We start from the raw sequence: 57671 nt of genomic DNA, 5'->3' as shown, positions 1-57671 counted from the left end.
TGCAAACAGTTAGGATATTTAGGCGTTTGGTTAATTTTGATGGGCGGTAGCAGTTGTTCTAGCTCAGATGCAGCTACCTCAACCGAAAACCAGAGGCAACTCTCAGCCAGCGCCCCTCATTTCCAACACCTACAGCTAACGGGAAATCAAATTGAGGATCGATCGAGTCAATTAACGCAGCCTTCTAACTCTTTTGCCTCAGTTTTAGGCAGTGCTACCCTCTCAGAAAATACTGCCACCGTTACGGTTTATAAGGTAGATAATTTGTGTCAAACTCTGAAGCCGGAAACAGTTACAGGCCCACAGAACCAGTTAATGTCATCGGCGGTTAATGAAGTGTTAAAGCAGCAGATTTTCGATAGTCTTGGTTTGGTTGGTTATCGGCTCAGTATGGATCGCAGCCGGGGAATAGCTACCGTTGATCTGCGAGCATCGGGAAATTCGCGGCAGAAATTGCAAAATCTGTCCAGTTGTCAGATGTTAGGTTTGTTCGGGGGCGTGCGCCAAACTTTAACCAGTTATGCTCCTTGGCAAATCAAAACTGTGCGTTTTACAGAGCTTGGAGAGGACATTTTGAACACCGTTCGAGAATAAGCTATTAAAATTATTGGAGATGGGACTGACGCACTTCTCCCTTTAAAAAACAGGGTTGGGAGGGATTGAATAAACCTTGAAACCCTTTGAGGTTTTTTGATGCTGCTAAGTCCTGTGACCCACACCCAGGTAATTCCTATGACACTACCTAACGGCCCCACAGATCCACCCTTTGTGCAGCTAATTCAATGGATCGGCGATCCGCTGACATACATGGATAAATGTGCCAAACAATACGGCGACATTTTCACAGCTCAAGTGAACAACGGGAAACCATTGGTGATGATCCACCACCCGCAAGCTGTCCAGGAGATGCTCAACAGCAACGCGTTTCACGCTCCAGGCCGCCTGAATAATATTCTCAAACCCATGCTGGGAGAGCAATCCATGATTATGCTCTCAGGAGAAAGGCACAAACGCGAGCGCCAATTATTGATGCCGCCCTTTCACGGGGAACGGATGCGGAACTACGGCCAACTAATTTGCGATATCGCTCAAGATGTTGCCAGCAAATGGTCGGTCGATCGACCTTTTGTAGCCCGCAGCGCGATGCAGGAAGTCACCATGCGGGTAATCTTGCAAGCTGTCTTCGGCATGGATGACGGGCCGCGATTGGAAGAGATCAGGCCCCTACTTGCCTCAGTCCTCGATATGACCAACTCTCCCCTGCGATCGAGCATACTGTTTTTCGGCTGGATGCAGCAAGATTGGGGCTCTTGGAGTCCTTGGGGACGCATGAAACAGCGGCGGCGGAAAATTGACGAACTGATGGACGCGGAAATTGAAGAACGCAGACTCCAACCAGACGCCAACCGCACCGACATTCTCAGCTTAATGATGACCGCGCGCGACGAAAACGGGCAACCAATGACCAATGAAGAATTGCGCGACGAGTTGATGACGCTGCTGTTTGCAGGCCACGAAACCACAGCAACGGCCCTAGCTTGGGCGTTTTACTGGATTCACAGTTTGCCCTCGGTGCGCCAGAAGTTGCTGCAAGAATTGGACAGTTTGGGGGAAAATCCCGACCCGATGGAGATTTTCCGCTTACCTTACCTGAGTGCAGTTTGTCAGGAGACGCTGCGAATTTACCCGGTGGGAATGCTGACATTTGCGCGAGAAGTGCTCACGCCCGTGGAACTGATGGGACATCAACTCGAACCGGGCACGGTTGTCATCGGCTCGATTTATTTGACCCACAGACGGGAGGATTTGTATCCAGAACCGCTGCAATTTAAACCTGAACGCTTTTTGGAGAAACAATTCTCGCCCTACGAGTATTTACCCTTTGGAGGTGGCAGTCGCCGCTGTATCGGCTTGGCGCTGGCGCAGTTGGAGATGAAACTCGTGCTGGCAACCATTTTGCGGGATTTCGACCTAGTATTGGCCGAGAAAAAGCCCGTACAGGCCAAACGCCGAGGGGTGACTTTAGGGCCTGCCGGCGGCGTGCGGATGGCCCTGCTGGGGCGGCGGATGCCGCAGCAGAAGCCTGAACCTGTTGCTAGTGGGGTTTAAAGTCGCAGCAGTTGCAGCGGACGATCGAACTTTGGGCTTTGAGTGCAAACAATTTAGCGAGAATGTGCGATCGTCCGCCAATGCCACCATTTTTTGTAGCACCCGCTACAGATAAATAGCTAGAATCCTTAACCTGTAAGCCTCCCCCCTCTCAATTTTCAAATTCTCAGTCTAAAATAATAGGAGCCTTGCAAACACAGCCGGAAAGCAAAAGTGGGTGATTGCAATAGTCCTCTTGATATCTCAAAAGCCTGCCTGCCATACTTTAAAAACATATGCATACCCTGTTATTCAGCAAGGTCGGAAGCGTGTTGGCATTGCCACCAATCTTCCGGCCTCTTTATTTTTTGGGCTACTTCAGGCATTGGGCACAAGATGCAGAAGGCAAGGCAAAAATATAAATTCTCCCCCTGTCCCCCTCTGCCCCTCTCCCCAATCTAGAGCTTCTGTCTCTCATTGAAATAGAATGCGACAGCAAGTTTAAGGAATCACTAAGGAATAATTAATAACTTGTTCAATCAGCTCCTTTTGCCCTTCTCTCAATCTTCTGTTTTCAGAAATTCCGATACCGAGACAGACTTCGGGAGACTCTCCAGATCTTGAATTTCGCTTTCGTGGGCAAAAAACTCGACTTCTTTGTCGTCAATCTGGATCTGATAGCTAGCGGTAGCTGTCACAACCCGTCGCTTTTTTTTATCTTCTATTAAAACCCAACACACGACAGGTCTTACCCATCTCTCAACGTGCTGGTTTTGCTTGGTACTCCCAAAGGCATACCAGCCTTTAGCTTCAATAATTTGAAGCACTTTAAAATCGTTATTTGCCATATATCTCTATCGCGTTAACTTCAGTATTCTTCTTAGATAGAACGGCTAGCTTGCTAAGCATGGCAAAGGTTTGACCATCCCAAGCCTCACTTGATAACCTGATTTTTTGTCAGGGGAAGCGGGTTGACAAGGCCTTGTCTGCGTTGTTGCCTGCTAAATGTAGTGCAAGCTTTTTGTACTCTCCCACAATTACTGTCAAGTATCTATACCGCATCCTCAAAAATTATTCTCGCATTAGCCTCAACAGCAGCTAACTAGGCCTTAGCTAGCTGCATCTAAGTGGATGCCAACTGCTTCTAACGCCAGGTTGGTGAGAGCGATCGGCATACAATCCTGTTAAGAGTTTTTGCTGCAATCAACTATCATCTTTACCCGGTGGGGTAAAACTTAACTAGAGGTTGCCGCTTTCAATTCTAAGCCTCGGCGCGCCTAATTCGTAATTAATTGTATGGTGTAGTTGATAATTGCCAAACCGTCGATCGCACTCAACAGCCGTGTCTAACTCTTCGATTACCATTACCGTTAAACTGTTCGCCGCCTTCGGTGAAGCCTACGGCGTTTCGGAACTTACCTTAGAACTTCCTCCCGAAACCCCAGTGTCTCAAGTGCTCGAAAGCTCGATCGCCCAATATCCTCAATTAGAACAATGGCGCGATCGCACCCGCTTCGGCCTCAACCTGGAATTCGTCTCCCCCGACACCATCCTCCAAGACGGCGACGAAGTTGTCCTCATCCCTCCCGTCAGCGGCGGGTAGGCTAAGTTGGTTAATCTGAAATGTTGCACCATTCTCAATAAGCTTTTTAGGAACAGGCAAGATGCCTGTTCCACAAAGAGTGAATTTTCTTGTGGAACAGGCATCTTGCCTGTTCTTGAGGATGGTGCAACATTTCGATGTTGCACCATTCTCAATAAGCTATTTAGGAACAGGCAAGATGCCTGTTCCACAAAGAGTGAATTTTCTTGTGGAACAGGCATCTTGCCTGTTCTTGAGAATGGTGCAACATCTCAGTTAATCAAAATTTCGAGGTTTTGTAGTTGTGTTCGATCGCACGACTGCCCAATTCTTAGCCCAAAAAAGATTTATTAAGTTTTGTAACAATTTCGGCGGCAAATCATCCTTGAGCTCGATCGGGCTTGCGTGCAGGCCTGACAATCTGGATTCCCATCCCGATCGTGAAAACAACTCAAATCCTTGTGGTGTGGGCGTCCCGCCCGCCCAAATATCAAAGTTAAATACACCACTTTTTAACTAAAAAATCAATCCCGACTAAAAATATCGGGTATGGTTGACGGGGTAAATTGACCGTGCTAATCTTGCACAAGACTAAGAAAACATCGCAAAACTAGAGAGTTGAGCTATGACCCAGGCCACCAGAACACAATCCACAGCAGCAACCTTCACAGCCCTTAAATGTAAAGAATGCGGTGAAGAGTACGAACTCCAAGCCAAGCACGTCTGCGATTGCTGTTTTGGCCCGCTTGAAGTCAAGTACGACTACGACGCCATCCGCCGCACCGTCACTCGCCAAACCATCGAAGCCGGCCCCAACTCGATCTGGCGCTACCGCGCATTTTTACCAGTCGCTACAGATAACGTCATCGATGTCGGCACGGGGATGACTCCTCTATTAAAATCCCACCGCTTGGCGCGCCGCCTCGGTCTAAAAAATCTTTATATTAAAAACGATGCCGTCAATATGCCCACTCTCAGCTTTAAAGACAGAGTGGTGTCAGTCGCCCTCAGCAGAGCCAGAGAATTGGGTTTCACAACGGTATCCTGTGCCAGCACCGGCAATTTAGCTAACTCCACCGCTGCGATCGCCGCCCACGCCGGACTCGACTGCGTAGTCTTCATCCCCTCCGACTTAGAAGCAGGCAAAGTCCTCGGCACTCTGATTTACAATCCAACTGTCATGGCAGTTCACGGCAACTACGACCAAGTTAACCGTCTCTGTTGCGAAGTCGCCAATACACATGGCTGGGGATTTGTCAATATCAACTTGCGTCCCTACTATTCCGAAGGCTCAAAAACCCTCGGTTACGAAGTTGCCGAACAGCTAGGCTGGCAATTGCCCGATCACATCGTCGCTCCCCTCGCCTCCGGCTCTTTGTTCACAAAAATTTACAAAGGTTTTCAAGAATTCACCGAAGTCGGTTTAGTTGATGAAAAGAAAGTCCGGTTCAGCGGCGCCCAAGCTGACGGCTGTTCCCCCATCGCCCAAGCCTTCCGCGAAGGCCGTGATTTCGTGAAACCGGTGAAACCGAATACAATTGCTAAGTCGATCGCGATCGGCAATCCAGCCGACGGTATGTACGCCTTGGAAATCGCCCGCAAAACAGGCGGCAACATTGAATCCGTCAGCGACACCGAAATCATCGAAGGCATGAAACTGCTAGCAGAAACTGAAGGCATATTCACTGAAACCGCAGGCGGCACCACAATCGCAGTCTTGAAGAAACTCGTAGAAGCAGGTAAAATCAATCCCGATGAAACCACCGTCGTTTACATCACCGGCAACGGTTTGAAAACGCAAGAAGCTGTTCAAGGCTACATCGGCGAACCCATCACCCTCGAACCGAAACTAGAAGCGTTCGAGCGCGCCCTAGAACGCGCCCGCACCCTCGAACGCTTAGAATGGCAACAAGTTTCGGTTTAATAAATAGTCATTAGTCATCAGTCATTAGTCATTAGTTATTAGTTATTAAGCTGTTGACTACTGACTGAGGACTACTGATTAATAGTCATCAGTCATTAGTCATTAGTTATTAGTTATTAGTTATTAAGCTGCTGACTACTGACTACTGACTACTGACTAAGGACTACTGACTACTGACTACTGACTACTGACTAAGGACTAAGGACTAAAAAAATGACCGTCAAAGTTTTAATTCCCACTCCCCTGCAAAAATTTACCAACAATCAAGCCACCATCGAATGCGCCGGCGATAACATTTCCGAACTAATTGAATCGCTGGAAACCAATTGTCCCGGCATCAAAAAAAGCCTGTGCGACGAAAAGGGAGAACCCCGCAGATTTCTCAACTTCTACGTCAACAGCGAAGACATCCGCTTTTTGGATGGTTCAAAAACAGCCCTCCAAGATGGCGATGAAGTCAGCATTGTTCCTGCTGTTGCTGGTGGCTGATTAATTTTTAACCGCAGATTGAGGCAGACGAACGCAAATGAACGCAGATAGTTATTTAAATCTATCTGCGTTCATTTGCGTTTTATGAAATCAAATGTATGTTTGTAGTAGCGCTTGGGTACTCAAGCGCTACTACAAACCTAAAACTTATTTCTTTGTTCGCAGTGCGTCAGAGAATTATCGCACTAGGAAGCTGCCCTTGCGGCAGTCCGGGGACGGCGCCGGCCAGTCACCTGATTGGCAGGAGATGGCAAGGATGGGGATGATGGCGATGATGGCGATGATGGAGAGGGCGATGATGGCGATGATAATAGCTTAGGTGCTTCCAGGGAACCTGGAGATACTGCTGCTTTTTCCGATCGCACTGCTTCTTCAGGAATCTGCATCAGGAATACCAGCAGCGGATTGCTTTGCAGTTCCCGGCGCATCACTCGCTGAATAGCTTTTTCTATTTGCGTTTGCACTCCTACCCAGTCAATATCAACTTGTGAGTCAGCAGTGGCGGGTTTTACAAATTCTGACCAGCGATCGCTCAAAACTGTTTCAATGGTTTGAGTGATTAATCCGATCACCTCTGCGCGATCGGCTGATGTCACTACACCTTTCAAGTGTACTTCTGGTTTGGCAACTAATTTGCCTTCCCAATTCAAAGCCGCCGCTACCGTTACAACGCCATCTCCGGCTAACTGCTGACGTTCCTTGAGGACGCTAGCTTTGACCACGCCCGATCGAGAAGCATCTACCAATTCAATTCCTGAAGGCACTTGGCCAGCAACTCGCATCGAATTTTCAGTTAATTCTACGACATCGCCGTTATCAATAACCACCATATTGCTAGCGGGAATGCCCATGCTTTGAGCCGTCTTGGAGTGCTGGATCAGCATCCGATGTTCCCCGTGCACTGGTAAGAAGAACTTGGGACGAGTCATGTTAATCATTAACTTTTGGTCTTCTTGACAACCGTGACCCGAAACGTGAATGCCTTTGTCGCGGCCGTAAACCACGTGTGCTCCCAGCATCATCAGTTTATCGATCGTGTTTACCACTGCGATCGTATTTCCGGGAATCGGATTAGCCGAGAAAATGACTGTATCGCCCTTTCTGATTTTCAGTTCGTGATGTTCGCCGTTAGCAATGCGAGTCATCGCCGCCATCGGTTCGCCTTGGGAACCTGTAGTTAAAATCAGTACCTTGTCTTCAGCCAAATTGCGGATTTCTTTCAGCGGTTTGAAAATACTATCTTCGCATTTGATGTAGCCGAGATTGCGGCAGTGGGCGATGACGTTAAGCATCGACCGGCCAACCACTCCGACATACCGATTGTTTTTCTTAGCCAAGTCCAAAACAATTTGCAATCGGTGTACCGACGAAGCAAAAGTCGTCAGCAGCACTCTTCCCGGTGCTTGAGCGATAATTCTGTCTAAATTCGGCGCCACAGAACTTTCCGAAGCCGTAAAACCGGGAACTTCCGAGTTAGTAGAATCGCTAATCAAGCACAACACGCCTCTTTCGCCGTACTCCGCCAGCTTTTGCAAATCAAAATGCTCGCCGTCTACAGGAGTGTGGTCAATTTTAAAGTCTCCGGTGTGGATCACAATTCCCACGGGAGTGTGAATTGCCACAGTAAAACTGTCGGCCATCGAGTGAGTGTTGCGGATGTATTCGACTAAGAAATTCTTGCCAATTCTGACAGTATCCCTGGGTCGAACCGTTCTCAATTCAGTACGGTGAGACACTCCGGCTTCTTCGAGTTTTCCGGCTAGCAAAGCCATCGCCAAACGGGGGCCGTAAATGACCGGAATTTCAAATTGTTTGAGGTGATAAGGGATACCGCCTATGTGGTCTTCGTGACCGTGAGTCACGATCATACCTTTAATTTTGTGGCTGTTTTCCCGCAGGTAAGTCATATCTGGAAGGACAATATTTACCCCGTGCATTCCATCTGTCGGGAACGCTAAACCTGCATCTAAAAGAATGATTTCGTCGCCGTACTCGAACACACAAGTGTTTTTACCGATTTCGTGCAGCCCGCCGAGGGGAATAACTTTTAGAGCAGATGCAGTTGTATTTTTGATCATGCGTATCCTTTGTTAGTTATTTTTGTTATTGGTCTGTTAACTGTTGACTGTTGACTGTTGACTGTTGACTGTTGTCTGTCGTCTGTCGCCTACTGTCTAGACCTCTCCAATAATCCCTGTGGAACAGGCATCCTGCCTGTTCAACACAAGCTTTTTGGTAGGTTTTTATCTGTTGTTCGTTGATGGGGGCGATTTTTTCCAAGATATTTGTGGAAAACTCCCCAGGGGGTTTTACTATCCCCTACAGTCAGTTGTCTTTTGCCTTCAGTCTTTAATCCTCAGTCTTTACTTCTTGACTGTTAGCTAATTACTAACAGTTAATTACTAATGACTAATGACTAACAACTAATGACTTATCACAACCAATATTCAGTTGTCTGAAAACTCGTTCTCGCTCGTCTAGCTAGCTGATACTGCTGCTAGCTGACTCAGTACGTCCTTTAACTTTTGAGTTACCTCAACGGGCGGATCGCACAGGGGCGGACGGGTGGAGCCTACATCCCAGCCTTGAAGTTTGAGAGCTGTCTTGACGGGAATGGGATTTGTGGTGAGAAAAAGAGCTTTAAACAGGTCAAAAAGTTGCAAGTGAATCTGGGTAGCGACTTGAACTTGACCGGCCTCGAAAGCTTTGATCATCTGTTGCAGTTGCTCTCCTACCAGATGGCTGGCTACGCTAACTACACCAGATCCTCCTACCGCCAACATTGGCAAAGTTAGGGAATCATCTCCAGAATAGATGGCAAATTCAGGGGATGTCAAGCACCGAATTTGACTTGCTTGATCCAAGTTGCCACTGGCTTCTTTTACGGCCACAATATTGGGGATTTGGGCCAATCTAGCCACCGTCTCCGGCAACATATTCTGACCAGTGCGACCGGGGATGTTATATAACATTATAGGCAATTCTGGAGCAGATTGCGCGATCGCCCGAAAATGATTATATAAACCTTCTTGCGGCGGCTTGTTGTAATAAGGAACCACCTGCAAACAACCATCTAACCCTAGTTTAGCTGCTTTTTGGGTAGCTGCTACTGCTTCTGAAGTAGAATTCGATCCGGCTCCTGCGATTACCAACGCCTTACCGGCCACCGCCTTTTGTACCACCTGAAATAATTCGTACTCTTCATCCCAGGTCATAGTGGGAGACTCGCCAGTAGTGCCGCACACTACCAAGCTATCTGTACCGCGATCGGCTAAATGAACTGCCAATTGTTCTGCTACCGCATAGTTAACGCTGCCGTCTTCCTTAAACGGCGTAATCATTGCAGTCAGAACCCGTCCAAACTTTACCACACTTTCTCCGATTTTAGACTGTTGATTTTTGATTTTAAATTTTTGATTTCAGATGAACGGTTTATCTAAAATCCCCAATTTGAATTTCCAAATTGCCAGGGTTGCCCCTAATTAGAAGCCACCGCCGCTTGGGTTCGCAACAAATTTTTTTCTACCAGCAACTCAGCTATCTGCACCGCATTTAAAGCCGCCCCTTTGCGAATTTGATCGCCAGAGAGCCACATCTCCAACCCGCAGGGGTGAGAAATATCTTGGCGAATCCTGCCAACTAACACCTCATCCTTACCGCTGGCTTCTGCGGGCATCGGGAAATAATTAGCTTGCCAGTCTTCTACCAGCTTAACCCCGCTTGCCTGCTTTAAGATTTCCCTGGCCTCGATCGCGCTAAAAGGCTCTGCAAACTCTAGATTAATCGCTTCCGAATGAGCGCGCAGTACGGGAACCCGCACACAAGTTGCCGTAATTTTAATCTCGTCCGTACCAAATATCTTCCGAGTTTCGTTTACCATTTTCATCTCTTCTTCACAATACCCCAAATCATTAATGGGGGTGTTGTGCGGAAACAAATTAAATGCTAAGGGGTAGGGAAATATATCTGTTTTGGGAGTTTCCCCCTGCAAAATTGCTCTTGCTTGAGCCTTCATTTCCTCCATTGCCCTCGCCCCCGCCCCGCTGGCAGACTGGTAAGTCGCTACAACGATGCGCTGTATCGGCCTAACTTTGTGCAGTGGCCAAACGGCAACTGCCATTAAAATAGTCGTGCAGTTCGGATTAGCAATTATACCTCGGTGAGCTGCTGCTGCTTGGGGATTGACTTCGGGAACCACCAGCGGTACCGTCGCATCCATGCGGAAAGCGCTAGAATTGTCAATTACCACTGCCCCGGCTGCCACCGCTTGCGGAGCCCATAACTTAGAAGTCGAGCCACCTGCCGAAGCGAGCACCAGATCTACATTATCAAACGATCGCGCCGACACTGCTTCCACCGGCAGCATCTCACCGCCAAAAGGCAAAGTTGTGCCTGCTGAACGTTCCGAAGCCAGCAGCTTCAAGTTAGAAATCGGAAAACTCCGGCTGTGCAATAGTTCTAGCAACTCGGCACCGACTGCGCCGGTAGCTCCTAAAATGGCAACTCGATAGGATTGAGACAAATTAGTTTCCTCCACAAATTAAAGTCTAAACGATCGAAATCAAAAATTTAAATAACTGCAATTCTCAATATCAAACTTAATTAATGTTATGCGACATCAGGAGCATGAGAGGATGGCAATGGTGCAGTTAACCTAAAAGGGCGATCGAACTTCCCGATCGATCCGGGCGATCGTACCCAATGCCAGTTTAGCATCTTTTGCCGCTCGCCCACGCCCAATCCGCATCCGGTTAAGTTTTGCGATATATCTGCATTTTCGCAGGCGCATCCATTGACTTTGACTGGCTGCAGAGACCGGCAAGATTGACATCACAGGGCGATATGTGCTATGGTGCATCGGCAATTAGTGGACTTAACCTCCACATTCCTAGCAGCAAAAGCTAGTATCCTCAAACCAAAACTATTTGGCAAGAGCCAAAAAAGTAGCCGGCAATGACTTACAGTCTCATCCGGTAAAGGTGTTGTAGTTGTGCCGTTACGAGTCAAAGCGTACAAAATTAAAATGCAGGCAAAGTCAGCTTTGTATGTATTTTATTACTATTGTTAAATATCAAAAAAGCCGATGAAAGTAACCCAGGAAAAACTTCCAGCTAGCCAAATTGGTCTGGAAATCGAAGTACCGTCAGAAAAGTCAAAACAAGCTTACGAGCAAGTAATTAAACAATTTGCTCGCGAGGTTAGTATTCCTGGGTTCCGCAAAGGCAAAGTTCCCCGTCAAGTTTTGCTACAGCGCCTAGGCCAGACTCGTTTGAAGGCGACGGCTTTGGAAAATGTGATTAATGATTCCCTGCAAAAAGCCCTCGAACAAGAAAAAATTGCCGCAATTGGCAGTTTTGAACTTAGCACCGAGTTTGAAGAATTACTAGCTAAGTTCGATCCAGAACAGCCTCTGATTTTTTCGGCGAAGGTTGATGTACAACCAGAAGTGAAAATGGGTCAGTACACAGGTTTGCAGCTTCAAGCAGAAGAAGCTAAGTATGATGAGGCTCAGGTAGATGAGGTACTGGAAAAATATCGATCGGACAAAGCTACTTTAATCCCCGTAGAAGGCCGGCCGGCTCAGTTGGGAGACACGGCTTTGGTTGATTTCTCCGGTAGATTTGCCGAAGCACCCGAAGGCGAAACTCCCGCAGAAATTCCCGGTGGTCAAGCAGAAGACTTTCAAGTAGAATTATCGGAAAATCAGTTTGTACCGGGCTTTATCCAAGGCATGATCGGGATGAATCCAGGAGAAACTAGAGAAGTTTCCGTGCAGTTCCCAGATGAGTATAGCAGTGAAGAATTAGCGGGGAAACCTGCCGTATTTACGATTACTCTCAAAGAACTTAAGGAAAAAGAATTGCCGGAGTTGGACGACGACTTCGCCCAAGAAGTCAGCGAGTTTGAAACTTTAGCAGAACTGCGCGAATCGCTCGAAACTCGGTTTAAAGCAGACCAAGAAAACAAGACATCAGCCAATAAGGAAAAAGCTATATCAGCAGCACTTGTGCAGCTAATAGAAGTCGAGATTCCCGAAACAATGCTCGATCGCGAAATCGATTATTTGTTGAATCAACAAGCCCTCCAATTGAAAAATTACGGCATAGATATCAACCAACTGTTTACGGAAGAAAATATGGGCCCGATGCGGGAACGCTCGCGCCCGGAAGCAATCGAGCGCCTCAAGCAGAATTTAGCTCTGGCAGAAGTAGCCAAGCTGGAATCCTTATCTGTTGAACCAGCAGAAGTAGCAGCAGAAGTAGCAAAAATCAGAAAGCAGTTTCCCAAAGGAGATTTTGACCCCCAAAGGTTGCAAGAATTTGTAGCAGAAGACTTGCTCAAACAAAAAACCCTGAAATGGTTGGAAGAAAAAGGAACAATCGAACTCGTACCCGAAGGCTCTCTGACTCCCGCAGCCGAATCGGAAGAATTAGAAGAATCAGACGCTGAAGTTTTGGATGTTTCACCCACAAGTGTCGAAGTTGAAGTCCTAGGCGAAGAGTAGGGTCCAGAATCAAAGTAGTAGGGACACCGCACGCCAGCCCTTCTTCGTGTCCACAAACACGTTAAACCCGCAGTCCGCCAGGGAATTCATTCCCTGCCGGACTAGCGGGTCCACTGGTGGACTTGGCGGGCTGAAATCTTAAGTGGACACTAATGGGGTCTTGGAGTGTCCCTACGGCGGGGATCGGGGGTATCTGAAGTGCGATCGAATTTTACGTTAAATGTCGAGCTACTGTTGAATTTGGGTTAAATAGTCACAAGATTTTTGCTCGACTATACCCAATGCCCAATGCCCAATGCCCCATTCCCCATTCCCCATTCCCCCGATATCTGTTCAGAAGAGGCATAATAGTTAAAAGCTGGCGGCTTAATTTAAAGCTTTCATCAGCAGCAGCAAATTGTCTAGAATCCTTGACTGGTGTCTTATGGTTGTATCTCAATCTTCCAATTACCTAATTACAAGCTATAACGATTTTGATGTCAGTTCCAGCCCCAGCAATGTAGTGCCGATGGTGCTAGAACAGTCGGGGATGGGCGAGCGGGCCTTTGACATTTACTCGCGCTTGCTGCGGGAGCGAATTGTGTTTTTAGGAACTCCCGTAACCGACGAAGTTGCTGACTCGATAGTGGCTCAGCTATTGTATCTAGATGCCGAAGACCCAGAAAAAGATGTCCAAATGTACATTAATTCCCCCGGCGGCTCGGTGACTGCCGGCATGGCAATTTATGACACAATGCAGCAAATCCGCCCGGATGTGGTGACGATTTGTTACGGTTTGGCAGCGAGTATGGGCGCATTTCTGCTGACAGCAGGAGCTCACGGTAAGCGGATGTCTCTTCCGAGTTCCCGGATTATGATTCACCAGCCGCTTGGAGGCGCTCAAGGTCAAGCAGTTGATATTGAGATTCAAGCCAAAGAAATCCTTTATCATAAGCGTAAGCTGAATCAACTGCTAGCGCACCACACAGGTCAACCGATCGACAAATTAGAGGCGGATACAGAGCGCGACTTTTTTATGTCAGCCGAGGAAGCCAAAAATTACGGTTTGGTCGATCGAGTTATCGCTAAGGAAAACCTTCCGACGGCGGGAGAGAATGTCACTGCACTGAATTAAGAGGCTGTTATGTCTAAGTACGACTCCCATCTAAAATGTTCGTTTTGTGGCAAGTCTCAAGAGCAAGTACGCAAGTTGATCGCAGGGCCCGGGGTGTATATCTGCGACGAATGCGTTGACTTGTGCAATGAAATTTTAGATGAGGAGTTGTTTGATTCGAGTGCAGTGCCCGCAGCGGCGGTGGCTCCGAAGCAGGAAACGACGCAAAAGCGCCGCGGTACTTCGGGCAAAAGTATGTCGCTGAGCCAAATTCCGAAGCCGAGGGAAATTAAAAATTATCTCGACGAAAATGCGATCGGGCAAGATGAGGCGAAAAAGGTGCTCTCGGTGGCAGTTTACAACCACTACAAGCGCCTCAGCTTTATCCATGCCAAAAATAGCGGCAAGCACCCGCCGGAAGAAGTAGAACTGCAAAAATCGAATATTTTGTTAATCGGGCCGACTGGTTGCGGCAAAACTCTGCTGGCTCAGACTTTGGCGGATATGCTAGACGTACCGTTTGCGGTGGCTGACGCGACGACGCTGACGGAAGCGGGCTATGTCGGGGAAGATGTGGAAAATATTTTGCTGCGGCTGCTGCAAGTGGCAGATATGGACGTGGAAGAGGCGCAGCGCGGAATTATTTATATTGATGAAATTGACAAAATAGCCCGCAAGAGCGAAAATCCTTCGATTACGCGGGATGTGTCTGGGGAAGGCGTGCAGCAGGCGCTGCTGAAAATGCTTGAGGGGACGATCGCCAATGTACCTCCCCAAGGTGGCCGCAAGCATCCCTACCAAGACTGCATCCAAATTGACACTAGCAATATCATGTTTATTTGCGGCGGCGCTTTTGTCGGTCTTGAGAAAGTGATAGAGCAGAGAACGGGCAAAAAGTCAATGGGCTTTATTCAGCCCGGAGAGGCTCAGCCGAAGGAAAAACGGGCTGCTGATGTACTCAAGCAACTGGAACCGGATGATTTGGTGAAGTTTGGGATGATTCCTGAGTTTATTGGGCGGGTGCCGGTGGCTGCGGTGTTAGAGCCGCTGGATGAGGAAACGCTGATGGCGATTTTGACTGAGCCGCGCAATGCTTTGGTTAAGCAGTATCAAAAGCTGCTGAAGATGGATAATGTGCAGTTGGACTTTAAGCCGGAGGCGATTCGGGCGATCGCCCAGGAAGCATACCGCCGCAAAACTGGAGCACGGGCGCTGCGGGGAATTGTCGAAGAATTGATGTTGGATGTGATGTACGAGTTGCCGTCGCGCAAGGATGTTGCCCGGTGTACGATTACTAAGGAAATGGTCGAGAAGCGATCGACGGCTGAGTTGTTGGTACTTCCGTCTTCCCTACCAAAACCGGAGTCAGCTTAAAAGTTTTCACATTGTCAATAAGTCTTTTAGGGCGGGTAGGATGCCCAACCCATACTCCCCACAAGAAAATTCACTCTTTGTGGAACAGGCCGGAAAGCCTGTTCTTGAGCATGGTACAACATATCATATCGTTTCCGGTTGCATCGAAATTATTAGTAGCCGAAATTAGGAGACGGCAGTGCCGTCTCCTCTATCATGTCCAAGAGTGCAACCGGAATTGATATCACATCAAGCCAATGCCCAATGCCCAATGCCCAATGCCCAATGCCCAATGCCCATTTACCAATCTATAAAATCATCCTCATTTAACTCAGAAGATAACTCGGAAAAATCCGGTTCAGATTCCAATCTAAAAGTTTCCGACTCCCAAATCTCCAAGTCATCCGACAAATCGACTACTTCCCCGTCAAACATAGCAGCCAACTTCCTAGTCGAATTCGCGACATCTTGAGCATCAACACGCACCGCTATAGCGTGAGCTTTAGAGTCATTCTGAGAGTTTGTAGATCCGTTTGTTGGCGATCGCGATTCGGAAATTGTCGGCACATTAACGGCGGTATTTTCAGGCGCTGGCGGGTGTGTTTGTTCTTCTCCACCATTCCCCAAAAAATCATCTGTAATCTCAGAACCCGCCGAGTTCTGCACCTGTTGGCCCGCATCACTCACAGGATGAGAATTCCTGGGATTTTCGCCAACACGTCCGTTATAAGTTGGCAAATCCTTGGCGCGGGAACTATTAGTTTCAGCGGGATTTGTCAAGCCCACTTTTACTGTTACTCGACGGTTAAAAATTTGCAAAAAAGCTTCTTCAATATTAGCTACTTTGTCTTTAACCATATTGAGCAACGGCTGCGAACTAATCTTAACATAAGCAGTATCATTGCTAAAAATTACTAGCTGTCCATGTTGGCGAAGCAGCGATTGAGTTCCATGCGGCCGCACGCGGTCAAGTACCTGTTCCCACACTCGATTTAAATCGATTTCATCGGCTGAATTAGTCGAGGAATAATTTGTTTGATTCGTTTCAGCAGTTGGTACAGGTGCAGGAATCGCTGCCGGAGGTGTGCTTTCTGTTCGATTAGCCACAGGCGGCGACTGCGGCGGAGGATTTTGAGGTTTGGCAGCGGGAGGCGGTTCGATATTAGATGTCTGGCTCCCCCCCTTAGCAAGGGGGGGTTGGGGGGGGTGAATTTGTGATGGAGCAATATTTTTCGCTGGTTCGGCTGCCGGTTGCTGCTGAGTTCTAATTGCTGAAGGCAACAATCCCAACAGCGTTACTTCCAGCCACAAACGCGGCTGAGTGGTATTTTTAATTTGCACTTCGTGGGTTTGCAAATGTTTCTGACCTGCCAAAATCAACTCCGCATCCCAATTGCGGGCAAAATCCGCCAATTTTTCCCAAGTGGCCGATGTTAAAGCTACTAAATCTGACCGTTTCGGTGCAGCTTTGGCTATTAGCAAATCTCGGTAAAAGCTCGCGAGACTTTGCAGCACGATTAGCGGTTCACGGCCGCGATCCATGAGGTGGCGAGTCATGTCTATTAGTGCTGTAGCGTTATCTGTATCAATAGCTTGCAGCAAATCCATTAAATCATTTTCAGGGACGGCACCGACTAAATCCCAAACTTTTTCAACTGTTACTTGACCGGGAAATAAGCTCAGTTGGTCTAGTAAACTTTCGGCATCTCGTAGACCTCCTTGGGCGATTTGAGCAACCATTTGTACTGCATCACTGGCAATATTGATATTTTCTAATTGGGCAATTTTGTGCAAGTGAGCAATCATTGCTTCGAGGGGGATGCGGCGAAAGTCGAACTTTTGGCAGCGAGAAATAATAGTTGGCAATACTCTTTGTGGGTCGGTTGTGGCGAGGACAAATACAACGCGATCGGGCGGTTCTTCTAAGGTTTTGAGTAGAGAGTTGAATGCCTGGGTGCTTAGCATATGGCAATTATGAACCAGAAGACCGTTAGCGACAAAATTGTGGTTGTCTTCTACTTCAATATCATAAACTCTCTCGACCCCAGCGACTTTTACAGATTCGACTGTCTCCAAACTTGTAATCCATTGAAGGGATTGAATACTTTTTAAAGTCTGATACCCATTTTCTACTGGTTTCAGCACCCATGTGTATGTAGTCGTAGGTTTTTTTACAGGTGTTAGACCTTGTGTAAAATTTAGTTGTTGTTGGGTATCCCAAACCTGTAAGCCAATTGGCAAGGAGTTGATTTTCTGCCCTAGAATATCCTTTTGTATGAATTTGGATGCTTGGACTTCCTTCTGGGGAAATGCTGAGCGAGCCATCATCCATGTACCACCAAGCAAGTCCTTCTGCTGTGACGCGATCGAGCCAATCCATTGTGACGTATTTTCCGTTTCCGTTGGGTTTAACAGCGTCAAAGACATCTCTAAGTTGGGGATGGCAGACGGTGTTGCAACAGACTGATATATTTCCGTATCCTCGGTTAGGTGTAACTCGTAACTTTGGTCGCAGTGTCGAAAGGCAAGAAGCTTTGTATTCCAACCATTCCCGCTGCTTTTCTCCGTGTGTCCAGCCCAATCTTGGAAATCGGCTATATTTATTTGGGTAGGTGATAAAACCGTCTCCAAGTAATGTTCCGTAGATGAGTCCGAGTGTTTCTGGTTGCAAAACTTCGGCATTTGCCAAGAACTTTTCCGTTCTTGCATCCCAAAGTCCATGTCCTTTTTTATACGGATGTCGCTGCCAATTAGACTGGATACTCTTAATCCCTTTGCCTTTTTTTTGTAAAAAGTCTGGTATTTCGAGTTGTTCTCCACAGCCACACGCACAGAGAGGTTGGATGGCTTGAGCCTGTTCGAGAATAGAGGCCAAGTCGTAGGATTTTTGTCCGTAGGTATTCCCGTAAAATTGATGTCCTCTGGCAAATCTCCGCAAGCGTCCATCTGTTCCAATTTTGTGAATGAGGGTGCCGCACCCACATTCACAGGGGATAGTATCTTCACTCCTTCTTTTACGTCTTTTGCTCGTATCCATCCCTGTTCTGTCCTGATTGGATGATTGCCGGTACATCTGATTTCTCGGTTGGCGGTTTTAATCACCAGTGTTTGTTTTTGCCCTCGGTCTAACCACCTCAAAACTTTTTTAAATTCCCAAACTTCTGAAGTTTCGTTATAGCTGAGAACTTGTTTTCCTTTGATGTTAGGATTGTCGATCCGCATCAGACCTTCGCTAGTTTTTACCTGAGAATCACCGGTCAAACACTCGTCGATTACATATACTTTATAGCGGCACTGTACGGGCGAAAATTGAGCTCGTTCGATCAAATCCCGAATGTTATCTACTCCCGTGTTGCTGGCGGCGTCAATTTCGATGACATCTAGTGTCGAACCTCGGGCAATTTCTTGGCAAACGTTGCATTTGCCACAGGGTGTGGGGGTGGGGGCAACCGTAGAAATACAGTTGAGGGATTTGGCGAAAATTCTGGCACTAGAGGTTTTACCGGTGCCTCTGGGGCCGGTGAATAGATATGCTGGTGCTATGCGCTCTTGTAGGATGGCGCTGGTGAGGGTTTGGGCGATCGCCTCTTGACCGACTAATTCGGCAAATGTCTGAGGGCGATATTTGTGATGCAGGGGTTCGTAGGTCACGATCGAATATTGGTGGTATTGTAAATCTTCGTTGAGTTTATAAGCAATTATAAACAATAATGGTATCATATCGCTATGATTGTTGAACAAGAAATACGCACAGATCAAAGAACGGAAGTCTCAAATGCAGCTAACAGAGAGGCACATCATTAAATCGACGGAACACCGTTTCGCCCAAATTGACGAACTAGCTTTCAAGTCCAAAAACCTCTACAATGCCGCCAATTACGTCAGTCGTCAGAGTTTTATTTATGGGTGGGGCTATGTCAATTACAACGAAATGAACCGATTGATGAAGTCTCACGAAGCATACAAGGCTTTACCTGCTAAAGTAAGCCAGCAAATCTTGATGGTGCTAGACAAAAACTGGAAATCGTTTTTTGAAGCCGTTAAAGCTTACAAAGCTGACTCTTCAAGATTCACTGGTCGCCCAAAGCTGCCAAAGTACAAAGATAAAGTCAAAGGGCGAAACCTTCTCGTTTACACGAGTCAAGCAATTAGTAGTAAACAGTTGAAGAAAGGAATCATTAAACTTTCCGGCACTGAACTTTCAATTAAAACCCAACTCAATCCCAACCAGATTTGTCAAGTGAGACTGGTTCCGAAATGTGATTCCTATGTAATTGAGGTGATTTATGATGAACCGGAGTCTACCCTTGGCAATGCCAACTCTGTAGCTAGTATTGATTTGGGACTGGATAATTTAGTGGCGTTAACTTCAAATCAGCCGGGATTTATCCCTTTGTTGATTAATGGGCGCCCATTAAAATCGATTAACCAGTTCTACAACAAACGCAAATCTCGATTACAATCCCAATTGAAAGGGAATCGCAAAACTTCACCACGGATTCAGCGCTTAACTCGCTGTCGCAACCAGAAAGTTGATAACTATTTGCATCAGGCTAGTCGTGTGATTGTTGACCATTTGGTAGTGAACAAAATTGGAACGCTGGTAATCGGCAAAAATGCACAGTGGAAAACCGATATCAATCTAGGTAAACAAACCAACCAAAACTTCGTCAGCATTCCTCATTCTCGATTAATTGAGATGTTAGAATACAAAGCTCGGCTGGTAGGAATCACAGTAATTGTACAGGAAGAATCCTACACATCCCGCTCCAGTGTGCGTTTCGTTCTGAAGAAACCCAGAAATGGGGGGAATCCAGGCTCTAACAAGGTAATCCAATATGGATCGAGTTCGCACTTTAATCCCTTGTTAGAAGACAACTTGTTCGTCTTGTGGGTGAGAACATTGTTCAAGTCCCATCCCGCAGGTGCAGCGGTGAAAGCATCACCCCTACGGTAGCGACTAGCCATCAATCCGTAAAGCGGGGTGAAAAGGCGGTAACTGGAAAACCTATTCTAGAACCCCGTCGAGCAGGAGTTTATGGGTAGCGAAAGCAAAGGTACATCCGAACCATCGTGAGCGATAACCAGCGAAACAGGTTGATACGCGCTTGAGTCCCAAAAGGGCAAGGATTGGTAATAAAGGGACTTCACCTTCAATTTACCACAGGGTTGGCAATTATTGGTTTGACCAACCAAGCACTCTGTAATAAACCCGGTGGAAAGTACCACCCTAAAAACTCTAAACAAAGACGAACAGGAACGAAATAACCTACCGTTTGCTCTCTAAAAAAGTCGATTTTCAGAGTAGGTGCTAACCGGATGCAACGGCAAGGAGAGATTGGGTCAAAAGCGAAAGCTCCCCTGTAACGAGGGAGATATGCAGACAGACCCACGGTGTCTCGGAAGATAGAGTCTCCAGTAGCAATGTAAAAGTCATGAGCACGGTAAAACCGATGTATGAATGGAACAAGACTCCCTGGCGAAAACTGGAAAGAGTTGTGTTCAAGTTGCAGAAAAGAATCTATCAAGCCGCCAATCGTGGTGATATTAAGGCACTTCGCAGACTCCAAAAGTTATTGATGAAGTCCTGGGCTGCAAAATGCTTAGCGGTTCGTAGGGTTACTCAGGATAACAAAGGAAAAAAGACGGCAGGTGTGGATGGTGTCAAATCACTAACCCCAAAGCAACGCCTTGACCTAATAGATAACATAAACCTGAGTTCAAAGGTCAGCCCAACCAGGCGAGTATGGATTCCCAAGCCTGGTACAGAAGAGAAGCGACCTTTAGGAATCCCGACCATGAAAGACCGGGCATTGCAGGCGCTTGTTAAACTGGCATTAGAACCAGAATGGGAAGCACGATTTGAACCGAACCAATATGGGTTCAGACCTGGACGCTCGTGCCAAGATGCTATCGGGGCAATATTTAATGCGATTAGGTATAAGCAAAAATATGTGCTAGATGCCGACATCGCCAAATGCTTCGACAAAATCGACCATGAAGCACTGCTTAAAAAATTAAATACATTCCCGCTTTTGCGCCGCCAAATCAGGGCATGGCTCAGAGCGGGGGTGATGGACCCACAGCAGTTGTTTCCAACACTTGAGGGTACGCCACAGGGCGGAGTCATTTCTCCACTACTGGCTAATATAGCTCTCCACGGGATGGAACATCGAATTAAGGAATTTGCCAAAACCTTGGACATCAAAAAGTCAACAGGAAAAGGACAAATAAGCTGGCAACAGAAATGTAAAAGCATATCCTTAATAAGATACGCCGATGACTTCGTAATTCTCCACGAAGACTTAACCGTTGTTCAAAAGTGTAAAGAGATTATCTCTGAATGGTTAAAAGGCATGGGTCTGGAGCTAAAATCCAGCAAAACAAGGATAGCTCACACAATGAGCAGCCATGATGGACAATCTCCAGGATTCGATTTCCTGGGATTTAAAGTCAGGCAATATCCATCTGGCAAATACACTAGCGGGAAAAATCCTCAAGGTGAGTTACTGGGTTTCAGCACAATCATCACCCCAAGTTCAGCAAAAGTTAAAATACACCTCAAAGAAATCGCAAGAGTAATAGACATCCACACAGTTAAATCTCAATCAGATTTAATTAAGAGGTTGAATCCTCTAATTATAGGGTGGGCTAACTATTACCGAACGGTTCCAAGTAGCAAAGTCTTCTATAAATTAGACTCTCTGGTGTATCAAAAACTCAGAGCTTGGGCAAATCATCGCCATCATAAATCGAAAACATGGGTGTCAAATAAATACTGGCAAACCATAGGCGATGACCACTGGGTATTCGCAACCAGGGAAGAAGGGACTAACCCACTCCGGTTACGTAAACATGGTCAAATAAAAATCATAGACCATGCCAAAGTTAAAGGCGAATCGTCACCATACGACGGAAACCTGGTGTATTGGGGTACAAGAATGGGAAAACACCCTGAAAGTCCCAAAAGAGTGGCAACACTTCTTAAGATTCAAAAGGGTAAATGTTCTCACTGCGGATTACATTTTCGAGACGAAGATGTCATGGAAGTTGACCACAGAATTCCTAAATCGAAAGGTGGAAAGGATTCTTATGACAACTGGGACTTACTTCACAGACATTGCCACGATATAAAGACTGCTACAGATGGCAGTCTGGGTAAAAAATCTAGCTGTAAAAGTGCTAAACCTAAGCCACCCTCACATACAGAATGGTTCTGGAAAGAGGATATGTTGGTAACGCGGTATGAGTGACAATCACCGAGTCATTGAGGAGCCGTGTGAAGAGAAATTTTCACGCACGGTTTTGGAGAGCGGCGGCTCTCGTAAGAGGGTCGCCGACTTTAATTTTTTAAGTTTAGACCCAATTCCTGTTTATGGAAAAACAGAAAAAGAGCCTGTGTTCACTGGTAAACGGATCAAGCGAGGTTTGTACAAAACATCGACGGGTCAGTTAATTAATTCCGATGTGAATGCTTCGTACAACATTCTCAGAAAAGCAATCCCAAATGCGTTTAGCAATGGGATAGAGAGCTGCGTAGTTGGGCCGAGGCGGGTTAATCCGCTCAAAGTAAAAGTGAAGGGGGAGGGACTTGAAGCCTCCCATGTCTATAAATGACTATACTTTTGCCAGCTATTAGCTGTAATCTTAGCTAAGGAGACGTTGTTCGATCGCAAAGAGAGCTCGACTCTCACAGCCAGCCGCCCGGTGGGCTTGCACAGCGTCCGTGAGCCAACAGCAGGAATTAGCACTCTCCCAACGTCCGCCTCTCGATCGTCCGGGCGATCGGCTGTTCTCCGTGATGTTTTCCGCTGCTCGCTCCCAGAGTTACTATTAATTTATGTGTATTTCTTTTTATTTTGCTAGAAACGGAGACCGCCGAACCAACATTTTTTTAGCTGTATTGGTATAATATATTACAGACAATTCACCATTTCTATTGGCCAGTACCAGCGCGGGATTTTCCGATATTTCGGAAACCTGCTTGCAGTTAAAGATAAAGTATTAATTAGAGGGTGCGTGCTCCAGTTGCAGAAATCCAGTTGTACCAAGATGATGGTGGAATAATGTCAATGTTAGTTGATCCAGTTGCACTACCAGCTCTACTCTGGAGTCCTGTATAAATATAGCGTCAAATTTTACCCTTTAAAAGCCCATGTCAACCCAAATAATCCTTGTAGAACCAAGGTTGGCAGTAGCCTCTCCCAAACCTAAACAGGCTAAACCCGGACATCCGTCCTCAGACCAACTCTTAATAGGAGGGGCGGGATTACTGTTGTTATTGCTTATCGGTTTAGCCGTGTTTACCAAGCTAAAACTCGACGATTTGAGCAAAAAGCTCAAATTTGAGGAGTTTAGAAATCGAGAACTCCAGAAAAAATACAAAATGGCTCTGGAAACCATGTCAAAGATGGAAAAGAATCCCGACCTTATCCACTCGCGAGACTTTAATTTAGACTACCTGAGAATGCGGATGGCGGAAGAAGTATTTCACTTTGCCATTGTGAACCAGATTAAGGTAAAAGTCAAAGAGAAAATTAGTATTGCCCTGCGTCCGACTCAGGCTGCAGTGGGAGATAAAAACGGGAATGCCGGCAGTGGCAGGCAAGTAGATTCGATGTTTGATATCGAATACGAAACTGGCGATCCCGCAGTAAAAATAGAAAAACGAGTGCTGTTTCGGATTCAAATTAAGCTGATGAAACTGCCGACTCAGGCAACATCAGCGACAATTAATCAAATTATTGACTGTTTGGAAACTTATCTGAGTCCTTCAGACGACCACGACAGTTGGCAGCCGACAATTCAAGGTCGCATCGTTCATATTGAGTGGGATCAAAAAGCCAAGCCGACGCCGATGTTGGTGCTGGAACAGTCGAATGAAGGGGTGAATGTTACCTTTAGGACTACGAGAACGCCTGCGGGCAGACCTGCAAATGACCTTGACAGCCAGTTGACAGGAACAAAAGGCCAAAAAAACGGCAAAAGTAGTTCTAAAACTCCAGCCAAAGGTACAACAAAAAGTCCTACCAAGGTAGGAGGAAAGCGTCCCGGTTCTCGGAAATAAGTTGAGGTGAATTAATATTATTTTCCCGAAAGAACGCCTGTGGCAGCCGTTGTGGATGTGTCTTGTGCGAGGTAGCCGTCTTCCATGTGAATAATGCGATCGGCTATGTCTAAAATGCGGTTGTCATGGGTGACAAGCAAAATAGTGCAGTGCTGTTCTTTGGCCAAACCTCGCATGATTTCTACCACATCTCGACCTGATTTACTGTCTAGGGCTGCTGTGGGTTCGTCTGCTAATACTAATTTCGGCTGGCTGACTAATGCGCGGGCGATCGCAACTCTTTGTTTTTGTCCGCCAGAAAGACTGTCGGGGTAATAATCTATTCTGTCTCCCAGCCCCACAGCTTCCAGCATTCCTTCTATTTTATCATTAGTTTCTTGGCGAGAAAGATGGCTGTGCAGTTCTAAAGACATTTGCACGTTTTGTCTAGCACTCAAGCATTTGAGCAAATTGTGACCTTGGAAAATATAGCCGATGTCGCGGCGGACGTTAACTAATTTATTTTTCCCCGTTCCCCGCAATTCTTGGCCGAGAATTTTCAGACTACCTTCTTGGATCGATCGCAAAGCTCCAATCAAGGTTAACAATGTTGTTTTACCAGACCCCGAAGGCCCTGTCATCAGCACAATTTCGCCCGGATAAATTTCGAGGTTGATATCAAATAATGTCTGTTTGCGAAGTTGACCTTCGCCGAAAGAATGGTTGAGATTTTTAATTGAGACAACTGGTACTGTGTTCATGGTAATGGCTAGATTTAAAAAGAGCAACAGACCAGTCTCATATACGATCGGGATCGATTCCCTGCGATCGCAAATAAGCCGCCAATCGCTCTTTTTGTTCTCGTTCGCTATCTGCCCGTTGGCGTTCCTGTTCGGCGCGCAGGCTTTCAAGCCTAGCTCGCTCGCTTCCTGTCAGCAATAAATTGCCTTGGTTATCCCACCAGCGCAACCACTGCTGCGTCTGATTTTGATAGCTACCCGACCATACACCTAACTCTACTCCCATCAGGTCGATCGGGTAATGTCCGCGATCGTTCGGTTCCAAGCGGTGATATCGAGTATTCACACAGTTATAGACTTCTAATTCACTGGTTTGGATCTTGTAAATAGCGTAGTAGGGAATCCTGATAATCCGCTCGTATACCCAAAACTTTCCCGGTTTCTGGTTTCCCCCGGATGGTAGAGCAGATAAGGGAGTGCTGTCGAGTTCTTCAGAACCATCACCCGAAGCAAATTCGATCGCAATCAGTGGCACAATATACTCGCGCCACAGCACGTAGGAACGGCGGTATTGCCCGTCTAATCTCGGCGGAACGTTGGGGACGTAGAACCAGTCAGGGGCTTCTGCACCCTTTTCTGGAGGGTCAGTTTCGCGCCAGTAGATACCGCAATCTTGCCCGATCGCATATTGTCCGTCAGGATGAAGATTTTGCAGCGTAATTTCCAGGGAGTCTGTGAGCAGGATACTCTGGGGATGTTCTTGAAAGTTTTTCACAAACGTGCCGTCAGATTCTGGGAGTTGCGTGTGATCGGGAAAGGCGGGAGGCAACGCTGTGGGGTTGAAGCTTTGTGTCATAGCGTATAACCGAGGGAGAGGGGGATTCGGGGAGAGGGTCCGAGGATTTGACGATTTTTGATATGCGATCGAAATCTACAATTTAAATGCACTACAGCTTACTCACCTCTAGCATAGCGTTCGATCGGCACAGATTCCAATGCCCGATCGGGAAAAGAAGTGGGCATTGGTTATTGGTTATTAGACAGAACAAATAACTAATGACTGATGACTAATGACTGCTGACTTCCTTAAAAAATATCCGCCGGATCTGCCGCCTGCAACTTCCTAACTGCGATCGCCCCGGATACACAACACATGACAACTGTCATTGCAAAAACAGTCCCAGCTTTCATCAAAGTCATGTACAGTGGCAAACTTGTCGCACTTCTCCCTAAATTGTACAGCACCACAGAAACCCCAAACCCCGGCAAATAACCAAGAATTGCCAAAATCAAAGCCTCTTGAAACACCACACCCAAAAAGTAAATGTCCTTATATCCCATCGCCTTCAGCGTAGCGTATTCTGGTAAATGATCGGTAACATCAGTATAAAGAATTTGGTAAACAATCACTATCCCCACGATAAATCCCATTGCCGCGCCGAGAGTGAAAACAAATCCGATCGCCGTACTTTCTTCCCAATACTTTTTCTCAATATTTACAAACTCTTCTTTAGAAGAAATTCTCACATCATTCGGCAAAGTTGCCCTCATTTTCTCAACAACAGCCTTAACATCTGTTCCCGGCTGCAAGTGAACAATACCTATATCGATTAAACCTCTTGTTCTCCGCGTCGAAAAAATCCGCATAAAGTTCAAATCGCTGGTGACAAGATTTCCGTCGGCACCGAAAGAGGCCCCTATAGTGAATAAACCATCTACCCTAACGCGGCGATTGTCAACTTCAGTTTCAACAACTTTTCCCTGTTTGAAATATTCTGCTACCGGCCCAAACTCCGGCCGGGAAGCTTGGTCAAATAAAACCACATCGGAAATTTTGATTTTGTCCAAATTATTTTGGATTTCAGGTAGATCAAAGATGGGATTAGCGGGGTCAAAACCTATGACCATCAATTGCCGAGTATTTCGCTGGTTGGGGTCGGGGTTTTTCCACAATCCAAAGCCTAAATATACGGGACTAATTGCTGTAACGCCGTCAAAACTCAAAGCTTGATACAAGCGACGCTGGGGAAAACTTTTCATGGCTATTAAAGCCGTAGACTGGGTGCTGGTGATAAAAATATCCCCTTTTAACTGTGAGTGAAAGGTGATGGAGCTTTCAAATAGCGCGTCTCTAAACCCGAACTGCATAAACATTAGCAAGTCGGCGAAGCCAATGCCGGCTAGTGCGACGGCTAAGCGCATTTTTTCGCGGGTTAATTGTGCCCAAGCTAGTGGTATTTTGGCCATACAATGAAGGAAGATCGGCAACGGATTATGTAACGGATGTAACGGATGTAAAGGATAGAAGGAAGAAGGAATAAGGAAGGAGGAAGAGGGAAGAACTCCTCTGACCAATTACCAATTATATTATGTCCCGTCGATTACCCCTAATACGGTAGGGGCGGGTTCACGCAAAATATCTGCCAATAATTGACAATCTCAAAAACCCGCCCTTTTAATCGCGGTCACTCGATCGGACATGATATTACCAATTACCAATTACCCATTTTAGATGTCTATTTTAACTTCAACCTGTAAGTTTGTTAGCGTTGCAACTTTTTTGCTCGATGCCGGATCGAGGCGAATTCTTACTTCGATAACTCTCGCGTCGGTGTCGGCGGCGGGGTCTGTATTTAGGACATCTTTTTTGCTGATTTGTTTGCCGATGCGAGCGACTGTTCCTGCCAAAGTACCTGCAAATACGGGGCTGGTGACTGTTGCGCGCTGGCCGTTTCGCACTTTGGCGATGTCGGTTTCGTAAACTTCTGCTACGGCGTACATTTGGTCGGTGCCGCCTAGTTCTACGATGCCGTCTTGAGTGTTGACACCTTCTCCTTGTCGGCTGTGAACTTTGAGGATGTAGCCGGATACGGGTGCTTTGACGTAACTTAAGTTTAAGTCTACTTGAGCTTTTTGTTTGGTGGCGATCGCACTTTCTACGGCTGCTTGGGCTGCTTGCACGTCTTCGGGACGTACTTCGGCAATTTGGTCGAGATTTGCTTTGGCTTGATTGATTTCTTCTTGGCCGGTTTCTGCTTTTTGTTTGAGTATTGCTTCGGCTTGATTAATTTGTTCTCTACCAGTTTCTATCTTTTGATTTAAGGTGGCTCTAGCTTGGTTAATTTCCTGCCTACCTGTTTCTAACTTGCGTCTGAGATTGGCTCGCGATTGATTGATTTCCTGCTGGCCTGTTTCTACTGTTTGTTTGATTGTTGCTTTAGTTTCGACTATTTCCTCACGCAATGTTTGCACTGTTTTTACTAATATGGCTTCAGCTTCTTTGACTCTCTGGCGAGCCGTCTCTGCTGCTAAGCGTTTGGTGTCGTAGGCGGAAGCAGAAATTGCACCTGTTTCGGAGAGTTCTTTATTGCGTTGTTCCTCGGCTTCGGCGTTGGTTAATTCGGCTTTTAGCCGATCGACTGTAGCATTTTGAGAGGCAATTTCGCCGCGCAATTGAGCTTCTAACCTAGCCAATTTGGATTGCTGCACCTCTGTTTCTCTGTCTAGTTGTGCCTCAAATTTGGCAAGATTAGCTTGTTCGGCTTCGGTTTCTCTTTGGAGTTGTGCCTCGAATTTGGCGACGTTAGCTTGTTCAGCTTCGGTTTCTCTTCGCAGTTGAGCTTCTAAGCGGGCGACATTCGCTGCTTCGCCTTCGGTTTCTCTTTGACGTTGAACTTGAAACTTGGCAACTTCGGCTTTCCCGGCGCCGACAACGCCTGTTTTTGCGCCTGCTTGAATTTTCGCTAATTCTGCTTGTTTGACTTTGACTTCTTTGTCGGCTTGTTGGAGGATTGCTTGGAGCCGATCGCGCGTATCGAGAACTGCTATGATTTGTCCTTGACTGACTCGATCGCCCTCTTCCACCTGCAAAAGTTCAATTCTTGCTCCCTCCGACGCCGAAGGGGCCGACAATTTGATCACTTCCCCCTGCGGAGTCAACCTACCCAAAGCGGTAACGCTGTTGCGGGTGGCGACGGAAGTTGCAGCAGCCGTTGCTGCAGCAGCCTTTAACTCTTCGGCTTTTTTAAGTTGAGATACTTGCCAAAAACCGACTCCTGTGGTAATGAGAGTTGCACCGATCGCTAAACCGATAATTCCTCGCCCTGGGGGTTTTAAAAATGATTTATCCTTGAGCCGTGATTCCTTTACCATTACTTATAAAGTAGGTGATTTCCTGATTAAGTTTTTTTCACCTACTGTGAAGTATTGTAAACCAATTTCAGCTATTTAGGGATATCAAAAAGCACCTCGGTCATGTAATGTTCAGCCCAATCTTGACCGAAAGCTTTTTCGAGTACGCGGCGGGTTTTGTCGTTTTGCTGCTGCTGGGTGCAGTAGTAAATTTGAGCGTCTAGAATTTCCGAGGCTTCGGCGGCAGAGACTGGTTCGGAAGCGACTGCCTGTTTGCAGTGAATTTCCACGTAGGATTCAACAATATCCAAAAACCGACTGTTTTCTTCGATCGACTCTGGCCGCACAAACAGGCAAAATTCTGAGAAAATATCCCCCCATTCGGGAATTTGGCGGGGACAAGAAAATTGCTTAATCGGCAAAATTTCCAGTTGGGTTCGGTAGGTTTCCGACAAAGTTCGATCTCGATTGAGGGGAGAAAGGTCTGCGATCGCGGCGCTAACTTGGCCTTTGCCTGCTACGATATCCGTACCGAACATCGGCAAAGCATAATTCGGTCTGGGAAACATCACGCAGTGCAGAATGTCAAGTACCGGCCCGACTTTAGCGAGTTCAAGGTGGATTTTGCGGAACTGGGGCGTTTGATAGCAGCGGTTTTCAATGATCAGTTTTTCTCCTTCCAAGCGGCCTTCTACGTATCCCAACTCAGCGGGCAGGTGGTAGGGTTCGAGGTCGAGATAGCGGTGCCATACTGCTTCCATCCGGTCTGCTAAATCGCGGATGAGATGGTGCTGTTGCTCGCGTAGAGAAGGCTGGGATGTTTCTAACATTCTTATTTATCGTGCGATAGCTTAATTAAACTTGATTCTACTGTTGCAAGATGCAGGAAAAAAGGTAGATACTTTAACAATATCAGTAGATTGACTTAAGATTGACTTACGATCGAGCAAGTTTTAGAGGAGATTTTGTATGTTTGGTCTGGGATTGCCCGAAATGGGCATTATTGCGGTGGTGGCCATACTAATTTTCGGCCCCAAGAAGATTCCTGAGTTGGGAAATGCTTTGGGGAAAACGCTGCGGAGTTTTAAGGAAGGGGTTGGTCAATCTGAGGATGAAGCTGTTGAGAAGGAGAAGGAAAAGGAGGAAAAGAGCCAGTCTGGGGATTAGATAAATTAGGGATCGTTCGATTTTAAAAATGCGATAGATTCTGGGGAGAGAAGGCGATCCACTAATTTTAAATGTCAATTAGTTGTCGCCATTCTCACATAATAGAGCTTCTAGATCGCGGTAGCCACTCAGCAGGCGTTCAACTGCAATCCCATTTTCAAGGGGAGGGTAGAAGATGATATAGTTTCCAATAGCTGTCACGGCGCAATCCCGGTGCTAGTTCTTCATAACTCCGTCCCATTCTAGGAGATTTTGCAATTAAATTGCATTGGTTTCTAAAGGTTTCAACAAAACGCCTCGCTGCTGCAATATTATCGCGAGCAATATAATTTTTAATCTCCCTCAAATCATACTTAGCTTGAGTGCTAAGAAAATACCTACTCATTGATTTCCCGCTCTTCTAATTCTATTTCTTCCAGAAGTTCTGCAACTACTTCTTCGCCATCAAAAGTTTCTCCTCTATTCGATTGCTCAATACCAACAGCCACTTCTCGGCGAAGTTTTTCGATCCGCATTTGACGCTGCATATCTCGCTCTTCAAGCAGTCGCAATGCTTCCCGAATTACTTCACTAGCCGATAAATACCTGCCAGTGTTGACCTTTTGCCGAACAAATTTTTCTAATTCAGGTGTCAGCGATACATTCATAGCTGAGTTGAGGTTGTGATGTATTTAAGCAGATTTTAGCAGGAATGTCAAAGTTTGTCAAACTTTGTTATGGCTGAGATATAGCAGGCTTTCCAAAAAGTTGCAGGGCGGGTTTCACCGACAATAATTGGGGAAAACCCGCAATCTCCTAAACCCGAAAGATCCCAACTATAAAATCTTTACGAATTAGGAAATTTTCGTTCTCTCACTTCAAGGGAATAATCTTTCACAGCTTGGGTAATTGTTTCTCGCAAATTGGCGTAAGCTTTAGCAAAAGGCGGCTGTTTTTCCGAAAGTCCCAACAAATCGGAAGTAACTAAAACTTGACCGTCGCAGTGTGGCCCGGCGCCGATACCAATGGTGGGAATAGTTAATTTTTGGGTAATTTGAGCGGCTAAGTCTGCGGGAATGTGTTCTAGCACGATCGCAAAGGCACCGGCTTCTTGAAGGGCGATCGACTCTGCTATGATGCGATCAGCTGCTTGGGCCGTTTTTCCTTGTTTTTTGTAGCCGAGTTGGTGTACCGACTGCGGAGTTAAACCGACGTGTCCCATCACCGGAATTCCGGCGGATGTTAGCTGCGAAACTGTGGCGGCCATTGCTGGATATCCACCTTCCAATTTTACAGCTTGAGCGCCGGTTTCTTTCAAAGCTCTCCCGGCCGAGTGCATGGCTTGCTGGGGACTTTCTTGGTAAGTCAAAAACGGCAAATCGACAACTATTAATCCTTGTTTAACTCCACGACGCACTGCTTTAGCGTGGTGCAGCATTTCATCAAGGGTTATGGGTAGGGTTGTGTCGTAGCCTAAGACTGTCATGGCGAGGGAATCGCCGACTAGGATGATATCTACGCCTGCTTGATCGATGAGTTGGGCGATCGCATAATCATAAGCTGTCAGGGCAACAATTGACCGCCCTTGTTGTTTCCACTGAATTAATTGATGAGTAGTGACTGACATTTTCGTTAACTCTTAGATAATTAGATATTTAAATAATTCGGCGGTTGGAAACCGCTTCTTGTCAAACCAAGTCCGCCTGCGCGGACTAAAGAGATGGACATTATCTGGATTTTACACGCGAATATAGCTTTGCATCCCCTCTGCTGGCAAAACAATCAACCGCTGATTTTTCAAGTCTGGTTCTAAACCCAAATCTTCGAGGGGAATTAAGCCCAGTAAAGGTTCTTCTCCTGCGGGAATTTCTACACAATCATACCTGCCTTCTCGTCCAGCTACGGCAAGAGTGACATCTTTGAACAGACGAAATTTTCTGGTTCCTATTGCCGTATGTCCGTCGATTTCACCTAGCATTGGCAAACCCAACTGACTGATAATATCTGCTGGTAAGCAAAGTCGAGTTGCGCCTGTATCGACTAAGACGTTATCGATGGTGATAGAGCGTATTTGCTCTGCGGGGATGAACCCTCTTTCTCCCAGAATTTCATCTATGTGATTGGTGACGGTTATTGTTGCGGTGACTCGGCCCATTTTTTATCCTTTTGTTTTGCTATAGAATGTTTCCGTTGCTTTTTGACTAAATGATCTACAATCGAGGTTGCCTCTTTTACATTTTAACAATATTTGTCACTAAAAGCGCTGTTGTTCATTATTGTTTAAATTGGGTTGACAAATATGGCAACTTAATAGCAAAAATGCTCTCTAATTATTGATTGACGAAGATTCTGCCATTCTTGTTTAGAAACATCTGCACGAGTTTTGTCACCCGATGGATCGCGGATATCCCAAATTGTATCTGCAATCCGATCTAGCGATCGCCCATGAGAACGATAATCGAAGTCCCAGAAAGCATCACCGACGCAATCTCCTTGTGTAGTAATCATTTCTCGATCGACTGTATTACGAATAGCATTCCATTCGCGGATGTAGGCAGAAGAATCGTCAGAACGCAATTTGCGACCTCCTAATTGAGGATTCACTCTATAAAAAAACCAATCCGTAAACCTATCCACAGCTTGAGTGCGTGATTCATAATCGCGCGCTGTAGCACAGTCTAGATTGGCAACACCGAGTACAAGGGCTATAGCTAATGCACAGACCCCTAAGAACTTCGGTTTTAACTTAATTGAAAGTGATTTAATTAGCACGATAAAACCAATAAAAGTTGTCAATTTTTCCGATATAGCTGGTAATAAATCTTCTATTGCCATCCATTTTTAGAACAAGAAATTCCTCCTGTTTTAGGTGCGAGCGTAGATAAGCACCAATAATTATTTCCATCAAAAACAACGCCTTTTTTGATAGATTGTAACTCAGAGAGAGGTTGCCACGGTCGCTCGATATTAGACTCGTCATAATATCGATATTGTTTTCCCTTGACCTCTAAACCCTGATCCGTACCTCCCAACCAATAACGACCTTCTTCAATTATGTTTGATGACGATTTTTGTTGATTGCTATCTGTCTTTTTCTCAAGCCACCAATTCCTCACAAAACGTTTTGTATTTTCAGAACCTCTTGTCGTAGCGACTATAACTAGCAGTTCTCCTTGTTGATTGATAAACTCAAAACGACAAGGCCCCTCTCCTGTACCAGAACAATCCTTAATCTCTTTATATCCCAAATCAAATAGCTCTTTAACCGAACGATCTCTGAGGTTGGGTTGACCCTGTAAGCTTGGCTGCCACCGTTGTTGAATCAGGATTTGGCGCGCCTCTTTGTATGGCATACCTTGTTGAAGAGGTATTTTTTTAGGGGCGTTTACAGAATTTTCAAGGCTGACTTGAACTTTTTTATTTAAAGCCTCGATTGTTGAATTTTCTTCGGGATTATTCAGGTAATTTTTTTTACTTGTTGTATCGAGGTTTGCACTATTTATGCTGGAAATTTGTTGCTGTGAGGCAGCACGGGCAAAACTTGTAGATCCAAGGGCGATTAGTCCAAGCAAGGCTGCAATAATTCTGGTTGTAATAAGAGTGCGATCGCAGATCCAACTTTTCATACTCATCGGTTTAAAACCTTTCTTTTTACAGAGTTATGTAGAGATGACCTCTACTCTAGGAGTTATCTTCGATAAATGGTGCGCTGTAATACCAATTTACTATGAAGCTGCATTTAATATAACGCTAAGGATATAGTTCCAACAACAAAGACATCAGCCTCATTTAGTGTATCTTCATAGTGAATTGGTATAAGGCGATCGAGTCTCACAGTCCACAATTGGAAATATACATTTCGCGTCGAATTGCTGACCATTCACTAATGCCGATCCGATCGCTTTTGGGAATGGGCTGTCCGGTTCGTTGAGGATGGCGGCTATAAAAAATTGTATCTGCAAGTAAATCGTAGGTTTGCTCGTAGGTTTCGCCGTTAATTGTCGTGAATTCCCATCCTGTATCTCCTGGGGCGGGCCTAAAGCATACTTCTTGTACCGACTTGACTCGCGGATCGATCGCTTCGCGCAATCTCCGCCATTGATTGCTATATTCGCGATCGCCCGCTTGGAGTTTGCGATTGTTTAACTGAGGATTAACCCTGTAGAATAAGAAATCGGTCAATCGATCGACGGCTTGTTCTCGCGATTCGGCTTTGGCTAGATTGGGGCTGCTGAGGACAAGGGCGATCGTCAGAGCACCAACCATTGAAAATTTTGAGACAGACTTAATTGATAACGACTCGATCGGCATAGCGATTTGGCATTAATTCCTACTTCCATCTCCATCATCTTAACTAGCACTTACGAAAGAGTCCAGAAACCGGGTTTTTCTGAAAATAATTCGTTGCAGTGCGTAGATTCGGTAAAAACCCGGTTTCTTGGGTCGGAGTGCGTAAATCACGTTAACAAAGGCACAATCAAATAGATAATTAGGCGATTGAATACGCATCAACAAAGTAATTCTGTGATTGCTCCCTGTTTATTTTAATCCCCAACCCTTAGTTTATCAAAATTCAGGGGTTTAAAACCCTAGCTTTCAGGGCTAATTTTTTTTAGGTGGGGTATAAATCCCCATCCTAAAAACCTCGCTGTCAACTGTCAACTGTCAACTGTCAACTGTCAACTGTTTATCGCTATCTGTTAATTTTCTTGCAAATCTGCTTGAATTTTTTGGATCTCTGTCAGCAGCGGTAACTCTAGTTCTCTACAAATTTCCTCGGCTTGATTTAAGTAATATTGCATCATTGGCTGTATGCCAATTACGCATCTAAGCATAGTTTTTGCTAACTCTATGAGTACCTTTAAAGTGTCCGCACTCTCGCCCCCAGCATTATTATCAATATTGTTCAGCAGCATCTCGCTACTTTGAAGATTTTCAATTGCTTGCTCAAATCCTCTTAGTTTCTGGATTTGTTTGCCCAACTTATACACCCGATCTACCTTATGCCTGGAATATCCCTCACTTTCAAACTTCACACATTCACTCAAAATATCGAAAAATTTTTGATATTCTTCGAGTCCATTGTATGCTGTTACTAAACCTTCGATCTGATACATTCCCTCATATTTATCTGCCAAATTCATATGATTTTTTAAAGGGTATTGTACCCAACTTATTACCATTTTATATTGGTGGATATTTGCACAAAAATTACCAACCACGGTAAACAGATAAGTTGTACATTTTATTTGATCCTGTTTTTGAGAGACGATCGCTATATACCGGTTAAAATAATTAATAGCCAAATCGTACTTTTTTAATCCTATGTATGTATTAGCTAAATTGGCAAATGCGAGAGCTTTTCCTTCTGGAAAACTGTTTTGACCAGCAACTTTTAAGGCTTCGCTAAAATATACAAGCGCTAAATTATAGTACCCACTGTAATAGTTAATATATCCAAGAGCATTGGACACTTTATATTCAATTTCGTATTCATTAATTTTTATGGAAATTGCTAAAGAATCCTGCAAACATTTAATTGCGTCTTGATAATTTTCTAGAAATTCATGACCACTTGATAGGTAAAATAAAGTCATTGCCTCTGCTTTTTTGTTTCCATTTGTCCTGGCAATAGACAAACCTTGCTGTAGATATTCGCTGGCACTCTCAAATTGTTCCATCGACTGGTATACTAAACCAATATGACACAAAATCTCCACATGAGTTGCAGCCGAAGTTACTAATTGTCCTCCTGTTTTCCAATCTATTGGTAGCAGCTTGCTGTACAAATGTATCAGGAGTTTAAAATGACTCCAGTAGCGCATCGACTCGCAAGCATCGGAAAGTGCGATCGCAGCTTCATCCCAATCCTCTGCTTGACAAGCATGATAGTATGCTAACAGCAGCGGTTTAATATCATTAATACTTTTCCATTCAGTTTTAGGCTTCAGGGGAAGGTTCAGAAAGTAGCGGTATGCTTGCTGATTAGCGATGCGGAACTGTTCGGGATGTTGACACAGCAAGCGATAAGCTTTTTCTTGAATTAATGGATGCAATTGGTAAGATTCCCTTTGGCGATCGTAGTCAAGAAATTGTCGGCGTTTTAAAGCGAGGATGACGTTTTCTTTTAAGTCATATTCGCTCAACTCTGGCATCAGGGCTACAATTACTGCCAAACTTAGCGGATATTCTGATGTTTGACAGACAGAAATTCGCAGCAGACAAGTTTGTTCTGGTTCGCTCAAACGGGTTAACACTTCATCGATTAAATTTTCAATATCTCTAATTAACAGCCAGTTGCGATCGCGCAAAAACCTCTCTACTTTTCCTTCAAATTCACTGTCGTCCCGAATCAATGCCGCTATCATTTCCAAAGCTTTTGGATGTCCTTGATAAGCTTCAGCTAGTGCTGTTAATTCGGACTGAGTAGCTGATAACTCAAAACTTTGCAGGAGGGCAACAGCAGCATCGATATCCAATCCGCCCAGAGAGATAGTTTTAGTGGCGCGACAGGGCAATTCTGCTAAATTTTCCCTACAGGTAAATATGACTTTGCTTTGATGTTCTGTTTCTGCTAACTGTTTGAGGAGCCAAGCATATTCAGGGCAGGATGCAGCAAAATATCCCGCTCGATTTGCCTGTCCAGTTTGCAAGACTGTCTCGACATTATCCAGCACTATTAAACAAGGCTGTTTTTTGAGTAACTCGATCAGCCTGGCTGTTTTTTTCAGATAATCATCTTGAACGGTAGTGGCGGTCGAAATTGCGCCACCGGAGAGGGTAAACAACAGCGAGTCAACAATCCAATCAAAACCAGGGGCTATACCTGTAGCAGAACGCAAAGATTCCCATGCTACGGTGGCAAAGTGTGTTGTTTCTGACTGAAGTTGACGCACTAATTGAGAAGTGAGAGTAGTTTTGCCAATACCTGCTAAACCCACCACACAGACAGAGGTAATTGTAATTGCTTTAGTATCGGGGGCTAGCAGTTCATTTTTGATAGTTTCCAGCTCTTGAATTCGCCCTGCAAAATTTCTAACTGGGGGCAACTTTTCTGGCAGTGTAAAACTCAGAGGATTAGGGATCTGTACTCCCTCTTTTTTGTTACTGGGGAGACAGTTTTCTGGAGTGCGATCGACAACTTCTTCCCAATTTTCTATTCCTAACGTCCGACAGATTCTAATAAAAGTATCGTACTGAATCGGTTGCTTTGCCCAAAACCGTCTCAAAGTAGCTTTTGAGGTTAAAGCATCGCTGCACAGGACTTCTGCTCCTTTATCCCATCGTTTCTGCCGTCGAGCTCTTTCAAGAATTTGGAAGCCTTCAGCGGACAATTTCAGAGAAGCCATGCTCATCCTTAATTAACTTGCACTTTCACTTACATTATCGCTAGCTCCAGGGATTATGCGTAGTTTTTGTCAGATTTTGTTACACAGAGACTGTGAGTTTTTACTTAGAGAAGTGAGCAAAATGAGCAAAATGAGCAACGAGGTTGAGCAAAATGAGCCACGAGATTGAGCAGTTAGCGACATTTACGCAAGACATTCTGGATATATGGGAAACAAGAGTCCGATCGAATCCGACCGATCGCGCATTCGAGTAATGATACGAGCTCGGCTGCGTAATTACTCTACGGTTGCATCTATTAGCAGCAACGTTCGTAAAAATTAAAGATTGGAAAGCGCGATCGCAGCAACCAGTCGAACTTTGATAGCAGCAAACCAGCCTGCTTCTAATTACTGACAGGAACTGTAGTTACCTAAACAAACCAGGATATCCTGTCCCTCACATGAGTGAAACTCAAAAATGCGACTGGTCGATCGGGTACAGCATTGCTCAGAATGACTTCAAGAACAACACCTTTTCTGCAATACCAAAGAGGAAATTATGTCAGACCAAAATCTGCCGCATCAAAATAAGTCTAACCAAAACATGAATGCCCAGCCGGAAACCGCCTCCGACCAAATCGCGCCTAACGACACAATAATCAACGACAACCTTTTTGTAACTGGCTACGTTGCAGTGGGACCCTTTGCTGCAACAACAGGACAAGGAGGAATTGAAGTTACAGGGCCTGTAGCTGAATTTAGTTTTGTGAGACGTAACCTACCTTCTTGGCCAGCCCAACCAGCAGCAGGCAATCGTTTTGTTTGGTACAACCCAGACGGAACAGCCCGTCTTTTCACAGATTTGAATGGCGATCTGCTAACAGTTACAGCCACTGGCAACGTTGGCATCGGAACGACGAATCCAGAAGCTAAATTACACCTCTTTGATTCGTTCCGAGGAAACCTGAAATTGTTGCGAACCTCTGGAGTAGGAGATGATTTTAGTTATGACGGCGGAAATGACAGTTTCTTTGCGTTTACTCATTACGGACAAGACATCGGACAGACGAAATTTATCTGGAATGACGGCACTAGTAAAAGAGATTTACTGACAATTAAAAACAAAGGCAACGTTGGCATCGGGGCGAATAATCCACTATCGATGTTGCATATTGCCGACGGATTACCTACTCAGCCTACTGGTGGATACCGCCCTTGGATGGTAAGAGGAACGCTAGTTTCTGAGGATACCGATAATGTCTTTTTTGGCTTAAAGAATGAAGGTTCAGATCGCAAAGACGCTGTGATTGCATGGGGGGACAATACTGATGATGTCTTCAGATTCATTTTTACAGCAAATGGAGGCCCTGACAATGGACAAGAAATAATGAGGTTGCAAGCAAATGGCAATGTCGGCGATGTCAGAGTCACAGGCGATGTCTATGCCAGGGACCAGAGACTCACTTCTTCGAGGGAATTAAAGGAGAATATTGCCGAACTCTCTGGTTCAGAAGCCGTTGAGGCATTAAAAAACCTCAACCCCGTTAAGTTCAATTTCAAAGCAGATAGCGACAAAAATCGGCATATTGGATTTATCGCGGAAGATGTCCCAGAATTAGTGGCAACTTCTGACAGAAAAACGCTCAGCCCGATGGATATCGTTGCCGTGTTAACTCAAGCGCTGAAAGAGCAACAAAATACCATATCGGCATTAGCCGAAAAGGTAAAAATTTTGGAGGCTAAAACTGCATAAATGTCAACAATAACTATTGCGGAACGGCAATAATTTAACGCGCGATCGCTCCTCCAGCCCTTATGTATTTCCTTACATAACTTAATTGGGGAGCGATCGCACACAACAACCTTTTTTTGGACGAGTAATAGACAACAGAAAAACAGTAGTGAGGTGTTAAATGGCTACGCTCGAAATTGACGATCTCGATTGGTTTGACTCTGATTCGTGTTCTGAACTCACTGATGATGAAGCTCAAACCATCCAAGGTGGAAGGCTGCCAAACGATGGTGGTAAGGGCACTTGGAGACCACCACAACCACCTCCTTTCATTAGCCCTCTTCCTGCGCCCACTATACCTATTGGGCCTACTCTTGGGCTTCCGCCTCGTAAGCCAACTTTTCCTTAAGTATTAACAGTTCGATCGCTTACATCTGGCGCCTTTGTCAAAAAATCGGGTTGATGAACGAAAAATCAACGTTAAAACGTTCGATCGTTCGCAATAAACACGGAATGGCACTAAGTTAACTTGCGATCGCTCCTCCAGGCCTTATGTATTCCGTTACATAACTTAATTGGGGAGCGATATCGCATAAAACAGCCGTTTTTTACATGAGTAACAGACAACAGAAAAGAGGATATGAGGAGAAAACATGAAAAACATGACTGTAAAAATTGCCTCTCTTATGGCTCTATCGCTATCGGCGAATCCTGCATCTGCTGCTAATCTGATTTTAAATGGAGATTTTTCGGCCGAATTAAATGGATGGAAGAAGGTAGAGTTTACTTCGGGTGCAAAAATTTCTACGGTAACTGAAGGTGACAATACTTTCATCCAAATGCACCACGACAGGGGCGGAGGTGCTCCTGGGATACCTTTTGCAGGAGATTGGTCTGCTATCGGTCAAGAAATCAAGAGCAAACTAACTCCTAATACAACCTATTCATTTAGCTATAGGTATAAAACGGATGACGTAATTGAATGTTTAGTTGTCGGTTTTTCCGATCCGGATTTAATTTTTAAGACTGTAGCTTTGAATAAAGACTATGGTTGGTGTCATAAGCCAATTTCTAATAACCAGTGGATTACAGATAGCTTTCAATTCACTACCACTAATACCTTTCCGGACGCAAGTACACCGATGTTTTCGATTACATACAACTATTTGAGTGCTACTGGTGGCGATATCTACATAGATGATGTATCAATTACGCCTGCTGGAGCAGCTACACCAGTCCCCGAGCCAGTTACTTCATCTTTGGTGTCCGCTTTGGCTGGTTTTAGCGTGTTAATGCTACGAAAAAAACTGGGTAGAACGCGAACTTAACATAGTCGAGTTTTACAGCGCTTACTTATATCATGTCGGCTAGATCGGTCACAATAAGGTGTTCCCGATCGCGAGTAATTGACCGGACATGATATTACTTATCTATTGTTAACCTGTTTTGGAGTGCAGAGAACCAGTGGCTAATTCTACTTTGTTAAAAAAATTATCAAAAGATAAGACGAGGAAAAACTTATCAACTTCCAATCTTCAGGCCCTAGATAACAAGAATGGGGCGCCTCGCTTCAGCACCGCGCGATCGGCAATAATGTTCGTTGATCCCGCTGTTGCAGACTGGGAAAACCTGGTGAAGGGAGTCAAACCGGGAATTGAAGTGATAATTCTCGATCGGGCGTGGGACGGAGTAAAGCAAATTAGCGAGGTTTTGGACTCGCGCACCGGCATTACCAACATTCATATTGTTTCGCACGGCAGCCCTGGTAGCTTGCAACTGGGGAACGCGCAGCTAAGTTGGCATAATTTAGACAAATATGGCAGTTTGTTGCAGCAGTGGCGGCGCGCTTTCACTGATGGTGCGGATGTGCTGATTTACGGTTGCAATGTGGCATCTGATTTTACCCCAAACCAGCAGGAATGCGGGGAGAGAGAAGAGGTTCCGTTCATTCAACGCCTAGCTTTCTTGACGGGTGCAAATGTCGCCGCCTCCGCCAAGCTTATTGGCAATCGTGAACTCGGTGGGGACTGGGAATTGGAATGTGCGATCGGGCAAATTAAGACCCCGTTAGCCTTTGAACCGACAGTAATGGCGAACTACCAGGGCCTGTTTGCCACCCCCGTCATCCGCGTTTCCGTAGACTCCAATGGCAACCAGAGCGAGGGCGACCCAGGGGCTTTATCGGGCATATCTATCTCACGCGACGGGCGCTACGTAGTGTTTTCCTCTGTTGCCAGCAACCTCGTGAAGAACGACACGAACCAACAGCGCGATATCTTCCTGCGGGATACTGTCAACAGCACCACCACGCTGATTTCCGCTAACTCAAATGGTAACTCCTCCTATCCGTCTATCTCGGCCGACGGGCGCTATGTATCATTTGAGTCTACTGCTACCAACCTAGTAAGTGGGGACACTAACGCAGAGTATGACATCTTCCTGCGGGATACCATCAGCAACACCACCAGCCGCATCTCCGTTGACTCCAATGGCAACGAAGGAAATGGTGACTCCGGCGCTTCAGCCATCTCAGCCGACGGGCGCTATGTGGCGTTTGTATCTAAGGCCAGCAACCTAGCAAGCGGGGACACTAACGCAGAGTATGACATCTTCGTGCGGGATACCGTCAGCAGCACCACCAGCCGGATCTCCCTTGACTCCAATGGCAGTCAGGCGAATCTCAGCTCCTATAACCCATCCATTTCAGCCGACGGGCGCTATGTGGCGTTTCAGTCTAACGCCAGCAACCTGGTGAGTGGGGACACGAACAACTCTAATGACATCTTTTTGCGAGATACCGTTACTAAAACCACCACCCGCATCTCGGTAGACTCGAACGGCAAACAGGGGGAGCGGCGCTCTAGTAGGCCGTCGATCTCAGCCGACGGGCGCTATGTGGCGTTTGACTCTGAGAGTAATTTGGCGGGTAACAACACTAATGTATCCGGTAGGCAGATCTACGTGCGGGATACCCTCAGCAGTACCACCACTTTGATCTCATCATCATTAGGTCTAAATAACGTCTTGTTTTCGGACAACAACAACGGCCCATCGATCTCAGCAGACGGACGATATGTGGCGTTTGACTCTCTATATGCGATCCAAGGAACCAGCCCACAGTTTTCCAACGCATCGGACATTTTCGTGCGGGACACCCTCAACAGCACCACCACCTTGGTCTCTGTAGACCCTAACGGCAACGGAGGAAATAGCATATCCGAGCCGGCATCCATATCAGGGGACGGCCGCTATGTGGCCTTTAGGTCTATTGCCACCAACCTAGTGGCTGGGGACACTAACAATGCTATGGATACTTTCGTGCGGGATCTCCGCGTACCCACACCAGCGACAACTCCGACTCCGGCGACAACTCCGACTCCAGTAGCGACAACTCCGACGCCAGCAACTACTCCGACGCCAGCAACTACTCCGACGCCTGCGACAACTCCGACTCCAACAACTCCGACTCCAGCAGCGACAACTCCTACACCAGCGCCAACTCCGACTCCAGCGACAACTCCTGCACCAGCGCCAACTCCGACTCCAGCGACAACTCCGACGCCTGCGACAACTCCGACTCCAACAACTCCGACTCCAACACCAGCACCAACACCAGCACCAACTCCAGCACCGACTCCAGCACCGACTCCAGCACCAACTCCAGCACCAACTCCAGCACCAACTCCAGCACCAACTCCAGCACCAACTCCAGCACCAACTCCAGCCGCGACAACTCCGACTCCAGCAACAACTCCGACTCCAGCGACAACTCCGACGCCAGCGCCAGCGCCAACTCCAGCGCCAACTCCAACTCCTACACCAGCACCAACTCCAACTCCGACGCCTGCGACAACTCCGACGCCTGCGACAACTCCAGCGCCAGCGCCAGCGCCAGCGCCAGCGCCAGCGCCAACTCCAACTCCTACACCAGCACCAACTCCAACTCCGACGCCAACTCCAACTCCGACGCCCTGCATTTGCGATCGAATTGTGCTCCCAAATTTTGCTTCAGTTGCTTTCACGCTTGGCGGTAGCAATGGCGATGACACCCTGACTGGCACCAATTCCAACGACGCTATCAACGGCAATGCTGGCAACGATATCATCATTGGCAAACAAGAGAACGACACCATAATTGGCGGAATTTTCAGCAACATTCCTGTCGGCTCAATTCTCGATCGCGACTTACTGTTTGGTAACGAGGGCAATGACTGCCTCGACGGTAGTGCAGGCGACGATACTATATATGCGGGCAAGAACGATGACCTCGTTGTTGGCGGCGCAGACGACGACTTGGTGCGAGGCGATAAGGGCAGCGATACTGTCTCTGGGGGCGATGGCAGTGATACAGTACGCGGCGGCAAGGGTAGCGACACGGTTTTGGGTGACGCTGGGGACGATCAGGTATTTGGTGATAAGGGCGACGATTTGCTTTGCGGCGGTGATGGCAATGACACCCTGCTGGGAGAGACAGATCGCCTTGCGCTAACGGGTGATGCGGGTCTCAATGACTTGCTGTGCGGCGGTGAGGGCGATGACTGGCTGATTGGCGGTGAGGGCAGCGATACTTTGAGGGGCGATGGGGGGAGCGATCGATTTGTGCTGTCAGTTGGCGGCACTGATACTGTAATCGATTTTGAAGACAATCGAGACTTGCTGCTATTAAGCAACGGTCTGACTTTTGGGCAACTGGCAATTACTCAAAAAAATAATTCTGCCTTCATTGCGATCGCGAATACCGGCGAACTATTAGCCATTCTCGATCGAGTCTCTGCTGCCAACATCACTGTCGCCGATTTTACGCTAATCTAAACCTAACTAATACCAACTCTGCATAAAGTATGGGCCGGGGCGGGTTTATGAGATTGTCGAGTGTGGGCAATTATTGGCCGGTTTACCCGGCACTAAAAAATTTAACATCAGACTTGTCTGAATCAAACGGAAACGATATAACTTACACTCTCAATATATTAAAATTATTGTGGGTGGGCATCTTGCCCGCCCAAAAACTGTAATTTTTAGCTCGTTGCTTAAAATGTTTATTTAATCTTTAATTAGTTAATTCCTACCGCCATCCCAACCACCTGAGTACGGGCACAACTAAATAATGACTGACTCCCAAACAAAGCCCGATCGCACTTCCCAACAAACCAAAAAACACAATTGAGCCCCAAACTTGCAGCCAGCCAAAGGTAACGTTAGACAGTGACAAAATCCCAAATAAACTCCCCGGAAAAATGTTCCAAGCATTCAGCAACAGAAACATTCCCGTAGAGAAAACAGCCACTACCAAAGCGTGAACTAATTGATGACTCCGCAAACCCATTCCCACAGTCATAGAGGCGATCGCAAAAGCTCCCAAAATAACCCCCTGCACACCACTAGAAGCTGTGGCTTCCATCCAGCACAAACCCGCCAACAAATAACCCTGAGCTCCCATCAATCCAGACAGCCAATACTGTTTTTGCTGGCGAAAACTCCCCGCATCCGTCAAACCGATCGCAGTTCCGAACCCCGCAAATCCAAACAGCAGCACTTCCGGCCCGACAGCGAAAGTCATGTTAGGAATTAATTGCTGCAAACCTTCATTCAGAAAACTGGCAATTTCCGGGCCAATAGGCGAAGCATAACCCAAAACCAAACCGCCGATCGCCCCCGCACTTCCACCAACGGCACCCAGCACCATTTCCCAGCCGGTATCCAGAGAAGCTACCACGATTTGGGCGATCGCGCCGAACAGCAAAACCGTCAAATTTGCCGTTTTTTGCGCCCCCGCCACCACTACTTGCCGGCAGAATTCTAAAATAGCTTGACCGATTGGGGCGATCGCGATTTTGCCCTTACTCCTAGCATAAATCTCCTGCAAACGCGATCGAACATCGCCAGCAGTCGCCGGACGCTGCTGCACATTCGATCGCACCATATCGTCCAACAAATTCGCCAAAGCCGGACTCACCGATACAATGTGGCGCCATCGCAACTCCCCCGTCATCGGATCTTCAATTTCCGCCGGATACTTCCCCGTCAGCAAATGAATACAAGTCCGCCCCAGCGCATAAAAATCCGTCGCCGGCACCACACCGCCGCCCACAATTTGTTCCGGGGGACTGTACCCGGGCGAAATCAACCGCGTCGAACTCCGAGAATCTTTCCCCACGGATTCGACACCGCCCATCTGTTTAACTCCCCCAAAGTCGATCGTCACCAATTGCAGTCCGCCCAAACCCTTGCTTAGCAAAACTTGGGGCGATTCCGGGTCTCGCAGCATCAAATTTGAGGGTTTAATGTCGCGGTGAATAATCTGACACCTGTGCAACTCCTCTAAAATTTCCACAGCTTGACTCAGCCAACTAAACACCCATTCCTGCGGACATCCTTGAGGGTGCTCGTCGAGAACCTCTTCTAAAGTTTTGCCGTGAATCTTTTCCATTACCAAACAAGGCAGTCGCTTCGCCGCCGGATTTCCATCCCCGCCTGCAAAATTTTGGGTTTGGACGTGAAAATAACCGTCAGGCTCGACTCTAGGGACGCCAGGGTGCCGCAAAAGTGCCAAAACCCAAGCTTCTTGCTCGAACAGTTTCAGCGCTTTCGGGGAAGTTTCGAGCAACACTTTCAGGACGCGCTCGGTTTCAGTTTCTGTGTCCCAGACTGTGAAAATTGCTGCAAAACCCCCGGAACCGAGGCTTTCTAGAGGCACGTAGCGATTTTTTAGCCGCAGGGGAGCCCCGCAACTATGACAAAAATTGTTGCCCCAAGTCTGAGGGTAGGGCCTTGGGCAATCTGGATTGATGCAGTGAACGGCTTTTGAAGGGGGGTGAGGCACAACCAGAGTAAAAATGGGGCTAAATATCCATAGTAGACTTACGCGCAGCTAACGCAGAAACCCGGTTTTCAGCGAGGTTAAATGGCTGTAACGACGGATTTGGTTTGAGAGCACAAGTCCTGTCCATATTATGTGCTATGCTGTCGATTTTTGAGTTGGCGGTCTGGAAGTCACGGGATTTTAGATTTTAGATTTGGGATTTTGGATTGCTACATACTGAATAACAGTTGAGATCGATCTGGCGATCGATCTTAACTCCCAACCATAACTTTAGGTATTTCTAACTACTTCCCCCTTGCCGATTACCCATTACAAATTCTGATTTTTAAGTATTAAATTCTTTACATAAACCGTATTGATCCGCTGTTCCGCTTGCTGCACCATATCTTTTGGTCGAGCAAAATTCCTTCCCACTCTGCGATCCCCAGCCTTTCCTCCTGCATCCTTCGCTGCTGGCATTTCATAAGATATGTTACAAATATTTGCCTAATGTAAAGCAAAATAAATAATACTTATGATGATTAAAAGAATATTAAAATTTGAGAGTGACACTTTGTTGATATATTTTTAACAGCCTGCGATCGGGCAAAAAAATTAAGCGAATACTAGGAAGCGAGATATGGCTTACGCGCAAACCCAAACTCAATCAAAGGCTGGGTATAAAGCCGGAGTTCAAGACTATAAACTAACGTATTACACGCCGGACTACACGCCGAAAGATACAGATATTTTGGCTGCCTTCCGCGTCACACCGCAGCCGGGAGTTCCCCCAGAAGAAGCAGGCGCTGCTGTGGCTGCTGAATCTTCTACAGGTACATGGACGACTGTTTGGACTGACCTCCTGACCGACCTCGACCGCTACAAAGGTCGCTGCTACGACATCGAACCAGTTCCCGGTGAAGACAACCAATACATCTGCTTCATTGCTTATCCTTTGGATTTGTTTGAAGAAGGTTCCGTCACCAACTTGCTGACCTCTTTGGTCGGTAACGTGTTCGGTTTCAAAGCTCTGCGCGCTCTGCGTTTGGAAGACTTGCGGATTCCCATCGCTTACCTGAAAACCTTCCAAGGCCCTCCTCACGGTATTACCGTTGAGCGGGACAAATTGAACAAGTACGGCCGTCCTTTGCTGGGTTGTACAATTAAGCCCAAATTGGGTCTGTCTGCTAAGAACTACGGCCGTGCCGTTTACGAAGTTCTGCGCGGCGGTTTGGACTTCACCAAAGACGACGAAAACATCAACTCGCAACCGTTCATGCGTTGGCGCGATCGTTTCTTGTTCGTTCAAGAAGCTATTGAAAAAGCCCAAGCAGAAACCGGCGAAGTCAAGGGTCACTACCTCAACGTAACTGCCCCCACCTGCGAAGAAATGATGGAGCGGGCTGAGTTCGCTAAGGAAATCAAAACCCCCATCATCATGCACGACTACCTGACCGGTGGTTTCACTGCAAACACCACCTTGGCTAAATGGTGCCGCCGCAACGGTATTTTGCTGCACATTCACCGCGCCATGCACGCAGTTATCGACCGTCAGAAAAACCACGGTATCCACTTCCGCGTGCTTGCCAAGTGCTTGCGGATGTCCGGTGGAGACCACCTGCACTCCGGTACAGTTGTGGGTAAACTCGAAGGCGAAAAAGGCATCACGATGGGCTTCGTAGACTTGATGCGCGAAGACCACATCGAAGAAGACCGCAGCCGCGGTATTTACTTCACCCAAGATTGGGCCTCCATGCCTGGTGTCATGCCAGTTGCATCCGGTGGTATCCACATCTGGCACATGCCGGCTTTGGTGGAAATCTTCGGCGACGACTCCTGCTTACAGTTCGGCGGCGGCACCTTGGGCCACCCTTGGGGTAACGCACCTGGTGCAACTGCTAACCGCGTTGCTTTGGAAGCTTGCGTCCAAGCTCGTAACGAAGGCCGCAACTTGATGCGCGAAGGCGGCGACGTAATTCGCGAAGCTTGCAAATGGTCTCCTGAACTGGCTGTTGCTTGCGAACTCTGGAAAGAAATCAAGTTTGAGTTTGAGGCAATGGATACCCTTTAAGGATTTTTGGTTTGAGATTTTAGGTTTTAGGTCGCAAACTTGCTGGGAAGTCTTTATCTTTGAAGAAGATTTACAAGTAAGTTTGCATCCAAAATCTAAAATCCAAAATCTAAAATTTGAGGGAGCTGGGGTCAAAATGGATCTCAAACAAGTTGCGAAAGACACCGCTAAGGTGCTGGCAAGTTACCTAACCTATCAATCCGTGCGGATGGTGGTCGCTCAGTTGAGCGAAACCAATCCTCCTCTGGCAATCTGGTTGAATGACTTTTCCACTAAGGGCAAAATCCAAGATGGAGAAGCTTATATTCAAGAGTTGCTTTTGGAAAATCAAGATTTAGGCTTTCGGATCATGACTGTGCGAGAGTATCTGGCTCACGATGTGACGGAATTTTTGCCAGAAATGGTTTGTACTGGCATTCAACAGGCGAATATGGAACACAGACGCCAGCATTTAGAGCGAACTACGCAACTTAATTGGTCTGTTTCTAGCAGTAATCCTGAAACATCAATAGATTCTGAACCGAATCTGGATAATTTGTCGAGTTAATCGATCGACAAGTGCGATCGAACACACACCTTAGAGATACAAAAAATGAAGACTTTACCTAAAGAGCGTCGTTACGAAACTCTGTCCTATTTGCCCCCGCTGACAGACGCCCAAATTGCCAAGCAACTCCAGTACATCCTGGATCAAGGCTACATTCCCGGCGTAGAATTCAACGAAACCTCTGCCGCTGAAATGCGCTACTGGACTCTGTGGAAGTTGCCTTTGTTTGGTGCTCGCAGCGTCCAAGAAATCATGGCTGAAGTTCAAGCTTGCCGTCAAGAAAATCCTAGCTGCTACATCCGCGTCATGGGTTTTGACAACGTGAAGCAATGCCAAGTGCTGAGCTTCATCGTGCACAAGCCTAACACCAGAGGCTACTAAAAAGTATTGGCTGGCTAATCTAACTTTTAGGTTAACAGTCATTGCAGATTGGAGGCGGGGAATTTTCTCTGCCTCTTTTTTTATAGTTTGCAAATAGCTTTTAACACTTGCAGCAACAAAATTGACGATTCTGGCTCCATCAGGTTTAGCAAAGGCATTAGCTGATAGGTTGGGTTGTGGCCCCCCTCAATATTGACGAACTGATAGTGCATTCCGTTGGTTGTCAAACCCCAGATTGTGTCTTGATATTTTAAATTTTGATAAGCATAGGTTAGCAATTGGGATAAACCCATCAATGCGTTAATTCCAGAATTTTTACTTTCAATCACCAAAACCCAAAAATATGTATCGCTTCTGATGGGTTTTATTTTGTTGACAGCCAAGATATCAAATCTTCCTTTAATGATTGTATCTTCATCTTCAATGCTAATTTCGGCGATGTCTTGTTCTAAACTAATTTTAATCGGGCGGCGGTAGAAGCCAGCCAATCGCATTAGGGGAAAGGTAGTCAGAGCTTTTACCAGTCCTTCAGAAACTCGATCAGTTGAAATGTAGTCATCGAAGTCATCCCTAATTTGTATAAGTTCCTGCTGTTCGTGTTCTGTTATATCTTCAAGGGATAACAGAGAGGTAAATGAGTTCGTGTACTGCTTTTGAAAGCCGAACAGACGGTGTACTTCTGCTAATGTTAGGTTTTTGGCATTAATAGTTGTCGTCATATTTTAATAGTTATTTAATTTTTAGTTATAATTATAACATAGACATTGCGGTAGTCCACTTGCACCATTCTTCGGAAGAGGCAAGATGCCTGTTCCACAACATATCAAGTTTCTTGTGGGGTATGCCGGAGAGCCGGCCCATATTATTAGGAACAGGCAAGATGCCTGTTCCACGACATATTAATTTTTTTGTGGGGCGGGCATCTTGCCCGCCCATGAAAGTGACAAAGGGGATAACTGCGAACCTAATCTATCCTTTCCATCACAATTCCATCAACTATTTCATAACCCCAATTAAAATGTCGATTTGCCAACTGCTCGGCCAGGTCATATTCGCCTAAATTGCAGAGTTCTACTAATTTTTGATATCCTTCATCTCTTTCTCGCTGCAACCTTTCCACCCGCAGTTTTTCTCTCTCTTCCTCAGAAGGATTTGGTCGCTCTTCTCCCAGCGGATTAATCTCGCTAACTCGTTTCATATCAGCTTCCTAAAAAGGGATTGATTCGACTATTTCACCGTCAACTATTTCGTACCCCCATTCTGGGTTAGCAGCGATTTGTTTTTCAACTATACTTCGGCCGAGAGGAGTTTGGTAAGCTTTTTGCAAAGAGGAAATACTGGGAATTTCGGTGGGAGGTGGCGATGCTGTTTCAGCAAGTTTCGGCAGTGCTGGAATCTGGTCAGATGTGGATTGATTGAGGGCTAATTGCGGCGCGATCGCCCCTAACTTCCGCATAACGCTATCCTTGGTGATTTGCGGTTTTTCGTTGAAGGAAGACGGCAGATATGGTGTGTCAACGCCCTGCTGTTTTGCTTTGAGTGCATCATCAGCAATACGATCGCACTTTCGCAAAAAACCCTCCCACAAATCTTTGCCCAAAACCGGGTTTCTCAAGTCAGCACGGGCTTTAGAGACTGCTGCTTCCAGCGGTTCTCCTTTGTGGACATAATACTGAATTCGCTCCTCTTCAAAAGCAGGATAAGGCACTTCCGGCTCGATTTCCCAATCCCGCTGGACTTTCTGACTTTCTCCTAAAGGAATTCCGGCGATAAATTCATCCCAAAAAGTCGAGGTTAAGCCTTTTGTCATGCTATCAATAATTTTAAATGCCCATCCAGAAGGATTGCCAAATCCTAAATTACGCTCTTGAGCATAGGCTTCTAAAGCTCGCTGAAAGTTGTGCAATTCTTCTTGGGAGTTCCAAGGGCCGCTAAATCGGTAATGAGGCGTGACAGCAACGGCTATTTGTTGGCGGGGTTGCCCAAAATATTTGTCGGTTTTAACTACATGATTTGGGGGTGATGTTTCGGGGAATATTTCTACAGGATGATTGTTGTTTTCGCGGCTTGTCTGTGTTATAATTTCTGGCAGATTCGGTGTCCAAAAGTTATTGAGTTTTTCCTCAAAAGCGTCAATGTCCGCGCAGAGTTCTAGGGTGTCGGTGTTGGGATTTTGTAGTTTTTCTTTGAGGAGCGATCGCACTTTGAGTTGCTGTCTCGCTAATTCCTGTTCTTCCTGATTTAAACCGGTGGCTTTTTCTATTTCTGTGCTGTTAGTTTTCACCCATTCGCCGAAGTAGGAATGTTGTGATTGCCATTGCAATAATTGGCACAGAAAAATACTGGCTGTGACCCCGCCGGTGATTTTGGCGAATTTGGGATAGTAGATGGCGGGATTTCCTAGATTTCCTAAAAATATTCCTATTTTCATTTTTTATATTCCTAATTCCCTTGAATAGTAGGGTGATGTTCAGCGCACCTTACCTCGACTAAACTAGCATGGAGAAACTTAAGATTTTCTTTAAGCTTCTGTCTATTCCTGACTGAATGGAGTTTCTAGAGGAAAGACGGGGATCGCTTATTCGATCGCCTGATTGACAGGAGTGAGTTAAACGTAATAATAAATTATTTACTGTACAGATCCTCCCAAAATGAATCCAGAACGCCAAGAGGCTTATTTGAACTTAATCGAGCGAGTGCTTACCTGTCCCAACGGCCAAGAACCAGAAGTTTTGAGTTCCTGTTCCGATTTAATTGATGCGGGATTTGTGCAAATGCTAATCCAGATATCGGCTTCAATGGCCCGCGAAGGTGACGAAGATACTGCTAATTTTTTAGTGCAACTTGCTCGTTTGCTGGGGAAATCTTTGGGTTTGTCGCCGGATTTTGTGCCGACTGGGTACAGTAGTGCAAAGGGGTAGAGAAAAAGTGCGTTAGCGAAGCCCTCGAAGAGGATCGCCTCGTTGTATCATGTTTCGATAATTTGGGGCGATTCCCTACCCTTCGGGATAGTTTTGCTTCACGTACTTTTTAAAGGCATCGATGGCTTTACAGTTTATATTCTAGAGGTTCACAAAACTCATTCACCCCAGTTTTAAATACATAAATAATCACCGAAGTCACCAAAATATCAGGGCAAATTTTGGCTGCAACTAAATCTCTAAATGCAGCATTCAATTGTCCGTTTGTCAACTCTTCTTTAACCTCTGATTTGCAGATAGCAACGCGGCATCTTTTGGCCAATCCGTCTAACCAATTTTCTGATATATTCGGTTCTTGTCCGGCTTGAATTGCTAGAGATATCGCTGCATCTTCGATGTTACCTTCGCAATCCTCGATTGCGTCTAGGGCTTTGAGGGCTTCGGGATATTCGGCTAATTGCGAGCGAAATTGGGCAATTTGTTGTGAGGTAATAATCACCATATTATTTTCCTGTGTTTTCTGCTGGCGGGATAAGTTTAGCAATTAAAGTTGCTATTATAGCATTTTTTCATTAAGGTGGGAATTGGGCGATCGAACTTAATTACATTTTCAACTAATATTTTGCACTTCGCAATAGTCGGGCTGGGGCTTAAGCCCTCGTATTAAAGCTTAACTCCGGGATATGAGGAGTGATGTTAAAATTGACAAAAGGCGGCGCTAAAATAGGTTTGCAGGGCTCATATTTCTAGGGAGTTAGGAAAAATGACAACCATTATTTTAAACTTAGATACTGTCGAATTAACCGACGAACAATTTTACCGTTTATGCCAGATGAATCGAGATTGGCAATTTGAACGGACACCTAAAGGAGAAATCATTATTATGTCACCCGTAGGCGGAGTCAGTGGCAATCGAGAAGCCTATTTAATTACAGATTTGGGCTTGTGGAACCGTAAAACGCAGCTAGGGAGAGTGTTTAGTTATTCTACAATTTTTCGCTTGCCTAATAATGGCTATCGAGTTCCAGACGCCGCTTGGGTTAGCTTAGAAAGATGGTCTGCTTTAACAGCAGAATAACAAGAGAAATTTCCGCCAATCTGTCCTGATTTTCTCATAGAATTGCGTGAAGCGAAGCTATCCCGAAGGGAATCGCGCCCAGACCCCCTGCGCCCGCTTCAGGAGAAAATGCAGGAGTATCTAAACAGCGGTTTACCCTTGGGTTGGTTAATTAATCCTCTAGACGAACAAGTGGAGATTTATCGCCCTTCTCGCGAAGTAGAGAGTGTACAATTTCCTGTAAATTTATCGGGAGAAGATGTCTTGCCCGGATTTGTACTTAATTTGCCGATGATTTGATATTGCATCAAATTTTTCCTGTTTCCAACTGTATTTTCTTCGGACAAATATCATCATCGTACCAACCAGTCAAAGCCACCGCCAAAGCATCCGCCGCATCGTCTGGTTTCGGAATGTAACCCAACTCCAACTCCCGCGCCACGGCATCTTGCACTTCAGATTTATCCGCATTACCGCGGCCGGTCAAAGCTTGCTTAATTTGAGCCGGCGTAAACTCGAACAGCGGCACTCCACACTGCGCCAATACTAGGGTCAAAACGCCGCGCGCTTGCGCTACAAGTATGGTATTTCCCATCTTGTAAAAGAACAGTTTTTCGGCAATTGCTATATCAGGTTTAATCTGTTCAATTACCTCGTGCAAATCGTCGTAAATGGTTTTCAAGCGCTGTCCCATTTCCTGTTTTGGCGTTGTTTGTATGACGCCGCAATCAATCATGGAAACGCTGTTTTTATCTTGTTTGCCCGGTACAATTTGACAGGAAATTGCCCCGTAGCCAAGATTTGCTAAGCCCGGATCTAATCCTAAAATTCGTTTTTCCATTGCCAGAATTAGTAATTGGGAATGGGAATTAGGTATGAAAATTTGGGAAGGTTTCATCACCACCAATTACCCATTACCAATTACCAATTACCAATTACCCCTCAGTTGTTTCTAGACCGAATACCCGATCGAACACTTTCGTCACTTTATACCCCGAATCTATTGATTCTAGCGGGTCTTTCCGCAACCGGTGCCGCAAACACAGAGTCATCACCCGGCGAATATCGTCCACAGTCACCTCTGTGCGGCATTCCAAAGCCGTGAAAGCTTTCGCAGCCCGATTCGTCACCAAATCGCCCCGCAGCCCGTCTACGTCCAATTCCGCGCAAACTTGGGAGATTTTTACCCGCAACTCTCGATCGATAGTTACCGATTTCAATCTTTCCTGGGCTTCCACCAACTTCTGCTGCATATCATCTTGTTCTTGCTGATATTTCGCGAGAAACTCCGGCGGATTTTGGTCAAAACTCGATCGCTGTTCGACAATTTCCACTCTTAAATTCGGGTCTTTTACAGTCCGAATTTCTGCGTGCATCCCAAATCTATCGAGCAACTGCGGCCGCAATTCTCCTTCTTCTGGATTCCCGGAACCGATTAAAATAAACTTAGCCGGGTGGCGGATCGAAATGCCTTCTCTTTCCACAGTATTCCAACCGCTGGCGGCGGAGTCGAGCAAAACATCGACTAAATGATCGTCGAGCAAATTGACTTCATCAACGTACAGAATGCCACGGTTAGCTTTAGCTAAAAGACCGGGTTCAAAAGCTTTAACACCTTCTGACAAAGCTTTCTCGATGTCGATCGTACCGCAAACTCGGTCTTCGGTCGCGCCCAAAGGTAAATCTACCATTTGGACTTTTTTGCGGGCGATTTTAATGTCAGTTTGAGATAAAGTGCGATCGCGCACCTCGTCACTCATCAAATCTGGATCAGTGGGATGACTGTTAAAAGGATCGTCAGCCACCACCTCAATTTCCGGCAGCAAATCAGTGAGGGCGCGGATTGTGGTAGATTTGCCAGTACCTCGATCGCCCATAATCATCACCCCGCCAATTTTGGGATCGATGACATTCAACAGCAGCGCCAGTTTCATCTCCTCCTGGCCAACAATTGCAGTGAAGGGAAAAACAGCGCGGCGGGCTGGGGTAGCGGTAACGGTTGGTAGAGCGCCCGCATTTAGGGTATTGCTGACTTCGGCAGTAGGACTCACAGGATAACTCAAAATATAATAATTGCTTGTTTATTGTAGGGGATAAGGGATTGTCTGGGGCGATCGCACTTGTAGGATGCGTGATGGCCAGAAATCTTTGACTGGTGGCGTGTGACTGTTGACTTTCACGCACTTTGGTCTTTCCGCAGTGAAGTGCAACTAAGCTTTTCTGTATTTAAATTGCACCTTTGGGGCGGGCTCTCCTGCCCAACCCCTACTCCCCACAGGAGTTTTAAGCAAAATCACCAGTAAATTAAATGCGGGTAGATTGCAAATTTTGGGCGATCGGCAACCCTAATGTAAACTTATGTAACGATTCACCGCGCTTCGCATAAAAACCTTAAGTTCCCCCAGATAGATAATTAAGAGCATTTTCAAGCAACTATTTTTCAGGGGTAGTATGACTGAACTTAACATCGGGGCATTGGCTGACGGCAAAACCTACACAGGTAGTGTTGGCGCTACAAATATCTACGACCTTTACAAATTTAATATCACCAGTCCGGGAAGTTTCCAATTTTCGATCGACGGTTTGAGCGGGAATGCCGACATATTTTTGTTAAACTCTAGTGGCGCACCACTTTACAGTTCCACCAACGCGGGAACCAGTGCAGAAACAATTAGTGTTGACAGCTTACTAGCCGGAGACTATTCAGTCAAAGTTTTGCAAATCAGTGGCGACATCAAATACACGCTGAATTTAGCACCAACTAGCACTCAAAAATCATCCGACGCAGACACCCTCACCGGTGCACAATCAGATTCTCCACTTCCCTCAAACAGCGCCGAAACTTCGGAAAAACCCACTGCAAACATAGATGTAATTACAGGAACTCCTGTTGAAGACAAGACTGTCACCGCAGAAACAACATCAACAACTACCGACAAACCAGTCACTACCGACTCCGAAACAACTCTCACATCTGAACCGGAAAAATCTGTAGCAACGACTGAATCTGCGGCAGAAACAACATCAACAACTACCGACAGACCAGTCACTACCGACTCCGAAACAACTCTCACATCTGAACCGGAACCACCTGTCGCAGCGACTGAAGCAGCCACAGAAATAACCTCAATAACTACCGACAAACCAGTCACTACCGACTCCGAAACAACTCTCACATCTGAACCGGAACCACCTGTCGCAGCGACTGAAGCAGCCACAGAAATAACCTCAATAACTACCGACAAACCAGTCACTACCGACTCCGAAACAACTCTCACATTTGAAGCGGAAAAACCTGTAGCCACGACTGAATCAGCTAGCGAAGAACTGCCAAATGAAGAGACTACATCAGCGGGGGAAATCGCACCAGAGAAACCACCAACCGATTCAGCAATTTCAACCGCCGAAGAACCCAGCGAAACTGCTGCCACCAACAATCCAAATAGCACAGCCGCCGCCAAAACAGATGCAGTTGCAGGCGAAACAGTTGCCACTCAAGAATCAAAAACAGGCGAGACGGTAGTTACTATTTCCCCAGATGCCAGCAAGCCAGAAGACGAAACAAATACTGACACTAGCAACGGGGAAGAAACAGAGAAAGAGAATTCAACTACTACCGTAGCAACAACTGAAACCCAAAAAGAACCAGAAGCGACTACAGATAAAAAGTTAATTTCTCCCTTTACATCGGGGGTATTTACTACGGATCAAACAGGTCGCATCAGTATAGACTACACATTTGATGGTGGGAGGTTCCAAGGTGAGTTAGCTATTTTCAGCTTAGACGATTTAGACAAATTTGAACCCGGTTCGGAAGCATTCATTAAAGAAGTAGCTGCGCGTTCTTTAAGTAACTCGGTGAAAGGTCATGTAGTGATTAATGATGCTACAGAAGGTGCACGGTTTTCCGGTTTCTTAGGAGAGAGTAATGCCAACGAAGGAGTCTACCTAGGAGTCAAGAGTTTTGCCGTAACTGCTGGGGGTAAATATGGGGTGATGTTAGTACCCAACGGTAGTGTAAAGTCTGTGTATGATAATCCGACTGTTGGCGGCGCTCAACGTCCTTTATTTTCTATGGCAATGGCGAATCCTGTGGAGGGATTTCACTTTGGTCAAATTGCCGATGTCACGGGAGAAGGCAATACCTTTGTCATGGAGGATATGCGGTTAGATTCGGGGAGTGATAGGGATTACAACGATATCATTTTCCAAGTGCGGGGTGCGACAGCAAAAGCTGCTTTGCTTGATACTGTGATTAACCAGGATAAAGAGTGGCGAAAAACTGATTTGGGCAAGGCACTTATTGCTTATGCGAAACCTTACATTACCCCGGAAGCAAAACCAAATGTAGATGCTGAATTATCAGATTTACTGGATGATTTAGAAAAGGAAATTCTGAATCCATCAACTTCAGATCAAGAGACTCCCACCACTCCAGCGCCTACCGCTACTACCGACGAAGATACTACTGATTCGACTCAGGTTGAAACAACGGATCAGGTAGATACAAAGCCTACTACTCCATCGGTGACGGCTGAGGAAGAAGTCAAAGATACTGCGAATAATTCTGGTGATTCGACTCAGGTTGAAACAACCGACAAAGTAGATACAAAGCCTACTACTCCATCGGTGACGACTGAGGAAGAAGTCAAAGATATTGCGAATAATTCTGGTGATTCGACTCAGGTTGAAACAACCGACAAAGTAGATACAAAGCCTACTACTCCATCGGTGA

At 46.1% G+C, this 57671-nt stretch carries 49 protein-coding genes and 3 pseudogenes (1 of these 52 only partly in view); 24 read left to right on the top strand and 28 right to left on the bottom strand.

Annotated features, from left to right (window positions below; translation table 11 throughout):
- Both QUB10_RS14340 and QUB10_RS14335 read left to right on the top strand, forming a co-directional pair.
- Positions 1 to 594: the 3' portion of a hypothetical protein gene (locus QUB10_RS14340; RefSeq protein WP_333203061.1), read on the top strand. Its footprint begins 12 nt before the window's first position; only the last 594 of its 606 coding nucleotides appear in the window; the start codon falls outside the window, past its left edge; the stop codon is at positions 592 to 594.
- A gap of 138 nt (positions 595 to 732) precedes the next feature.
- Positions 733 to 2109 (top strand): cytochrome P450, encoded by a 1377-nt coding sequence (locus QUB10_RS14335; RefSeq protein ID WP_333203059.1) that lies wholly within the window; start codon positions 733 to 735, stop codon positions 2107 to 2109.
- Positions 2110 to 2648: 539 nt separating this feature from the next.
- On the opposite strand, the gene QUB10_RS14330 is transcribed toward QUB10_RS14335, so the two are convergent.
- A complete protein-coding gene (locus QUB10_RS14330) occupies positions 2649 to 2936 on the bottom strand; it encodes a hypothetical protein (RefSeq protein WP_333203057.1) in 288 nt (95 codons plus the stop codon).
- A gap of 494 nt (positions 2937 to 3430) precedes the next feature.
- On the opposite strand from QUB10_RS14330, the gene QUB10_RS14325 reads away from it, so the two are divergent.
- From QUB10_RS14325 to QUB10_RS14310, 4 genes are all read left to right on the top strand, one after another.
- Positions 3431 to 3691 (top strand): MoaD/ThiS family protein, encoded by a 261-nt coding sequence (locus QUB10_RS14325; RefSeq protein ID WP_015179186.1) that lies wholly within the window; start codon positions 3431 to 3433, stop codon positions 3689 to 3691.
- Positions 3692 to 3752: 61 nt separating this feature from the next.
- Positions 3753 to 3950, top strand: coding sequence for a hypothetical protein (locus QUB10_RS14320; protein ID WP_333203055.1), 198 nt, complete (start codon positions 3753 to 3755; stop codon positions 3948 to 3950).
- 345 nt (positions 3951 to 4295) lie between these two features.
- A complete protein-coding gene (gene thrC / locus QUB10_RS14315) occupies positions 4296 to 5594 on the top strand; it encodes a threonine synthase (RefSeq protein ID WP_333154232.1) in 1299 nt (432 codons plus the stop codon).
- A gap of 213 nt (positions 5595 to 5807) precedes the next feature.
- The gene (locus QUB10_RS14310) at positions 5808 to 6083 is read left to right on the top strand and encodes a MoaD/ThiS family protein (protein WP_006632924.1); all 276 of its coding nucleotides are present in this window, start codon (positions 5808 to 5810) and stop codon (positions 6081 to 6083) included.
- Positions 6084 to 6268: 185 nt separating this feature from the next.
- Here QUB10_RS14310 and QUB10_RS14305 read toward each other — a convergent pair whose 3' ends face one another.
- From QUB10_RS14305 to QUB10_RS14290, 4 genes are all read right to left on the bottom strand, one after another.
- Positions 6269 to 8161 carry a ribonuclease J gene (locus QUB10_RS14305; RefSeq protein ID WP_333203053.1) on the bottom strand — a complete coding sequence of 631 codons (1893 nt, stop codon included), beginning with the start codon at positions 8159 to 8161 and terminating at the stop codon, positions 6269 to 6271.
- Positions 8162 to 8560: 399 nt separating this feature from the next.
- Entirely contained in the window at positions 8561 to 9454 is an 894-nt protein-coding gene (dapA, locus tag QUB10_RS14300; protein WP_333054761.1) for a 4-hydroxy-tetrahydrodipicolinate synthase, read from the bottom strand.
- 107 nt (positions 9455 to 9561) lie between these two features.
- Positions 9562 to 10605 (bottom strand): aspartate-semialdehyde dehydrogenase, encoded by a 1044-nt coding sequence (locus tag QUB10_RS14295; protein WP_333203051.1) that lies wholly within the window; start codon positions 10603 to 10605, stop codon positions 9562 to 9564.
- 132 nt (positions 10606 to 10737) lie between these two features.
- Positions 10738 to 10941 carry a hypothetical protein gene (locus tag QUB10_RS14290; RefSeq protein ID WP_333203049.1) on the bottom strand — a complete coding sequence of 68 codons (204 nt, stop codon included), beginning with the start codon at positions 10939 to 10941 and terminating at the stop codon, positions 10738 to 10740.
- Positions 10942 to 11166: 225 nt separating this feature from the next.
- On the opposite strand from QUB10_RS14290, the gene tig reads away from it, so the two are divergent.
- The 3 genes from tig to clpX all read left to right on the top strand — a co-directional run bounded on the left by tig (position 11167) and on the right by clpX (position 15055).
- A complete protein-coding gene (tig, locus tag QUB10_RS14285) occupies positions 11167 to 12588 on the top strand; it encodes a trigger factor (RefSeq protein ID WP_333203048.1) in 1422 nt (473 codons plus the stop codon).
- A gap of 424 nt (positions 12589 to 13012) precedes the next feature.
- Positions 13013 to 13702: an ATP-dependent Clp endopeptidase proteolytic subunit ClpP gene (gene clpP / locus QUB10_RS14280; protein WP_333041644.1), complete on the top strand. Its 690-nt coding sequence runs from the start codon at positions 13013 to 13015 to the stop codon at positions 13700 to 13702.
- Positions 13703 to 13711: 9 nt separating this feature from the next.
- Positions 13712 to 15055: an ATP-dependent protease ATP-binding subunit ClpX gene (gene clpX, locus QUB10_RS14275; RefSeq protein ID WP_333054758.1), complete on the top strand. Its 1344-nt coding sequence runs from the start codon at positions 13712 to 13714 to the stop codon at positions 15053 to 15055.
- A 279-nt stretch (positions 15056 to 15334) separates the two neighbouring features.
- Here the strand turns inward: clpX and dnaX are convergent, their stop codons facing one another.
- Complete coding sequence (dnaX, locus tag QUB10_RS14270) at positions 15335 to 18685, bottom strand: DNA polymerase III subunit gamma/tau (protein ID WP_333203091.1); 3351 nt, start codon at positions 18683 to 18685, stop codon at positions 15335 to 15337.
- Between the two features lie 124 nt (positions 18686 to 18809).
- Between dnaX and QUB10_RS14265 the strand changes: the two are divergent.
- From QUB10_RS14265 to QUB10_RS14250, 4 genes and pseudogenes are all read left to right on the top strand, one after another.
- A pseudogene (locus QUB10_RS14265) lies at positions 18810 to 19808 on the top strand (RNA-guided endonuclease InsQ/TnpB family protein); the annotation flags it as partial.
- A 661-nt stretch (positions 19809 to 20469) separates the two neighbouring features.
- Positions 20470 to 22287, top strand: coding sequence for a group II intron reverse transcriptase/maturase (ltrA, locus tag QUB10_RS14260; RefSeq protein WP_333203045.1), 1818 nt, complete (start codon positions 20470 to 20472; stop codon positions 22285 to 22287).
- A gap of 91 nt (positions 22288 to 22378) precedes the next feature.
- Positions 22379 to 22651: pseudogene (locus QUB10_RS14255) on the top strand (RNA-guided endonuclease TnpB family protein); the annotation flags it as partial.
- A gap of 538 nt (positions 22652 to 23189) precedes the next feature.
- Positions 23190 to 24101 (top strand): hypothetical protein, encoded by a 912-nt coding sequence (locus tag QUB10_RS14250; protein ID WP_333203043.1) that lies wholly within the window; start codon positions 23190 to 23192, stop codon positions 24099 to 24101.
- 17 nt (positions 24102 to 24118) lie between these two features.
- On the opposite strand, the gene QUB10_RS14245 is transcribed toward QUB10_RS14250, so the two are convergent.
- The 5 genes from QUB10_RS14245 to QUB10_RS14225 form a co-directional block, all read right to left on the bottom strand.
- The gene (locus tag QUB10_RS14245; protein ID WP_333203041.1) at positions 24119 to 24841 is read right to left on the bottom strand and encodes a DevA family ABC transporter ATP-binding protein; all 723 of its coding nucleotides are present in this window, start codon (positions 24839 to 24841) and stop codon (positions 24119 to 24121) included.
- A gap of 37 nt (positions 24842 to 24878) precedes the next feature.
- Positions 24879 to 25676, bottom strand: a complete 798-nt coding sequence (locus QUB10_RS14240; RefSeq protein ID WP_333203039.1) for a Uma2 family endonuclease — start codon at positions 25674 to 25676, stop codon at positions 24879 to 24881.
- A gap of 230 nt (positions 25677 to 25906) precedes the next feature.
- Positions 25907 to 27067, bottom strand: coding sequence for an ABC transporter permease DevC (gene devC / locus QUB10_RS14235; protein ID WP_333203037.1), 1161 nt, complete (start codon positions 27065 to 27067; stop codon positions 25907 to 25909).
- Between the two features lie 261 nt (positions 27068 to 27328).
- Positions 27329 to 28972, bottom strand: a complete 1644-nt coding sequence (locus QUB10_RS14230) for an HlyD family efflux transporter periplasmic adaptor subunit (RefSeq protein ID WP_333203035.1) — start codon at positions 28970 to 28972, stop codon at positions 27329 to 27331.
- 71 nt (positions 28973 to 29043) lie between these two features.
- On the bottom strand, positions 29044 to 29781 hold the full coding sequence (locus QUB10_RS14225) for a phycocyanobilin:ferredoxin oxidoreductase (protein WP_333203033.1): 738 nt from the start codon (positions 29779 to 29781) through the stop codon (positions 29044 to 29046).
- Between the two features lie 139 nt (positions 29782 to 29920).
- Here QUB10_RS14225 and QUB10_RS14220 point away from each other — a divergent pair, with 139 nt between their 5' ends.
- Entirely contained in the window at positions 29921 to 30118 is a 198-nt protein-coding gene (locus QUB10_RS14220; protein WP_333138464.1) for a TatA/E family twin arginine-targeting protein translocase, read from the top strand.
- A gap of 78 nt (positions 30119 to 30196) precedes the next feature.
- Here QUB10_RS14220 and QUB10_RS14215 read toward each other — a convergent pair whose 3' ends face one another.
- The 9 genes from QUB10_RS14215 to QUB10_RS14180 all read right to left on the bottom strand — a co-directional run bounded on the left by QUB10_RS14215 (position 30197) and on the right by QUB10_RS14180 (position 37446).
- A complete protein-coding gene (locus QUB10_RS14215; RefSeq protein ID WP_333203031.1) occupies positions 30197 to 30319 on the bottom strand; it encodes a hypothetical protein in 123 nt (40 codons plus the stop codon).
- Positions 30276 to 30503: a type II toxin-antitoxin system RelE/ParE family toxin gene (locus QUB10_RS34235; protein WP_445300773.1), complete on the bottom strand. Its 228-nt coding sequence runs from the start codon at positions 30501 to 30503 to the stop codon at positions 30276 to 30278. Before QUB10_RS34235 ends, QUB10_RS14215 begins: the two co-directional genes overlap by 44 nt.
- Positions 30496 to 30765, bottom strand: a complete 270-nt coding sequence (locus QUB10_RS14210; RefSeq protein ID WP_333203029.1) for a type II toxin-antitoxin system ParD family antitoxin — start codon at positions 30763 to 30765, stop codon at positions 30496 to 30498. The genes QUB10_RS34235 and QUB10_RS14210 overlap by 8 nt, the downstream gene beginning before the upstream one ends.
- A gap of 179 nt (positions 30766 to 30944) precedes the next feature.
- The gene (gene panB, locus QUB10_RS14205) at positions 30945 to 31724 is read right to left on the bottom strand and encodes a 3-methyl-2-oxobutanoate hydroxymethyltransferase (protein WP_333203027.1); all 780 of its coding nucleotides are present in this window, start codon (positions 31722 to 31724) and stop codon (positions 30945 to 30947) included.
- 111 nt (positions 31725 to 31835) lie between these two features.
- Positions 31836 to 32252, bottom strand: a complete 417-nt coding sequence (locus QUB10_RS14200) for an aspartyl protease family protein (protein WP_333103388.1) — start codon at positions 32250 to 32252, stop codon at positions 31836 to 31838.
- Positions 32253 to 32404: 152 nt separating this feature from the next.
- A complete protein-coding gene (locus QUB10_RS14195; protein WP_333203024.1) occupies positions 32405 to 32932 on the bottom strand; it encodes a hypothetical protein in 528 nt (175 codons plus the stop codon).
- Entirely contained in the window at positions 32923 to 33729 is an 807-nt protein-coding gene (locus tag QUB10_RS14190; RefSeq protein WP_333203022.1) for a hypothetical protein, read from the bottom strand. The genes QUB10_RS14195 and QUB10_RS14190 overlap by 10 nt, the downstream gene beginning before the upstream one ends.
- A 199-nt stretch (positions 33730 to 33928) precedes the next feature.
- On the bottom strand, positions 33929 to 34363 hold the full coding sequence (locus QUB10_RS14185) for a hypothetical protein (protein WP_333203020.1): 435 nt from the start codon (positions 34361 to 34363) through the stop codon (positions 33929 to 33931).
- A gap of 434 nt (positions 34364 to 34797) precedes the next feature.
- Positions 34798 to 37446 (bottom strand): tetratricopeptide repeat protein, encoded by a 2649-nt coding sequence (locus tag QUB10_RS14180; RefSeq protein ID WP_333203018.1) that lies wholly within the window; start codon positions 37444 to 37446, stop codon positions 34798 to 34800.
- 538 nt (positions 37447 to 37984) lie between these two features.
- Here QUB10_RS14180 and QUB10_RS14175 point away from each other — a divergent pair.
- The 4 genes from QUB10_RS14175 to QUB10_RS14160 all read left to right on the top strand — a co-directional run bounded on the left by QUB10_RS14175 (position 37985) and on the right by QUB10_RS14160 (position 43969).
- Entirely contained in the window at positions 37985 to 39178 is a 1194-nt protein-coding gene (locus QUB10_RS14175; protein WP_333203016.1) for a tail fiber domain-containing protein, read from the top strand.
- Between the two features lie 160 nt (positions 39179 to 39338).
- The gene (locus QUB10_RS14170; protein ID WP_333203014.1) at positions 39339 to 39566 is read left to right on the top strand and encodes a hypothetical protein; all 228 of its coding nucleotides are present in this window, start codon (positions 39339 to 39341) and stop codon (positions 39564 to 39566) included.
- 244 nt (positions 39567 to 39810) lie between these two features.
- Positions 39811 to 40485 (top strand): hypothetical protein, encoded by a 675-nt coding sequence (locus QUB10_RS14165; RefSeq protein ID WP_333203012.1) that lies wholly within the window; start codon positions 39811 to 39813, stop codon positions 40483 to 40485.
- Positions 40486 to 40750: 265 nt separating this feature from the next.
- Positions 40751 to 43969: a DUF4347 domain-containing protein gene (locus tag QUB10_RS14160; RefSeq protein WP_333203011.1), complete on the top strand. Its 3219-nt coding sequence runs from the start codon at positions 40751 to 40753 to the stop codon at positions 43967 to 43969.
- Positions 43970 to 44222: 253 nt separating this feature from the next.
- Here QUB10_RS14160 and QUB10_RS14155 read toward each other — a convergent pair whose 3' ends face one another.
- The gene (locus QUB10_RS14155; protein ID WP_333203009.1) at positions 44223 to 45980 is read right to left on the bottom strand and encodes a serine/threonine-protein kinase; all 1758 of its coding nucleotides are present in this window, start codon (positions 45978 to 45980) and stop codon (positions 44223 to 44225) included.
- A 309-nt stretch (positions 45981 to 46289) separates the two neighbouring features.
- Entirely contained in the window at positions 46290 to 46439 is a 150-nt protein-coding gene (locus QUB10_RS14150) for a hypothetical protein (protein WP_333203007.1), read from the bottom strand.
- 160 nt (positions 46440 to 46599) lie between these two features.
- Between QUB10_RS14150 and QUB10_RS14145 the strand changes: the two genes are divergently transcribed.
- The 3 genes from QUB10_RS14145 to QUB10_RS14135 all read left to right on the top strand — a co-directional run bounded on the left by QUB10_RS14145 (position 46600) and on the right by QUB10_RS14135 (position 48958).
- Entirely contained in the window at positions 46600 to 48030 is a 1431-nt protein-coding gene (locus QUB10_RS14145; protein ID WP_333045238.1) for a form I ribulose bisphosphate carboxylase large subunit, read from the top strand.
- 136 nt (positions 48031 to 48166) lie between these two features.
- Positions 48167 to 48577, top strand: coding sequence for a RuBisCO chaperone RbcX (gene rcbX / locus QUB10_RS14140; RefSeq protein WP_333054738.1), 411 nt, complete (start codon positions 48167 to 48169; stop codon positions 48575 to 48577).
- 45 nt (positions 48578 to 48622) lie between these two features.
- Positions 48623 to 48958, top strand: coding sequence for a ribulose bisphosphate carboxylase small subunit (locus QUB10_RS14135; RefSeq protein WP_190745620.1), 336 nt, complete (start codon positions 48623 to 48625; stop codon positions 48956 to 48958).
- A gap of 80 nt (positions 48959 to 49038) precedes the next feature.
- Here QUB10_RS14135 and QUB10_RS14130 read toward each other — a convergent pair whose 3' ends face one another.
- The 3 genes from QUB10_RS14130 to QUB10_RS14120 all read right to left on the bottom strand — a co-directional run bounded on the left by QUB10_RS14130 (position 49039) and on the right by QUB10_RS14120 (position 51389).
- On the bottom strand, positions 49039 to 49677 hold the full coding sequence (locus QUB10_RS14130) for a restriction endonuclease subunit R (RefSeq protein WP_333054736.1): 639 nt from the start codon (positions 49675 to 49677) through the stop codon (positions 49039 to 49041).
- A gap of 245 nt (positions 49678 to 49922) precedes the next feature.
- The gene (locus QUB10_RS14125; protein ID WP_333054735.1) at positions 49923 to 50156 is read right to left on the bottom strand and encodes a hypothetical protein; all 234 of its coding nucleotides are present in this window, start codon (positions 50154 to 50156) and stop codon (positions 49923 to 49925) included.
- A 9-nt stretch (positions 50157 to 50165) separates the two neighbouring features.
- Complete coding sequence (locus QUB10_RS14120) at positions 50166 to 51389, bottom strand: hypothetical protein (RefSeq protein ID WP_333203005.1); 1224 nt, start codon at positions 51387 to 51389, stop codon at positions 50166 to 50168.
- 220 nt (positions 51390 to 51609) lie between these two features.
- Between QUB10_RS14120 and QUB10_RS14115 the strand changes: the two genes are divergently transcribed.
- Entirely contained in the window at positions 51610 to 51879 is a 270-nt protein-coding gene (locus QUB10_RS14115; RefSeq protein WP_333154201.1) for a hypothetical protein, read from the top strand.
- A gap of 127 nt (positions 51880 to 52006) precedes the next feature.
- On the opposite strand, the gene QUB10_RS14110 is transcribed toward QUB10_RS14115, so the two are convergent.
- Complete coding sequence (locus QUB10_RS14110) at positions 52007 to 52381, bottom strand: hypothetical protein (RefSeq protein ID WP_006632950.1); 375 nt, start codon at positions 52379 to 52381, stop codon at positions 52007 to 52009.
- A 261-nt stretch (positions 52382 to 52642) separates the two neighbouring features.
- Here QUB10_RS14110 and QUB10_RS14105 point away from each other — a divergent pair.
- Positions 52643 to 53236 (top strand): annotated as a pseudogene (locus QUB10_RS14105) (Uma2 family endonuclease).
- 7 nt (positions 53237 to 53243) lie between these two features.
- On the opposite strand, the gene ruvC reads toward QUB10_RS14105, so the two are convergent.
- Together ruvC and bchI are read right to left on the bottom strand one after the other, a co-directional pair.
- On the bottom strand, positions 53244 to 53777 hold the full coding sequence (ruvC, locus tag QUB10_RS14100; protein ID WP_333054731.1) for a crossover junction endodeoxyribonuclease RuvC: 534 nt from the start codon (positions 53775 to 53777) through the stop codon (positions 53244 to 53246).
- Between the two features lie 94 nt (positions 53778 to 53871).
- Positions 53872 to 54987, bottom strand: a complete 1116-nt coding sequence (gene bchI / locus QUB10_RS14095) for a magnesium chelatase ATPase subunit I (protein ID WP_333203003.1) — start codon at positions 54985 to 54987, stop codon at positions 53872 to 53874.
- Positions 54988 to 55387: 400 nt separating this feature from the next.
- Here bchI and QUB10_RS14090 point away from each other — a divergent pair.
- The coding region (locus tag QUB10_RS14090) for a DUF4114 domain-containing protein (RefSeq protein ID WP_333203001.1) at positions 55388 to 57671 on the top strand (2284 nt) is incomplete at its 3' end.

The organism is Microcoleus sp. B5-D4, assembly GCF_036705145.1.
In the GTDB taxonomy this organism is placed as follows: Bacteria; Cyanobacteriota; Cyanobacteriia; order Cyanobacteriales; family Microcoleaceae; genus Microcoleus.
The sequence above is the reverse complement of the archived record's forward strand: the minus strand, read 5'-3'. Positions and strand labels throughout refer to the sequence as shown.

What these genes read in the sequence shown, in the direction of transcription:
- rcbX (WP_333054738.1), top strand. Translation starts at nt 48,167, where the DNA reads ATGGATCTCAAACAAGTTGCGAAAGACACCGCTAAGGTGCTGGCAAGT.
- clpX (WP_333054758.1), top strand. Translation starts at nt 13,712, where the DNA reads ATGTCTAAGTACGACTCCCATCTAAAATGTTCGTTTTGTGGCAAGTCT.
- tig (WP_333203048.1), top strand. Translation starts at nt 11,167, where the DNA reads ATGAAAGTAACCCAGGAAAAACTTCCAGCTAGCCAAATTGGTCTGGAA.
- QUB10_RS14250 (WP_333203043.1), top strand. Translation starts at nt 23,190, where the DNA reads ATGTCAACCCAAATAATCCTTGTAGAACCAAGGTTGGCAGTAGCCTCT.
- QUB10_RS14190 (WP_333203022.1), bottom strand. Translation starts at nt 33,729, where the DNA reads ATGAGTATGAAAAGTTGGATCTGCGATCGCACTCTTATTACAACCAGA.
- clpP (WP_333041644.1), top strand. Translation starts at nt 13,013, where the DNA reads ATGGTTGTATCTCAATCTTCCAATTACCTAATTACAAGCTATAACGAT.
- QUB10_RS14120 (WP_333203005.1), bottom strand. Translation starts at nt 51,389, where the DNA reads ATGAAAATAGGAATATTTTTAGGAAATCTAGGAAATCCCGCCATCTAC.
- panB (WP_333203027.1), bottom strand. Translation starts at nt 31,724, where the DNA reads ATGTCAGTCACTACTCATCAATTAATTCAGTGGAAACAACAAGGGCGG.
- QUB10_RS14195 (WP_333203024.1), bottom strand. Translation starts at nt 32,932, where the DNA reads ATGGCAATAGAAGATTTATTACCAGCTATATCGGAAAAATTGACAACT.
- QUB10_RS14240 (WP_333203039.1), bottom strand. Translation starts at nt 25,676, where the DNA reads ATGACACAAAGCTTCAACCCCACAGCGTTGCCTCCCGCCTTTCCCGAT.
- thrC (WP_333154232.1), top strand. Translation starts at nt 4,296, where the DNA reads ATGACCCAGGCCACCAGAACACAATCCACAGCAGCAACCTTCACAGCC.
- QUB10_RS14310 (WP_006632924.1), top strand. Translation starts at nt 5,808, where the DNA reads ATGACCGTCAAAGTTTTAATTCCCACTCCCCTGCAAAAATTTACCAAC.
- QUB10_RS14135 (WP_190745620.1), top strand. Translation starts at nt 48,623, where the DNA reads ATGAAGACTTTACCTAAAGAGCGTCGTTACGAAACTCTGTCCTATTTG.
- QUB10_RS14125 (WP_333054735.1), bottom strand. Translation starts at nt 50,156, where the DNA reads ATGAAACGAGTTAGCGAGATTAATCCGCTGGGAGAAGAGCGACCAAAT.
- QUB10_RS14290 (WP_333203049.1), bottom strand. Translation starts at nt 10,941, where the DNA reads ATGCACCATAGCACATATCGCCCTGTGATGTCAATCTTGCCGGTCTCT.
- QUB10_RS14220 (WP_333138464.1), top strand. Translation starts at nt 29,921, where the DNA reads ATGTTTGGTCTGGGATTGCCCGAAATGGGCATTATTGCGGTGGTGGCC.
- QUB10_RS14245 (WP_333203041.1), bottom strand. Translation starts at nt 24,841, where the DNA reads ATGAACACAGTACCAGTTGTCTCAATTAAAAATCTCAACCATTCTTTC.
- QUB10_RS14175 (WP_333203016.1), top strand. Translation starts at nt 37,985, where the DNA reads ATGTCAGACCAAAATCTGCCGCATCAAAATAAGTCTAACCAAAACATG.
- QUB10_RS14170 (WP_333203014.1), top strand. Translation starts at nt 39,339, where the DNA reads ATGGCTACGCTCGAAATTGACGATCTCGATTGGTTTGACTCTGATTCG.
- QUB10_RS14185 (WP_333203020.1), bottom strand. Translation starts at nt 34,363, where the DNA reads ATGGTTGGTGCTCTGACGATCGCCCTTGTCCTCAGCAGCCCCAATCTA.
- QUB10_RS14320 (WP_333203055.1), top strand. Translation starts at nt 3,753, where the DNA reads ATGCCTGTTCCACAAAGAGTGAATTTTCTTGTGGAACAGGCATCTTGC.
- QUB10_RS14130 (WP_333054736.1), bottom strand. Translation starts at nt 49,677, where the DNA reads ATGACGACAACTATTAATGCCAAAAACCTAACATTAGCAGAAGTACAC.
- QUB10_RS14160 (WP_333203011.1), top strand. Translation starts at nt 40,751, where the DNA reads ATGTTCGTTGATCCCGCTGTTGCAGACTGGGAAAACCTGGTGAAGGGA.
- QUB10_RS14335 (WP_333203059.1), top strand. Translation starts at nt 733, where the DNA reads ATGACACTACCTAACGGCCCCACAGATCCACCCTTTGTGCAGCTAATT.
- QUB10_RS14330 (WP_333203057.1), bottom strand. Translation starts at nt 2,936, where the DNA reads ATGGCAAATAACGATTTTAAAGTGCTTCAAATTATTGAAGCTAAAGGC.
- QUB10_RS14110 (WP_006632950.1), bottom strand. Translation starts at nt 52,381, where the DNA reads ATGGTGATTATTACCTCACAACAAATTGCCCAATTTCGCTCGCAATTA.
- QUB10_RS14115 (WP_333154201.1), top strand. Translation starts at nt 51,610, where the DNA reads ATGAATCCAGAACGCCAAGAGGCTTATTTGAACTTAATCGAGCGAGTG.
- QUB10_RS14200 (WP_333103388.1), bottom strand. Translation starts at nt 32,252, where the DNA reads ATGGGCCGAGTCACCGCAACAATAACCGTCACCAATCACATAGATGAA.
- QUB10_RS14165 (WP_333203012.1), top strand. Translation starts at nt 39,811, where the DNA reads ATGAAAAACATGACTGTAAAAATTGCCTCTCTTATGGCTCTATCGCTA.
- QUB10_RS14305 (WP_333203053.1), bottom strand. Translation starts at nt 8,161, where the DNA reads ATGATCAAAAATACAACTGCATCTGCTCTAAAAGTTATTCCCCTCGGC.
- QUB10_RS14225 (WP_333203033.1), bottom strand. Translation starts at nt 29,781, where the DNA reads ATGTTAGAAACATCCCAGCCTTCTCTACGCGAGCAACAGCACCATCTC.
- QUB10_RS14145 (WP_333045238.1), top strand. Translation starts at nt 46,600, where the DNA reads ATGGCTTACGCGCAAACCCAAACTCAATCAAAGGCTGGGTATAAAGCC.
- devC (WP_333203037.1), bottom strand. Translation starts at nt 27,067, where the DNA reads ATGGCCAAAATACCACTAGCTTGGGCACAATTAACCCGCGAAAAAATG.
- QUB10_RS14210 (WP_333203029.1), bottom strand. Translation starts at nt 30,765, where the DNA reads ATGAATGTATCGCTGACACCTGAATTAGAAAAATTTGTTCGGCAAAAG.
- ltrA (WP_333203045.1), top strand. Translation starts at nt 20,470, where the DNA reads ATGAGCACGGTAAAACCGATGTATGAATGGAACAAGACTCCCTGGCGA.
- QUB10_RS14230 (WP_333203035.1), bottom strand. Translation starts at nt 28,972, where the DNA reads ATGGTAAAGGAATCACGGCTCAAGGATAAATCATTTTTAAAACCCCCA.
- QUB10_RS14150 (WP_333203007.1), bottom strand. Translation starts at nt 46,439, where the DNA reads ATGCCAGCAGCGAAGGATGCAGGAGGAAAGGCTGGGGATCGCAGAGTG.
- ruvC (WP_333054731.1), bottom strand. Translation starts at nt 53,777, where the DNA reads ATGGAAAAACGAATTTTAGGATTAGATCCGGGCTTAGCAAATCTTGGC.
- QUB10_RS14180 (WP_333203018.1), bottom strand. Translation starts at nt 37,446, where the DNA reads ATGGCTTCTCTGAAATTGTCCGCTGAAGGCTTCCAAATTCTTGAAAGA.
- QUB10_RS34235 (WP_445300773.1), bottom strand. Translation starts at nt 30,503, where the DNA reads ATGAGTAGGTATTTTCTTAGCACTCAAGCTAAGTATGATTTGAGGGAG.